Origin of the sequence: Phaeobacter sp. 11ANDIMAR09 (genome assembly GCF_001294455.1) — a bacterium.
GTDB lineage: Bacteria > Pseudomonadota > Alphaproteobacteria > Rhodobacterales > Rhodobacteraceae > Pseudophaeobacter.
In genome coordinates, this window is sequence record NZ_LIKT01000016.1 from 56,827 (window position 1) to 103,008 (window position 46,182).

The 46,182-nt window shown below is 57.5% G+C and carries 29 protein-coding genes (1 of these 29 only partly in view); 12 read left to right on the forward strand and 17 right to left on the reverse strand.

Annotation, left to right across the window (positions count from 1 at the left end; all coding sequences use genetic code 11):
* The 3 genes from asnB to AN476_RS14075 form a co-directional block, all read right to left on the reverse strand.
* Positions 1–304 carry the start of an asparagine synthase (glutamine-hydrolyzing) gene (gene asnB, locus AN476_RS14065; RefSeq protein ID WP_054462231.1) on the reverse strand. The gene continues 1,562 nt to the left of window position 1, outside the view, so only the first 304 of its 1,866 coding nucleotides appear in the window; its start codon is at positions 302–304; its stop codon lies off the left edge, out of view.
* A 2-nt stretch (positions 305–306) separates the two neighbouring features.
* Positions 307–1,545, reverse strand: a complete 1,239-nt coding sequence (locus tag AN476_RS14070; protein ID WP_157063764.1) for a pyridoxal-phosphate dependent enzyme — start codon at positions 1,543–1,545, stop codon at positions 307–309.
* A gap of 180 nt (positions 1,546–1,725) precedes the next feature.
* A complete protein-coding gene (locus AN476_RS14075; protein WP_054462233.1) occupies positions 1,726–1,944 on the reverse strand; it encodes a hypothetical protein in 219 nt (72 codons plus the stop codon).
* A gap of 523 nt (positions 1,945–2,467) precedes the next feature.
* On the opposite strand from AN476_RS14075, the gene AN476_RS14080 reads away from it, so the two are divergent.
* Genes AN476_RS14080 through AN476_RS14100 form a run of 5 tightly spaced genes read left to right on the forward strand, consistent with a single transcriptional unit; the run spans position 2,468 to position 22,908 of the window.
* The gene (locus AN476_RS14080) at positions 2,468–6,430 is read left to right on the forward strand and encodes an AMP-binding protein (RefSeq protein WP_054462234.1); all 3,963 of its coding nucleotides are present in this window, start codon (positions 2,468–2,470) and stop codon (positions 6,428–6,430) included.
* Positions 6,427–9,864, forward strand: coding sequence for a non-ribosomal peptide synthetase (locus AN476_RS14085; protein ID WP_054462235.1), 3,438 nt, complete (start codon positions 6,427–6,429; stop codon positions 9,862–9,864). The genes AN476_RS14080 and AN476_RS14085 overlap by 4 nt, the downstream gene beginning before the upstream one ends.
* A gap of 17 nt (positions 9,865–9,881) precedes the next feature.
* Positions 9,882–14,153 (forward strand): non-ribosomal peptide synthetase, encoded by a 4,272-nt coding sequence (locus AN476_RS14090; protein ID WP_054462236.1) that lies wholly within the window; start codon positions 9,882–9,884, stop codon positions 14,151–14,153.
* Complete coding sequence (locus AN476_RS14095; protein WP_054462237.1) at positions 14,150–18,769, forward strand: type I polyketide synthase; 4,620 nt, start codon at positions 14,150–14,152, stop codon at positions 18,767–18,769. Before AN476_RS14090 ends, AN476_RS14095 begins: the two co-directional genes overlap by 4 nt.
* On the forward strand, positions 18,766–22,908 hold the full coding sequence (locus AN476_RS14100; protein WP_054462238.1) for an amino acid adenylation domain-containing protein: 4,143 nt from the start codon (positions 18,766–18,768) through the stop codon (positions 22,906–22,908). The genes AN476_RS14095 and AN476_RS14100 overlap by 4 nt, the downstream gene beginning before the upstream one ends.
* 5 nt (positions 22,909–22,913) lie before the next feature.
* Here AN476_RS14100 and AN476_RS14105 read toward each other — a convergent pair whose 3' ends face one another.
* Entirely contained in the window at positions 22,914–24,629 is a 1,716-nt protein-coding gene (locus AN476_RS14105; RefSeq protein WP_054462239.1) for an alkaline phosphatase family protein, read from the reverse strand.
* A gap of 404 nt (positions 24,630–25,033) precedes the next feature.
* On the opposite strand from AN476_RS14105, the gene gmd reads away from it, so the two are divergent.
* A complete protein-coding gene (gene gmd, locus AN476_RS14110) occupies positions 25,034–26,152 on the forward strand; it encodes a GDP-mannose 4,6-dehydratase (protein WP_054462240.1) in 1,119 nt (372 codons plus the stop codon).
* Between the two features lie 4 nt (positions 26,153–26,156).
* On the forward strand, positions 26,157–27,137 hold the full coding sequence (locus AN476_RS14115; RefSeq protein ID WP_054462241.1) for a GDP-L-fucose synthase: 981 nt from the start codon (positions 26,157–26,159) through the stop codon (positions 27,135–27,137).
* Positions 27,138–27,203: 66 nt separating this feature from the next.
* Here the strand turns inward: AN476_RS14115 and arsJ are convergent, their stop codons facing one another.
* Genes arsJ through AN476_RS14130 form a run of 3 tightly spaced genes read right to left on the reverse strand, consistent with a single transcriptional unit; the run spans position 27,204 to position 30,320 of the window.
* Entirely contained in the window at positions 27,204–28,478 is a 1,275-nt protein-coding gene (arsJ, locus tag AN476_RS14120; protein ID WP_054462242.1) for an organoarsenical effux MFS transporter ArsJ, read from the reverse strand.
* A complete protein-coding gene (locus AN476_RS14125) occupies positions 28,475–29,476 on the reverse strand; it encodes an ArsJ-associated glyceraldehyde-3-phosphate dehydrogenase (RefSeq protein WP_054462243.1) in 1,002 nt (333 codons plus the stop codon). Before AN476_RS14125 ends, arsJ begins: the two co-directional genes overlap by 4 nt.
* Before the next feature lie 10 nt (positions 29,477–29,486).
* Positions 29,487–30,320: an ArsR family transcriptional regulator gene (locus AN476_RS14130; protein ID WP_054462244.1), complete on the reverse strand. Its 834-nt coding sequence runs from the start codon at positions 30,318–30,320 to the stop codon at positions 29,487–29,489.
* Between the two features lie 45 nt (positions 30,321–30,365).
* Between AN476_RS14130 and AN476_RS14135 the strand changes: the two genes are divergently transcribed.
* On the forward strand, positions 30,366–31,010 hold the full coding sequence (locus AN476_RS14135; protein ID WP_253279904.1) for a hypothetical protein: 645 nt from the start codon (positions 30,366–30,368) through the stop codon (positions 31,008–31,010).
* Between the two features lie 69 nt (positions 31,011–31,079).
* Here AN476_RS14135 and AN476_RS14140 read toward each other — a convergent pair whose 3' ends face one another.
* Entirely contained in the window at positions 31,080–31,901 is an 822-nt protein-coding gene (locus AN476_RS14140; protein WP_054462245.1) for an ABC transporter permease, read from the reverse strand.
* Positions 31,902–32,337: 436 nt separating this feature from the next.
* On the opposite strand from AN476_RS14140, the gene AN476_RS14145 reads away from it, so the two are divergent.
* Together AN476_RS14145 and AN476_RS14150 are read left to right on the forward strand one after the other, a co-directional pair.
* On the forward strand, positions 32,338–33,249 hold the full coding sequence (locus tag AN476_RS14145) for a sugar transporter (RefSeq protein WP_172684833.1): 912 nt from the start codon (positions 32,338–32,340) through the stop codon (positions 33,247–33,249).
* Between the two features lie 16 nt (positions 33,250–33,265).
* Positions 33,266–33,919: an ABC transporter ATP-binding protein gene (locus AN476_RS14150; protein WP_054462247.1), complete on the forward strand. Its 654-nt coding sequence runs from the start codon at positions 33,266–33,268 to the stop codon at positions 33,917–33,919.
* Between the two features lie 28 nt (positions 33,920–33,947).
* Here the strand turns inward: AN476_RS14150 and AN476_RS14155 are convergent, their stop codons facing one another.
* The 9 genes from AN476_RS14155 to AN476_RS14195 all read right to left on the reverse strand — a co-directional run bounded on the left by AN476_RS14155 (position 33,948) and on the right by AN476_RS14195 (position 43,513).
* Positions 33,948–35,723, reverse strand: a complete 1,776-nt coding sequence (locus AN476_RS14155) for a hypothetical protein (RefSeq protein WP_054462248.1) — start codon at positions 35,721–35,723, stop codon at positions 33,948–33,950.
* A 65-nt stretch (positions 35,724–35,788) separates the two neighbouring features.
* Positions 35,789–36,664, reverse strand: coding sequence for an SMP-30/gluconolactonase/LRE family protein (locus AN476_RS14160; RefSeq protein ID WP_054462249.1), 876 nt, complete (start codon positions 36,662–36,664; stop codon positions 35,789–35,791).
* Positions 36,645–38,393 carry a 6-hydroxymethylpterin diphosphokinase MptE-like protein gene (locus AN476_RS22455; protein WP_083464343.1) on the reverse strand — a complete coding sequence of 583 codons (1,749 nt, stop codon included), beginning with the start codon at positions 38,391–38,393 and terminating at the stop codon, positions 36,645–36,647. Before AN476_RS22455 ends, AN476_RS14160 begins: the two co-directional genes overlap by 20 nt.
* Positions 38,394–38,398: 5 nt before the next feature.
* A complete protein-coding gene (locus AN476_RS14170; RefSeq protein WP_054462251.1) occupies positions 38,399–39,319 on the reverse strand; it encodes a phosphoglycerate dehydrogenase in 921 nt (306 codons plus the stop codon).
* A gap of 31 nt (positions 39,320–39,350) precedes the next feature.
* The gene (locus AN476_RS14175; protein WP_054462252.1) at positions 39,351–40,019 is read right to left on the reverse strand and encodes a cytidylyltransferase domain-containing protein; all 669 of its coding nucleotides are present in this window, start codon (positions 40,017–40,019) and stop codon (positions 39,351–39,353) included.
* 52 nt (positions 40,020–40,071) lie between these two features.
* Positions 40,072–40,854 (reverse strand): inositol monophosphatase, encoded by a 783-nt coding sequence (locus tag AN476_RS14180; RefSeq protein WP_054462253.1) that lies wholly within the window; start codon positions 40,852–40,854, stop codon positions 40,072–40,074.
* 1 nt (position 40,855) lies between these two features.
* Positions 40,856–41,482 carry an SIS domain-containing protein gene (locus AN476_RS14185; RefSeq protein ID WP_054462254.1) on the reverse strand — a complete coding sequence of 209 codons (627 nt, stop codon included), beginning with the start codon at positions 41,480–41,482 and terminating at the stop codon, positions 40,856–40,858.
* Between the two features lie 11 nt (positions 41,483–41,493).
* Positions 41,494–42,462 (reverse strand): hypothetical protein, encoded by a 969-nt coding sequence (locus AN476_RS14190; RefSeq protein ID WP_157063766.1) that lies wholly within the window; start codon positions 42,460–42,462, stop codon positions 41,494–41,496.
* Positions 42,463–42,472: 10 nt separating this feature from the next.
* Positions 42,473–43,513, reverse strand: a complete 1,041-nt coding sequence (locus tag AN476_RS14195) for a Gfo/Idh/MocA family protein (protein WP_054462256.1) — start codon at positions 43,511–43,513, stop codon at positions 42,473–42,475.
* Between the two features lie 260 nt (positions 43,514–43,773).
* On the opposite strand from AN476_RS14195, the gene AN476_RS14200 reads away from it, so the two are divergent.
* Both AN476_RS14200 and AN476_RS14205 read left to right on the forward strand, forming a co-directional pair.
* Positions 43,774–44,499 (forward strand): hypothetical protein, encoded by a 726-nt coding sequence (locus tag AN476_RS14200; RefSeq protein WP_054462257.1) that lies wholly within the window; start codon positions 43,774–43,776, stop codon positions 44,497–44,499.
* Between the two features lie 192 nt (positions 44,500–44,691).
* Positions 44,692–46,182: M10 family metallopeptidase (locus AN476_RS14205; protein ID WP_054462258.1), on the forward strand; the 1,491-nt coding region annotated here is incomplete at its 3' end.

Below are 46,182 nucleotides of genomic sequence, written 5' to 3' on the forward strand. Positions count from 1 at the left end.
CCACGTCCGAGCCGGTGGCAAAGCGATGGCCCCGTGCCATCAGCCGTTTGCGCAGCTGCGGCGCATTAAAAATCTCGCCATTGCAGATCAGGTGCAGGCTGCCATCCTCGTTGGCGATGGGCTGGTTGCCGCCTTCCAGATCCACAATGGCAAGGCGGCGAAACCCGAGCGCTGCCCTGTCATCCAGAAACATGCCCTCATCATCCGGGCCGCGATGGGCCAGTTGTGCCTGCATTCGGGCCACCACCTGTGGCGAAGCCGGAGGCGGGCCAGATGCGGAAAAAGCGCCACATATTCCGCACATGGCTAGTGCTCCTGCCAGGTGGGCGGGGCCACCAGGGTGTGCCAATCCTCGGGATGCAGGCAGGGGGCGGTCTGGGCCTCAGCGGCGGCAATGGCAACGCGCAGATCCTTGAGCCCGGTTCCGGTGCCCAACAGGACCACCCGCTCATCCGTGGCAAAACCGCCCTGTTGTTGTAGTTTTTCAAACCCGGCATATCCGGCGGCTGAAGAGGGTTCCAGAAAGATGCCAAATCTAGAGGCCATAGCCATGACCGCCTTGGAGATTTCTGCATCATCCACCACCACCGCGCGGCCATTGCTGTGGCGTAGCGCCCGGACGGCGGCGCGTTCATCCATCGGCGCCGGGACATGGATGCTATCGGCGCAGGTGGTCTGCGCCCCGCCTTGTAGACGAGGGTCAAAGGCCTGGGCAATAGGGCAGGCGGCGGCGGTTTGCACTGCCAGCAACCGGGGCAGATGCGGGATCAATCCGCAGGCTTTGAGATCGGAAAACCCTTTGGCCATGGCGCTGAGGATATTGCCATCTCCGGTTGGAACCACCACCCAATCGGGGGGCTGCCAGTCCAATTGTGCCGCTATCTCCAGCGCGCAGGTCTTTTTCCCTTCGCGGGTAAAGGGATTGAGGCCGGTTGTTCGGTTCAGGGCACCGCGCGCCCGTGCCAGGTTGCCAGCAACGGTGCAGGCAGCGGCATAGGGGCCTTCAATTCTGTGCACCTCAGCGCCAAAGGCTTGAATCTGGGCCAGTTTGGCTACCGGAATGTCCCGCGGCACAATCACAGTCACCCGGGTTTTCTGTGCGGCACCTACGGCCGCCAGCGAGGCCGCCGCATTGCCCGTAGAGGCCATGATGACTTCGTCGATCTCAAAGGCCGCCGCCACTGCGAGGACCAGCTCGCTGGCGCGATCCTTGAGCGAGCCGGAGGGGTTTCTGGTCTCATCCTTGAGCCAGAGCCTGGGGCCCTGATGGGGGCCGAGATCCAGCAAGGGGGTGCCGCCAACCTGCAAATGCGAGCCCCAGCCAGCCCTGAGGGGTAAAAAATCTTCAAATTGCCACATGCCAGACTGCGGCGACGTCTGAACCCCATGTCGCAGCCTGTCTGGAGAAGCCGCGAGGGGCTGTGTCAGTTCAAGATTGCCGCCGCAGGCGCAGGCCAGGCTGCGCGCAGTGATGGCGTGCTGGCGCCCACAGTCCAGGCAAGCGCCCGAAATACGATGGAATTGGGATAGATCGGATAGCTCCACGTTCCCTCCCTGTGTTGGTCAAAACAACCGTCCACACCGTCACAGAGGCCTTGGATGGCCCTGACTGAACGGTCCGAAGCGTTGCGGGTCGCCAAATTCATCGTCGGGCGATCGGTGTAGTGATAGGCGATGGGCACCCAGCGCAGGGCGCAAGGGTGCCCAATGGTGCTGGCGCAGGGATCAGCCGGCCATGGCTTCGGCTTTTTTCTCGCCTTTAATTGATTTGGCAGAGGCTTTAGCGGAATCTTTTCCTGCTTTCTCCTTTGCCTTCATATCCTTGGCCTTTGCTTTTCTCTCGTCTTTCTGGGCTTTGCCCTCGGCTTTTCCTTTTGCCTTATGTTTGGCTTTCATCTCGGCTTTCATGGAGTCTTTTTTGGCTTTGGCTTCCGCTTTTTCCACGGGGATTCTCCTCATGTTAGATAGATCGGGATGTCAGTACCGGTGCTGTCAGTCGAAAAACAAAAACAACCTAAGCAGGAATAAAGCAGTAACATGAAATTTTTCAAACATCCATATACTGTTTTGAGTTGTGTAATACATATTTAAGTTGTGTTGATAATTATTTTGTGGTTTCAAATATATGGCGATCTCTTGCCTGTGGATTTGAAGTTTTAAAATCTAGCTTGCCAGGTTTGAGAAAGTCGTAGCGGTTTCTGTCTGGAGTTTTATTTGACCAAAAATCTCCAAAGGTTTGAATCATAATTAAAAAACCAAGGCAGATGCAACGGCCTTCGCGCGCTCCGGGCCTCGTAGGAATCAGTCCAGTGTGGCCTGACACGAGGGGTGGTCTTGGTTGAAGCGCAGGGGTTTGAAATCCGCAGACTGCTGGGCCCTGACTCGGGGCCGCGTAGAGCGTGGATAGGATGAGTGGTGTTGCGACATGCGCGGCCTGCGCCAAAGGGAGAAGAGAGGGAGAGAAAGAATGGGGTTCGACACAGGATTGATCAGAAGTTTGCAAGACCGCGCAACCGAAGGAAAACAGGTCGCATTTTCGTTCCTAGTGTCACCCGATCAGCCCCCGGAAACCTTGACCTATCAGGGCTTGGATGGCACTGCCAAAACCCTGGCTCTTGCCCTGCAGGCCGAGGCTAAGACCCTGCAGTTTACGTTACGACAGGCTCCTGTGCTTATCGCGCTACCTGCCGGGTTGGCCTTTTTGCAGTGTTATTTTGGCTGTCTCTATGCCGGGGCAATTGCTGTGCCAATCAAGTATCCGCAGCGAAATAAGCCGATGGATCACACAGAAAATGTCGCGGCTGATTGCGGCGCCCGTCTGGTGATCGCGACTCGGGAGATGAAGGTGCGGTTGAGCGAGGCTTTGCCGGATCTACGGGTGCTTGCTATTGAGGATCTGTTGTCCCGCCCCGCCCCGGCGGGTGCGATCTGGACCGACCCGGATCCCAAGGGCACTGATATCGCGCATCTGCAATATACCTCGGGTTCGACGTCAGCGCCCAAAGGGGTAGCGATCAGCCATAACAATATTGCGCAGAATGCAGCGGATGTTTGCAGCAGTTTTACAATTGATGAGACCAGCCGCCTGTTGTGCTGGTTGCCGCATTACCACGACCTGGGGCTGATCTTTGGCTGTATCGTACCGGTGTTTTCAGGCAGTCACAGCCTTTTGATGCCGCCGGCCCATTTTGCACAACGTCCCGTGCGGTGGTTGCAGGTGATGCAGGCGCATCAGGTCACCCATTCGGCTGCGCCAAATTTTGCCTTTGATGCCTGTCTGGCGGTGCCTCGCAGTGTGACCGCAAATCTGGATTTGTCCTGTGTGCAGGCTCTGTTGAATGGGGCAGAACCCGTCCGGGCGCAGACCGTGCAGCGTTTTGTCAGCCGTTTTGCTGAAAACGGGCTGGGAGCGGATGTGCAATGCCCCTCTTACGGGATGGCTGAGAACACCTTGGTCATTAGTGTCAACGGTCCGGCCAATCCGCTGACATGGGCGCGGTTTGATAGCGAGGCTCTGCGGCAGCGCCGGTTGGTACCTGTGGAAGAGTCGCATCTGCGGCACCGCGCATTGGTGGTTTGCAGCGGAGCAGAGTTGGGTTGTGAAATTCGCATTGTAGAGCCGCAAAGCCTGCAGGCCTGCGCGCCGGGTGAGATTGGCGAGATTTGGGTGCAGGGGCCTTCTGTTGCGGCGGGCTACTGGCAGCGCGATGCGCTGACGCAAGAGAAGTTTCAGGCCCGGCTTAAGGGGGAAACTGGCCTGTGGCTGCGCACCGGAGATCTGGGTGGGTTCTGCGACGCTGGCCTGATCGTTATTGGCCGGTTGGATGATGTAATGGTTCTGCGCGGCATCAATTACAGCCCCGAAGATATCGAACTCTCCGTTGAGGCCTGCGACCCGGCGTTGGAGCCGGGTGGGGCTGTAGTTTTTGCCAGTGAAATCACAGCGCAAGCCATGGGGCAGGTTGATGGTGAAAATGGCGCTGAAAATAGCGGTACCCAGCGGTTGGTTGTGGTGCATGAGGTTACGCGGAGCGCGCTTCGGACGCTGCGGCGTGGTGGCGCGGCCTCGGAGGATCTAATGCAGCATCTTGTGGCCATCATTCGGGCACAGGTGGCAGAGCAGCATGACCTTGATCTGGGCGCTTTGGTCCTGTTGCCGCCCAAAGGGGTGCCCAAGACCCATACCGGCAAAAAGAAGCGGCATGCCTGCCGGAGCGGATTTGCTGATGGCACCTTGACGGGCGAGGCGCGCTGGTTTTCGTCGCGCTATACCCGCGCAGTTTCGACTACTCTATCAGGTGATACCCCCTCTCAGACCTGCGGCCAGCAAGAGCCCTCACCGGATGCAGAGGCGCTGTCCAGCACCACGAGGGATCTGATCGACTGGCTGCGGCACTACGGCGAAACACGTCTGAACTCTCGCCAAATGGATGAGCGGCGCACGATGCCGCCCTATGTGGTGATGGATTTTGCCAGGCAGGGGCTTTGGGGCATGGTTGCGCCACAGCACTATGGTGGGCTGGGTCTGCGCAACAGTGATTTTGTGGATGTCGTACAGCAGATGGCGGCAATCGACACCACTTTGGCCTCATTCACGGTTGTCAATAATGCCTTGGGCCTGCGCCCCATTCTGCGCCACGCTCAGCCGGATCTAGTGGAGCGGCTGATGCCCGAGCTGGCCAGCGGGCGCAGGCTTGCCTCCTTTGCCATGACCGAGGCTGGAGCGGGCTCGAATATTCGCAATCTCTCAGCCAGAGGGGTGCCGAATGGCCGCGGGGGCTGGCAGCTGCAGGGGCGTAAACTCTGGTCAGGCTCAGCGGCCTGGGCAGGGGTGATCAATACCTTTGTCAGGATCGAAGATCCCCGGGGCGGCCAGGCGGTCAGTGGCTTTGTGGTGGAGGCTGAGACCGCAGGGCTGCGCCAGGGCCCCGAGGCCTTGACTCTGGGGCTGCGAGCCATGGTGCAAAATGAGGTGCTGCTGGAGGGGGCAGAGGTCACTGCGGATCAGCGTCTGGGGGAAATCGGACAGGGCATGGTCGCGGCCTCGGATGCGATGGAATACGGGCGTTTTGCCATCGCTGCGATGTCACTGGGCGTGGTGAAGCGCTGTCTGCAACTGATGCTGCGTCACGGCAGCCGTCGTATGATTGCCACGGGCGCTTTGCTGGACAACCCGGCAACCAGCCTGCGGGTTTCTGAACTGGCAAGCGCCGCTACTGGCATCGACGCCCTGGTGCGGACGGTAGCCGCGCAGCTGGATGCCGGTCAACCGCCCCCGGCCGAGATGTTTTGCGCCTGTAAATCTCTGGCGCCTGAATATGCCTGGAAGGCCGCGGATGGGCTGATCCAGCAAATGGCGGGTCGGGGCTATATCGAGACAAACATCGCCCCTCAGATCCTGCGGGATGCACGGGTGTTGCGAATCTTTGAGGGGCCAACAGAGCCGATGAATGCGCATATCGGCGCGCGTCTGGCGCAATTCCCGCAGGCGCTGGAGGACTATGTCGGCACCCGGTTGCAGCAACCGGAGCTGGGCACAGAGTTGGCTCTGAGCGCCCAGCAGATCTGGCGACATCACCTGGACCATCAGATCCTTTGGGGCGGATATGCTGCGGCCAAGGCCCAGGCGCATCTGGCGATTGGCGAAGCCGCAAGCCATGGCTTGATGCTGGCATGCCTGGTTCATCAGGGCGAGACAGGGGCTGCAAACCCAGATGGGGCCAACAGGCGGGCGCAGGATTGGGCGCGACGTCAGTTTGACAGGGCCTGGGCCAAGGCCCTGACCATGTCTCCTGCACAGGCGGTGCGGTTGGATCAAATGGAGATGGAGGCTCTGCGCGACAGTTGCGCCGCCGCGATTGGTGATGTCGAACAGCAGATGGCGGGATCAGATCATGAGCTCGACGGGTTGCTGAGGCGACAAAAACCGCAGCCAAAGCAAGAAGTGGCGCCTGCACAGCAAGGCGGGGCACAGGTCTCCTCTGGCCAGGGTGATGCGTTGCAGTCGGGTGATGGGGAGACATCGAAAACGGCTGAGGTCCGCGCGCTTAGCGCCTGGATCAAACGCTGGATGGCTTCAGAATTTCAGATCGAAATTGCTGCGATCGACGAGGCGGCCCGGTTTTCAAGCTTTGGCATGGATTCGGTGGCGGCCATGTTGCTGACAGGGGCGCTGGAGGACTGGACTGGCGTGGACCTCCCTGCCTCGCTGGTCTGGGAACATCGCAGCATCCGGGCTCTTGCCAGCCATGTTGCGGGTCTTGCTGGGGTGACAATTCCAGGACTGAAAACTGTTGCTGCAACAGATCCTCAGGCGGAGGTCGAGGCGGTGGATTTGATGTCCTTGTTGGCCGGTGCGGATGATCTGTCCGAGACAGAATTGGCGGCGCTGATTGCGCGTCTTGAACAGACAACACCGGAGGTCACATGACACAGAAACTCCCCCCAAAGGACCTCAGCAAAGACGCGTTAAAAGCCCAGTTGAAAAATCTTGTGCGCCGTAAAATGGGTGCCTCGAGCAAGGGGCACCCGCTGAGCCACGGGCAGCAATCCCTGTGGTTCTTATGGCAGATGGCACCGGATAGCGCCGCCTTTACTATGGCATTTCCGATGCAAATCACCGGAGCCTTGGATCGGGGCGCTCTGGACCGCGCCTTTGCAGCTTTGGTGGATCGGCACGCCTGTCTGCACAGTGCCTTTTCCGAAGAAGGTGGCAGTCTACGTCAGGTCAGACACGATGGGCCAGAGCCGCACATTCAGCATCAAGACGCCAGAGGATGGAGTGAGGAGGCGCTGCGCACGAAGCTGGAAGAAACAGCGCGCCAGCCCTTTGACCTGCGCCGGGATGCCTGCCTGCGGGCCCATTTGTGGCAATGCGGGGCAGAGCGGCATGTCTTTTGTCTGGCGATGCATCATATTACTGGGGATCTGTGGTCCCTGGTGGTGCTGATGGATGAGCTGCGCCAACTTTATAGGGCGGAGCAGCAGGCCCGTGGTGCGGCGCCTGCCGCGGGTGTATTGCCGGAGATTGCGGTCACTTATGGGGATTGTGTGCGGGCGATGCAGCTGGAGCACGCGCGTGGCAAGCATCAAACCGCATTGGCCTATTGGGCGCAGGAACTGGCCGGAGATTTGCCGGTGTTGGATCTGCCCACGGATTTTCCGCGCCCGGCCCGACAACAGTTTCACGGCGCAACGATTTTTCAGAGCCTGGATGCAGATTTGACCTCTGGCCTCGAAGCGCTGGCACGGGATCAGGATACCACCCTGTTTGTGGTGCTCATGGCCGCCTATCAGGTGCTGTTGCATCGGTTTTCCGGCCAATCTCAGCTGCTGGTCGGAACGCCCTTTTCGGGGCGCAGCCTGCCCGGAACTGATGCGACCATTGGCGATTTTATCAATATATTGCCGCTCAGGGCCGCCTTTGATGAGGGGACTACATTTGCCGCGCATGTGGCGGCCCAGCGGGACCACTTGCTGCAAGCGATGAAACATCAGCAGGTGCCTTTTTCGCAGATCGTGGATCGCCTGGCACCGGTGCGTGACCTCAGCCGGCCCCCGGTGTTTCAGACGACCTTTGTTTTGCAGAAATTTCATCGCTACCCGGCACTGCAGAATGCCTTTTTGCCGGGGAAGGGCGAAAGCCCGGTGGCCTTTGCTGATCTTGAGCTCACCGGGTTACAACTGGCCCAGCAGGATGGGCAGTTTGACCTCAACCTGGAAATGAAGCGCGATAGTCTGGGGCGGCTGCAGGCGGCCTGGAAATACGACAGGGCTCTGTTCTCCGCAGACACTATTAAAGATATGGCGGGCTGTTTTCGGGTTCTGTTGCGCGCTCTGGTTCAAAACCCTGCCGAACCGGTGGCCAGACTGCCGCTTTTGGAAAGGGGCGAAGCCTCAGCGGTGATTGCAGCGGCCAAGGGGCCAGTTGTGCCCCGACCTGAGCAGAGCTCCGTAGTTGAGCTGTTTGAAGGCTGGGCGCAGAAAACCCCGGATGCGTTGGCCGTTTCCTGCCCCGCCGGAGGGCTTACCTACGGCGCATTGCGGGACAGGATGCAGCATCTGGCGCGGGCCTTGGCAGCACGTGGGATCGGGCGTGAAACCATGGTTGCTCTGGTTTTACCGCGCGGCTGTGATCTGGCTCTGGCCATGCTTGCCACACAGCGTGCGGGTGGCGCCTTTCTGCCACTGGCGCCAGATACGCCGCCCAAACGGTTGCAACAAGTTCTGGGTCTGAGCGAAAGCCTGCTGGTTCTGACCTCTGCTGCCAGCGAAGCTGCGCTGCGGGTCACGCTCGGCGTTTCTGGCCCAAAGGTGCTGAGTATCGAGAGCCTGTTGTCAGGACCTCAGGATGGTGCTGTGCCTGAGCTGCCAGGGGACAGGGATCTGGCCTATATGATGTTCACCTCCGGGTCGACTGGCGCCCCCAAGGGAGTGATGGTGGAACATCTCGGCATGGTGAACCACACGCTGGGTAAGCTGGAGGATCTGGCGTTCACTGCGCGCGATTGTCTGGCGCAGAATGCCCCGGCCAGTTTTGATGTGGTGGTTTGGCAAAACCTGGCCCCCTTGGCCTGCGGGGGTTCGGTTCAGGTCATTGCAGAAGGCGACATCGAAGATCCGGCGCGGTTGTTTGCGGCCTGTCGAGACCGGGGCGTGACGGTTCTGCAGGTGGTGCCCTCGATGATGCGGGCTCTGATCGAAGAGGCCGAGACGGCGGGACAGCCACCGGATCTCGGAGCGCTGCGCTGGCTGGTGCCAACAGGGGAGGCCCTGCCCACTGAGCTTTGCCACCGCTGGCTGGCTCTTTACCCCGAGATCCCGATCCTGAATACCTATGGGTCGACTGAATGTTCGGATGATCAATGCCATTATCGGCTGGTCAAAATGACGCCCGAAGATGACGTGGCACCCATCATTATGGTTGGCACGCCCATCCGTAATATGGCGGCCTATGTGCTGGATCCGGCGCTCAATCCGGTTCCCGCAGGCGTGACGGGTGAACTGTATATCGGGGGCATTGGCGTTGGCCGGGGCTATCGTGGGGATGTGGCAAAAAACCAGGCTGCATTTCTGCCTGATCCGTTTTCCAGCCGCTCCGGGGCTCGGCTGTATCGCTCGCGGGATATGGCCCGGCGGCGCCCGGATGGGCGGATAGATTTCCTGGGGCGGCTTGACGGTATGGTCAAGCTGCAGGGGGTGCGGATTGAACCGGCCGAGATCGAAGCGGCGCTGGTTCAGGACCCTCAGATCTCCAGCGCCGTTGTCCAGGCGCGTTCCGACCCCGAGGGCCGGCTGCGACTGGTTGGCTATATTGTGACCGCCCAGGGCCAGCCGCCGGATCAGGTGCAGATCCGGGCCAATCTGAGCCAACGTCTGCCCTATTCGATGATCCCTGATCTTTTGCTGCCGCTGCCTGACCTGCCGCTGACGGCGAATGGCAAACGCGATCTGAACGCGCTGCCCGAGCCGGACTGGCCGGATCAGGGGCAGGTGGATCTGGTGCCGCCGGAAACCCAAACCGAACAGCAGATTGCCGAGATCTGGGCGCGGCTGTTGGGGCGCGAGGCGGTCTCGGTGCAGGAAGATTTCTTTGCGGTTGGGGGCGACAGTATCAAATCCATCAGGCTGGCAGCCCGCGCCCAGGAGCTTGGCCTGCCGTTGGAGGCGGCGGATGTGTTCATCAATCGTACTATTGCTGCCATCGCGCAACAGGTCGACCTGGCCCGGGTGACACGCGCGGATAAGGACCGGCTCAAATCCATTGCCAAGGCCGCCATCAAGGAAAACACCAAAGAGCTGTTTGATCCTGCGCTTTTGTCCAGGGCGGCAAAGCTCGTGACATTCGATCAGGACGACAATTGATCAGGAGGGACTTACGGATGCAAACCCCAGAGGATCTTGATGCCTATCCGCTCACGGCAATGCAGGCGGGCATGTTGTTTCAATCGCTCTGCGTCCCGGATAGAGATCTGTATGTCGAACAATATGCCTGTGCCCTGCATGGCGTGCTAGACCCCGAGGCGTTTGAACAGGCCTGGCGCCAGGTGATCACACGCCATGCGCCGCTGCGCACCGGATTTGCCTGGGAGGGAATGCCTGTGCCGGCGCAGCTGGTCCTGCCAGGAGTCAAGGTGCCGTTGCGCCATGTGGATCTGAGGCAAAAACAGCTCGGCGAATTTGAGACGCATCTCGCCGAGATAAAACTGGCGGAACGGCAGGCTGGGTTTGATCTGAACCATGCGCCGATGATGCGGCTGGTTCTGGTGGCGGGGCCTGCGGGTAGGCACCATATGATCTGGAGCTGGCATCACGCAATTCTGGACGCCTGGTCGGGCCCCATTGTGTTAGACGAGGTGTTGCATTGCTATGAGGCGCTGATCCTCGGCACTGAAATCACCCTGCCACCTGTGCGCCCCTTCAAGGATTTTATTACCTGGTCTTTGCAGCAGGACAAAGCCGCAGCGCAGACCTACTGGCAGCAGTTGCTGACCGGGTTGGAGCCCCCGGCTCCCATTGATCTAGGGGCGGCTGTGCCACTGGAACCGGAGGCTGCGACCTACGGGTTGCAATTCCTTGACCTGAAGCCTGGGGAGATGGATCATCTGCGGCAGGCGGCGGCCAGTCATGGGGTTACGCTCAACAGTTTTGTCCAGCTGGCCTGGGCGGTACTGCTAGGGCGCTACACGGGGCAAAGCGAGGTGGTCTTTGGCACCGCCACCTCTGGGCGTCCGGCGACCCTGCACGGGGTGGAAACCATGGTGGGGCTCTTTATCAACACCCTGCCGGTTCGGGTGTCTTTGCCGGAAACCCGTGAAGTAACAGTGTCGCTGCGCGCGCTGCAGGAGCAATTGCTGCGCAGCCGGGCGCATGAGCATATGCCGCTCGCTGATATCCAGAAACTGACCGGGCTACCAGCTGATCAGACGCTGCTGCACAGCCTGTTGGTCTTTGAGGATTTTGGCGAGCAAACCTATCGCACCGAGGCCGGGGGAATCCGGCTTGGTGCGCCGGAATTTACCGAACGGGCGAATTATCCGGTGACCATGCTGTTCAGTGTGCGTGCGCAACAGCAAATTGGCATTGGCTTTGATCGAAGCCAGTTCGATGAGGGCATGGCGGCGCGCCTACTGACGCAGTTCCAGCAGGTCCTGCGCTCCATGTCGCAGGCGGAAACAAGGCAGCTTGGGCAAATAGACCCGCTTTCAAAGGTTGAGCGGGACTTGCATGCCGGGGTTTGGGCCCGGGACCAGAGCTGGGAGCCGCCAGCAGATCTGGAACTGTCTGTTGCGCGGGCCTTTGCCCAACAGGTGGCGCGCAGCCCGGACCAGCTGGCTGCGGTGTTCTGGACCCGCGATGGCGACCAATGTCTTAGCTATCAGGAGCTGGATCAGCGCTGCAATCAGATGGCCCGGCGCCTGCTGGCGCTGGGGGTTCAGTCCGGAGATCGGGTGGTGATCTGTCAGGAACCGGGTCTGCATCGGCTGGTGGCGCTTTTGGCCACGCTCCGGGTCGGGGGCATATATGTGCCGCTCGAGGCCGATCTTCCTGCAGCGTTGCTGGCTGAGCTGATCGCCGATGCGCAGGCGCGGTTGGTTCTCGTGGATGCCATCATGGAACCGGATCTGCCTGACCTGGGACAGGTGGAGACCTATGTTTGCCACCCAGAGGGGGCAGATTGTCGCCAGTTGTCGGACAGCACGTTAGAGCCACAGGCTGAAGGGGCAGATGCGGCCTATATGATCTATACATCGGGCTCGACGGGTCGTCGCAAAGGCGTGATCATCGAACATGGTGCCTTGGCGCAGATGGTGGCAGCGCAGAGTCTGGCTTTTCAGGTGTCCCCCGGCGCACGGGTTCTGCAATTTGCCGCCTTTGGTTTTGATGCCTCTGTTTCTGAGATCTTTACTGCGCTTCTGACCGGGGCGACGCTTTTTATGGCGCCGCGTCAACAGCTTCTGCCCAGTCGAGAGTTCCTCACCCTGCTGGCGCGCTGGAAAATCACAACCTTGACCCTGCCGCCCACGGTCCTGGCACGCCTGCCCTATTGGGACCTGCCGGATCTGCGGGTTTTGGTCACCGCTGGCGAGCCCTGTCCGGCGGACCTGGTGGCCGTTTGGGGACCGGGTCGGGTTTTTATCAATGCCTATGGGCCGACCGAATGCACCGTCTGTGCAACGCTGGGAGAGGTGATACCCGATGGGCGCAAGCCCAGCATCGGGCGCGCTCTGGGCGGGGCCGAGACCTATATTCTGGACAGCGCCCAGCGGATTTGCCCGATTGGAGTGCTGGGCGAGCTGTATCTTGGGGGGCCGCAGCTGGCGCGGGGCTATTGGCAGCGGGAGACGCAAACACAGGCTGCTTTTGTGCCGCATCCTTTCGACGATGCGCCCGGCGCCCGGCTCTACCGGACGGGGGATTTGGTGCGCCGTTTGGAAACAGGCCAGATCGAATACCTGGGTCGGCGCGATCAGCAACTCAAGCTGCGCGGCTTTCGCATCGAGCCCGGCGAGATTGAGGCGGCGCTGTGCCAGTCGTCACAGGTGGCAGAGGCTGCGGTGCTGGCAACGGGCGGGGCGGCGACGAAACGGCTCACGGGTTTTGTTGCCCCACGGCCACCGGCTGAATGGTGGCCGTCGATTTCAGAATTTCTGGTCTATGACGACTTGGCCTATTACGCCATGACCAGCGATGAGCGGCGCAACGACAGCTACCGCGAAGCCATCACCCGGCATGTGCCGGGCAAGGTTGTTGTTGATATTGGCACCGGCCCCGAAGCCCTATTGTCCCGGTTCTGTATCGAGGCAGGCGCGCGCCATGTCTATGCAATTGAACTTCTGGAAGAAACCTACCTCAAGGCGCAGGCCCGGCTGGCCCAGCTTGGGCTGCAGGATCGGATCACTCTGATCCACGGCGATGCAACCACTGTTACCCTGCCAGAATTGGCAGATGTCTCGGTCTCCGAGATCGTGGGCGCCATTGGCAACGCCGAGGGGGCGGCACATATCATCAATGGTACACGCCATCTGTTGAAATCAAAGGCGCAGGTGATCCCGGAACGCTCGCGAACGCTTTTTGCGCCGGTACAGCTGCCGGATAGGCTGCTGTCCAACTTAGGTTTTGCTCCGCTTGCCAGACGCTATGCCGAGCGTATTTTTGACGCAAATGGTGGCCCTTTTGACCTGCGTCTTTCATTGCGCGGTCTTGGGTACGATGATCTTTTGGCCCCCCCGCAGATCTTTGAAGATTTTGATTATCGCACTGACCTTCGCGCTGAATTCGACGCTGAGGCGCAGTTTGAAGTGACCCGTTCGGGGCGGTGTGATGGGTTTTTGGTCTGGCTCACGTTGGATTGTGGGGCTGGGCCGGTGTTGGATATCCTGCAGCACGAACATTGCTGGCTCCCGGTTTTCTTGCCCCTGGCAGCGCAGGGCCACCCGATGAAAACAGGCGACCAGATTGAGGCCCAAATCGCCGCGGTGTTGAGCGACGATGGCCTGCATACGGATTACCGGGTCATTGGCCAGTGCATGAGCTCTGGTCAGCTGCAGGGCTTTGACATTCAAGCGCAGCATCACGATCGCGGGTTCCGGCGCTCGGCCTTTCATGCGGAGTTCTTTGCCGATGGACCACTGCCGCGCGCGCAGACCCCTGCCCTAAACCTGGAGAGGTTGCACAGGCAGCTGCAGGCGAAACTGCCGAGCTACATGGTGCCGCACCAATTGGTCGAGATTGATCAACTGCCGCTGAACAGCTCGGGCAAGGTCGACCATCAGGCCTTGCAAAAACGGCTTGAAGACAGCCGTCCAGAGGCGAGCCAGAACAGGGGTGCAGGCGAAAGCTTTGACCAGAAGGAAGCTAAGGTCGCCGAGATTTGGCGAGAGGTGCTGAGCCAGGAGGTCACTCTGCACGGCAGCTTCTTTGAACAGGGGGGGCATTCGTTGCTGTTGCTGGACCTGCAAAGTCGGTTGAGCGCGGCATCTGGTCGCCAGATTGCTCTGACTGACTTGTTCAAATTTCCTACAATCTCCGCACAGGCCCGCCAGTTCTTGTCGGCGTCTTCTGCGGCGGAAGAGCCCGCAGATGAGTCCCGTGTGGCCGAGCGCAAAGCGGGGCGGGGACGGATGGCCGCGCGCCGCCGGAGCCTGGTATGACTTCGGTCTGTTTTGATGAAAACGCCATTGCGGTGGTTGGCATGGCCTGCCGATTGCCGGGCGCGCCGGATATCGACAGTTTTTGGCAGGTTCTGGCCCAGGGCCGGGACGTGATTTCCCGCTTCACCAAAGAGGAGCTGATTGCGGCAGGAATAGACCCAGCGGAGCTGCAGGCAGAGGGCTATGTCGCCGCCAAGGGCCTGTTGCAAGATGCCGATTGTTTTGATGCGGATTTCTTTGGGGTTCCGCCTTCGGATGCAGCGCTTATGGATCCGCAGCAGCGGGTCTTTATCGAATGCGCCTATAGCGCCTTGGAACATGCCGGCTATGGTGCTGGCGCTGGGGCCCAGGTTGGGGTTTTTGGTGGCTCGATCCTGTCGATGTATATGTTGTCGCATTTGTGGCCGAACAAACCTCTGCTGGAGACATCTGGCCTATTCAGTGTCGCGGTTGGCAATGATCCCACTTTTCTGGCCACCCGCGCGTCGTACTTGTTAAATCTGTCGGGCCCCAGCATGAGTTTGGGCACGGCCTGCTCTACCGGTCTGGTGGCGGTGCATCAGGCCTGCCAGAGCCTGCTGGCGCGGGAATGCGACATGGCGCTGGCGGGCGGGGTGTCAATCCATTTGCCGCTGGTCGCTGGGTATCGCTATGGGCAAGGGTCGATCCTGTCGCCCGACGGGGCCTGCCGTCCCTTTGACGCGGCGGCTGCGGGCACAGTGTCCAGCGATGGCTGCGGAGTTGTGACGCTAAAACGGTTGCAGGATGCGCAGGCGGATGGCGATACCATCCAGGCCGTCATCCGTGCCTCGGCCGTCAACAACGATGGCCATGACAAGATCGGCTTTACCGCGCCTTCGCTTACGCCGCAGGCGCGGGTCATTGCCGAGGCCCAGGCTCTGGCGGAGACGCCTCCTGACAGTATCACCATGATAGAGGCCCATGCGGCTGGCACCAGCGTTGGGGATCCGGTTGAGCTGGCGGCTCTGAGAGAGGTCTTTGCCCAGAGTGGGCAGCCCTGTGCCATTGGCTCTGTCAAAAGCAACATTGGCCATGTGGATGCGGCCTCGGGAATTGCAGGGTTTATCAAGGCAGTCCTGGCTCTGCACCACCGGGCGATCCCGCCAAGCGTTCATTTTTCCAGCCCAAATCCGGCTCTGGGGTTGGAGGAGAGCTGCTTTTACGTGCCAAAACGCCTGTTGCCACATGATGCTGCTCTTGGGCCAATGCGGGCTGGGGTCAGCTCCTTTGGGATTGGTGGCACCAATTGCCATGTAGTCCTGCAAGAGCCCACAGCCGTGGAGAAGCCTGCGGCAACAGAACCGGTGCGCTCGGCGCATTTGTTGCAGCTCTCCGCGCGCAGCAACGAGGCCCTGGACCAGATGGCGCAACAGCTGGCTCAGACTATGGAACAGCCAGATGCGCCGGGTCTGGCGGATGTTGCCCATACGCTGCGCTGCGGCCGAACGGCCAAAGAGCAGCGGTTGAGCCTGGTTGCATCCAACACCTCAGAGGCGGCCCAACAATTGCGCCTGCCGGTTTCAGCCCGGTGCGCCAGCCCACAGCGGTTGGGTTTTATGTTTCCGGGGCTTGGGGATCATTACCCGGCCATGGGGTGGGAGCTTTATTGCCAGGAACCTCTGTATCGCGAACAGGTGGACGCCTGCGCAGCAGAGCTGGCAAAACATCGCCAAGGCGATATCCGCGATCAGCTCTTTGCCGGGAAAGACTGGACCAATGCCAGTCCGGAGCTGATCGCCACAGCGCTCGCGCCGAAACTGGACATGCGTGCCATGTTGGGCCGGGGCGGCGGCGAGAGCCCGCCGGATTTGTTTGAGGATCCGGTCAATGGGCAAGCGGCGATCTTTGTCACTGAATATGCGCTGGCCCAGCTGTTGCAAAGCTGGGGACTGCGACCTGCGGCGGTGACGGGCTATAGCATTGGAGAGTTTGTGGCGGCCTGTCTGGCTGGGGTGTTTTCCCTATCGGATGCGCTGCGAATAGTGGCGGCCCGCGCCGGGTTGATCCGCGATCGGGCCGTTGCGGGGGGGATGCTGGCGGTGCCAATCGGGGAAGAGGAGCTGCTGGGAATTTTGCCTGTCCCCCTGTCTTTGGCTGCGGTCAATGGTCCCCGGCTCAGCGTTGTCGCCGGACCGGAAGCGGCGCTGAGCGCCTTTGCCACGCATCTGCATGACCTAGGCCATAGCTGCCAGCGGTTGGGGGCCACCTTTCCCTATCATTCCGCCACGATGACGGACATCGTCCCGGCACTTCGCCAGGTGATCAGCAGTGTCTCTTTGGCGCCCCCCGCGATACCCTGTGTTTCCTGCGTGACCGGGGATTGGCTCTCTGTTCAGGAAGCCACGGATCCGCAATACTGGGCCGGCCATCTGTGCCAGACGGTCCGGTTTCGCGATGCGGTGACAACGCTTTTGTCACAAGAGGATATGGCGCTGGCGGAATTGGGGCCGGGGCAATCACTGTGTTCGCATGCCATTGCGGCCTCTACTGCACGGGGTCAACGGGCCCCGGTGGCGGCTATGATGCGTTGGTCTTATAGCTCCCAACCCGAGTATCAGACCCTATTACAGGGGGTTGGTACCCTGTGGAGCGCCGGGGTGGAGGTGGATTCTGCTCTGCTTCTGGCGGATAGATCTGCGCGGCGCGTGCCTCTTCCGACCTACCCCTTTGCGCGGCAACGTCACTGGATTGCTCCGCCCAAAGCTGCCGCTTCAACAGATCCGGAGGCGCGAAAACCGGTGGCAGACTGGCCGCTGGTGCCGCTATGGAAGCCAGCTCCACTGGCGGCGCAGGCGGCTCCGGCTCCGGCTCCGGCGCATTATGTGGTGCTGATGGATGGCTCCGAGGCCGGCAGAAAGCTGCTCGACGCCCTGCGGGAGGCAGGGGTAAAAGCCTCCGCTTTCTGGCCAGATGCCACCCGTGCAGTGACCTCAAAGAGCACGGCACCCTCGGCCTGGGAGCGCGAAGCGCTGGTGAGGCTTATTCAATCTCTGCCAGCTGACCCGGAACTGCCGCTGCATTTTCTGCATCTGGATCTGCTCCGCGACTTTGCGGATTTCGAAACCACTCAGCGCCATGGCTACCACGCCATCGTGGCGCTGGTGCAGGCTATAGTTGAGACGCGGCAAGCGCAGGCGGCCATTACCCTGATCGGGTCTGGATTGGCGGACCCCGGCCAGGACCAGCGTTTGCAGCCAAACAAACTGCCAGTTCTAGGGGCTTTGACGGTGGCCACACAGGAGCGCCCCGGGCTGACAACTCAGGCTCTGGATATGGAGATACAGGATCCGGCCCGGATCGCCAGTCTGGCTCTTGCCAATCTGAGCCAACCGCTAGATGGGACGCCTGTCGCCTATCAAAAAGGCCGACGTCTGGTGCAAACTCAGGCGGCTTTGACTTTGCCGGAACGGGATGTCGGGGCAATCCGCCCAGAAGGCACCTATGTCATTACCGGCGGCCTGGGTGGGGTTGGACTGGCGCTGGCGCGAGCGCTGGCGGCTCGGGGTCCCATAGGCCTAGCTCTGATTGGCCGCTCTGTCCCGGATCCGGAGCTGACGCTGCAACAGGTCGAAAAGATGCCCCCGGTCTCCCCGATCCGCCGCCGTTTTGAAGCGGTGCGCGCGCTGCGCAAATGCGGCGCGCGGGTGATGGTCCTGGCGGCGGATGTGACGGATACCGCAGCAATGGAGACGGCTTTTCGGCGGATCGAGGACCATCTGGGCCCAGTGTCCGGCGTCTTTCATTGTGCCGGGGCAATCGACGCCGAGACCTTTTGTGAGATCAGCGCCCAAACCCCGGAACAGGCGACCCGGCAGTTTAACGCCAAGGTTCACGGGACTGAGGTGTTGGCGCAGATCCTCATACCCCGCGGGGCTGATTTCTGCGTGCTGATGTCCTCGCTCGCGGCGCAGCTGGGGGGGTTGGGCTTTGCCAGCTATGCGGCGGCAAACCTCTATTTGGATGGCTTTGCCGAAGCGCGCAACGGCAAGGCGGGCACCCGCTGGATCTCGGTGAACTGGGACGCCTGGCAGCTCGGGGAGGTGAAATCTGCGGTCCAGGGGTTTGGCTCAACCGTCAGTAATTTCTTCATGGAACCAGAAGCGGCCTGTGATCTGTTGTTCCGCATCTTGGCGCAGCAGGACCTGCCGCGTGTCATCGTCTCCAGCGGGGATCTCGAGCAGCGTCGCGCACAATGGGTGGAGCGCCGGGCCGAGCCTGTGCTGCCCCGCCAAACTCGGGAGCATAGGCCCACGGACCTGGCCCCGGCACAGACGCCAACCCAGGAAGTCTTGGTGGATATCTGGCAGGCGCTTTTTGCGCTGGAACCCATTGGAATTCATGACAACTTCTTTGCACTTGGCGGGCACTCCCTGTTGGCGACACAGCTGAATGCGCGGATTGCTAGCCGTTTGGGCGCGGACCTCTCTTTGGCGGCCGTATTAAATGCCCCCAGCATTGCACAGCTGGCTGAAGAGATTGACAGCAAGACCTTGCAACGGGCCGACCCGCAGATCCTGGGAGGGTTGCTGAGTGAGTTGCAAGAGTTGAGCGAAGAAGAGCTGGAGGCACTGCTGGCTCAGGAGGGCTCTGCATGAGTGATATGAAACTGAGGCTGCAGGATTTGACCCCGGCGCAACGGGCTGTCTTGTTGCAGCGGCTGGCCAAACGAGAGGCCGCCAAGGCGCCGCCAGCGCATGATGCCACGGATCTGTCTTTTGCTCAGGAACGTTGGGTGTTTCAGGATCAACTGTCACCAGCGGATCCTGCGCATATCATCAATGGGGCGTTGCGATTGCAGGGACCGCTGAACAAACAGGCCCTGCACCAGGCCCTGCAGCGGGTCTATCATCGTCACCTGCCGCTGCGGCAGAACTTTTCCAATGCGACGGGCAGGGCCCGCGCCCAGACCCGCCAGAACTCGGAGCTGCAGATTGTCGATTTTGGTCCGGTGGAGTTTGACAGTGACACCCAAGATGTGACCCAGCACCCCGCCTATGTTGCCAGCGTGCAGAGAGGGTTTGATCTGTCGCGGGACCAGCTGATCCGGGTCACGCTTGGCCAGCTGGCCGAAGAGGACCATCTGCTGATCTTTGCCATGCATCACATCATCAGCGATGGTTGGTCCCTGGATATTTTTCTGCGAGAACTCAGCATCGGCTATCAGGCCTTCAGTCAGAACAGATCGGTGGATCTGCCAGAACTGACAGCCAGCTACAGTGATTTTGTCGCCTGGCAAAAGCAGCAGCAGTCCGGCCCGGCTCAGGATGTAGCCCTCGCTTATTGGCGTGACCAACTGGCCGATGCACCAGGGCCAACCCGTTTGATCCCAGATCTACCTGTTGGATCGCAAAAGGCGCGTGATCTGTCTGGCGCAACGGTAGAGGCCCGATTGTCTGCTGGTCTGGCCAGTCGGCTGACCGAGCTGGGCCAATCAGCGGGCTGTTCATTGTTCACCACGCTTTTAACCGGGTATTTCGTGCTGTTGTCGCGCTTGACCCACCAAGATGATCTGATCATAGGGACACCGGTGAGCGGGCGCCTGCGTGAAGAGTCAGAGCCCCTCATTGGCCTGTTCCTCAACTCGCTGGCGCTGCGGGCGCAGGTGAACCCTGAGATGGACAGTGAAGCAGCGCTGCGGACCGTGAACCAAGTGGTGCTAGAGGCTCTGGAACATCATGATCTGCCCTTTGATCGTGTGGTTCAGGAGGTCGCTCCTGTGCGGACGGCCCAGGATCATCCTTTGTTTGAGATGCTGTTCAATTTCACGCCCAACCCGCCGCGCGATATACAAATGGGGGCTGTGCGGGCTGAATTTGTGCCACCGCCGAACCACAGCTGTGCCTTTGCCTCAGCCCTTTATGTGACCCAGTGGGCGGGGCAGTTGGAGTTGAGGCTGGCCTACCAGGCGGCACGATATTCGCAGCAGCGAATGCAGGATTTTTTGCACCAATATGAAGCGGTTCTGACCCAGATGGTTGAAGACAGTGGCTTGCCCCTGGCTGATTTTGACCTGCGCGGGGGGCAGGCGGGTGGAGGGGGGGCAAGCCTTCCTGCGCCCAGCTGCCCCGAACAAATGGCTTTGACCCGGCAAATCGCGATCTGGGCCGAACAAACGCCAAAGGCGCTGGCTTTGGATTGGGCGGACGGTTCCCTCAGCTATCAGGATTTTGCGACGCAGATGCGGGCTATTGCGGCGAACCTGCTCCAACAGGGGGCAGTGCGGGGGCAAACCATTGCGATTTTTGCCCCCCGTGGGGCGGCGCAGGTTTTGGCGATGGCCGGGGTTTTGGAGTTTGGCGGCGTAGTGATGACCCTTGATCCGGATCTGCCCGCCGAGCGGCGCGCGGTGATGCTCGAAACTGGCCGGGTTCAGCATATTTTATATGGTGGGGCGCTCTCTGTGGCGCAGATGGCGTGGCTGAGGGCGATTGACCTGCCGTATTTTCCCATTCCTGAAACCGGCACCGCCTTGGGGCCAAGCAGCCAGGTCCCCGACCCGTTCGACCCGCCGGCCGGCGCAGATGACCCGGCCTATCTGGTCTTTACCTCCGGATCCACCGGGACCCCCAAGGCGATTTTGGGCACAGCTGGTGGATTGGCACATTTCCTCAGCTGGCAGCGAGATAAGTTTGCGCTTGGCCCCGGTGACCGGGCGGCGCAGTTCACTGGCCTGTCCTTTGATGTTTTATTGCGCGATGTCTTTGCGCCCTTGGTGTCGGGGGCAACCCTGGTCCTTCCGCCCCCGGGCATTGGGCCAGCGCAACCCGGCGCCCTAGAATGGGTGGAGGCTGCCAATATCACCTTGCTGCACAGCGTTCCATCGATCTTGCAAAGCTGGTTGCTCAATGATCCGTCCGGATCGTCTTTGGGGCGATTGCGGCTGCTCTTTGTTGCCGGGGAAGCTTTTGAGGCTGGGCTGTTGCAACGATGGCATCAGCGTTTTGGCAAAGGCACGCGATTGATCAATCTCTATGGCCCAACCGAGACAACCCTGGCCAAATTTGCATGTGAGTTGGGCCCCGAGGCCTTTGAAACTGCCCAGCCAGTTGGCCATGCCTTGCCCCAAACAGAGGCCATCATTCTGACAGAAAAGGGAAAACCGGCGGCTCGGGGGGAGATCGGCGAGGTGGCGATTTCCACGCCCTTTCGGTCCTTAGGCTACGTCAACGATGTCACGATGACGGCGGCGCGATTTGTCCCCCACCCTGAAAGGGGCCGCGCTGAAAGGCGGACGGATGATCTGGTATATCTGACTGGGGATCTGGGGTGGTTCGACCCGACCGGGGTGCTGCATTTGGTTGGACGGATGGATGATCAGGTCAAAATCCGTGGCGTCCGGGTGGAACCCAGTGAGATTGCTGCGCTGTTGCGGCGACATCCGGCCGTGGCGGCCAGTGCGGTTGTGGCGCGCCAGAATGCGGCGGGTGAGATGGAGCTGGATGCCTATTTTGTTGCCAAGAAGCGGGAGGGGGCTGGTGGAGGCGCTCCGGCGGCGCAGACCTCGCCGGATTTGCGGAGTTACCTCAGGGCGCGCTTGCCTGCTGCATTGGTGCCAAACGGGCCGATGCAACTGCCAGAGCTGCCTTTGACGCGCAATCACAAACTGGATCGTCGCCGTTTGCCCGCGATTGAGACGGCCCTGGATAGCCCGACACCAGCGCAGCCAAAAACACCCGTTGAGGCGCAGATGTTGCAGGTCTGGGAGCAGGTTCTGGAGCGTTCGGGCTTTGGGGTGACGGATGATTTCTTTGATATCGGCGGACATTCGCTTTTGGCGGTGCGTTTGGTATTGATGATTGAACAGGCCATGGGGGTGAAAGTCCCCCTCGCTGAGCTGTTCAAATCTGCCACTGTCGCCCATCTGGCGCAGGTGGTTCAGACCCGCCAGGGAGGCGATGGTCTGGTGCCGCTGTGGCTTGGCGGTCAGGGTGCTCCCTTGTGGCTGGTGCATACCGGTGGAGGTATGCTGTGGAACTATCAACCCTTGGTGCAGGCAATGGCGCCGAATTTTCCAATCTTCGGGTTTGAGGCCAAAGGCCTGTTTGATGGGGCCGCGCCCCAGAACTCGATCGCGGATATGGCCGCAGATTTCCTGACCGCGATGCGCCGATATCAGCCCCAGGGCCCCTATCGGGTGGCGGGGCATTCCTTTGGCGGTCTTGTTGCCTGGGAGATGGCCTGCCAATTGCAGGCCGAGGGCGTCGAGGTGGAAGGGGTCTCGTTGTTTGACAGCAGTTTGAGCCGCCCGGAAGATGCCTGGTATGCCAGCCAGAGCACGGCAGGGGCTGCGGCACGGGATCTGTCCAGCGCGGTTGAGGTCTTTGCCCGGTTTACTGGCGGCACCCAGCAGTTGGATGAAGAGCATCTTGCAGGGCTGTCCTGGGAGGCACAATTGGACAGCTCAGCGGCGGTCATGGCAGGCAGGGTCGGCTCGCAACAGGACGCCCGGCAGATGGTTCAGAGCCTGCTGCGCCTCGCAACCTGCCATCGTGCCGCGCGGTTGGGCTACCAACCCGCCCAACTACGGGCCCCGGTGGCTCTGTTTCAGGCGGAGGAGCGCGACGAGAAAGACGAGAGCCTGCAGTTCTGGCGCAATCTGGCAGGGGGGGGATTTGAAACGCATGTTGTGCCGGGGGATCACGTCACCATGATGGCACAGCCTCATGTTCAGGTGCTGGCTCAAATCCTGGCTCAGACCTTGTGCCGTGGTCTTGAGCCAGCCCAACAGACCTGAACCCGTCAATCAAGGACCTCTGGCAACATACGACCGGTGGTTCCCGAGGGCAGTCGGGTCCGGGCATAGGCGGCAATTGTCGGCGCCACATCAACCGTTTGTATTTTGCGATGCACAGTCTGCGGCGGAATGTTCGGCCCCATAAAGAAGACCGGGACATGGCGGTCATAGGCATAGGGTGATCCATGCTGGGAGGCCCCTGCCAATGGGTCCGGGTCTTTCATGAACCAGCCGGGTGACAGTATCGGATAGAGATCCCCAGAGCGCGAGGGCAGAAAATTCGCGGTGACAGCTCCGCCCAGATGGGTATCTGGCAGATTTCCTAGGGCGATGCGCTCTTTCTCAAAAACCCAGGCCAATCCCGGAAGGCTGCGTAGGGTTGTCGCGATCAGGGCCTTTGCCTTGGCCGGATCGGCGCCGGCCGACTGCAGCAGGGCGTGATCTATGTAGATCCAGGGGGAGGTGTAGTGGCTGATGGGATCACTGATGCCATAGAGAGCCTTGAACTTCTGAACCGCTGGAGCCTGCTCGACCTGATCATAGTCAAACAGCTGCAGATTGGTGCCGATGCGGGCGTTCATATAGTCTGGGACTTCGGTGGCGCCATGATCGGCTGACAGAACCAATAGGATATTCCCCAGCCCGACAGCTTCATCCAGATGGGCAAAGAAATCCGCCAATTGCGCGTCCAGCCGTTTGAGATTGTCTTCGGCCTCCAGAGAAGAGGGGCCAAAGGTATGGCCGATATAATCGACGGAGTTCAGGCTGATCGCCAGATAATCCGTCACCTCATCTTCGCCGAGCTGCTCGCCCGCGATCATTGCTTTGGCAAAGCTAAGCGTCAGCTCATCTGCCGCCGGGGACGTTTCGAGAAAGGCCTGATAATAGGCATTTGAAGTATCCGGGTAGAGGTGGTCGGCAAATACGATGCCCCAGCCCGGATAGTCCTTCTCCCAGGGCTGATCATCATAGTCTGCAAAGGCATAGTTTGCTTCGGGATACAGCAGCTCCCATCCTGACCCGGCATAGCGGGCGGGCAGCTCTTGCATGGTCCAGTCGTGCACCCATTGCGGATAGTCTGCAAGATAGAACAGAGAACTGAGAAAGGTGGAGGCGTCGGTATTGTACCAATAGGCCGTGCCGGCATGACCCGTTGCACCAATGGCGGCGCGGTCCTTCATTGAGACCCCAAAGATTTTGGCCGCCTCACCGCGCGACAGGCGGATTTCATCGCCGATTGTGGTAACCAGCAGATCCCGTGGTGACCGCCCGTCTTTGGGGGAAGAGTGGCTGCCATCCGGGAAGACCAGCGGAGAGTGAGGGTCCTGGGTCGCAAAATGCAAAGCGTCAGAAACATCCAACACGATGCCTTTATCCTCCGTGTCACTTTTTGTAGGGGCAGGCGGGGGTAAATGGGTATCGAGGTAATTGTTGCCGATCAGCCCATGTACTGCCGGGTCAGCCCCTGTAGACAGGGTTGTATGGCCGACCACTGTTTCCGTATTGGCATGGCGATGCTCGGCGTTTCTGAACCAGGTGCCTTGGGTCATCAGGAGCCGAAACCCGCCCTCGCTAAAGCCTGTCGAAAATCGCTCGATCAGGTCAGCGCGCAGCTGGTCTACGGTGATCTGGACAATCAGTTTGGGCGGCAGCGCGCGCCCCTGCGCCAAAAGCGGTGTTGATGCCACCAATAGACCAATAAACAGGAGTAAGAAGCGCATAGCTTATCCAATCAAAAAGGCGGCGGAGATGCAAAACTGAGAATCTGGGGTCTTGAGGTCTGGTTTTGGCGTGCAGTCATGCCAGTGGCCCATGTGCCGCAGTATCAGGCAGAGGCAGGTTAACGCGTTATGAGTATTTTTCAATCGCCAAATACCCCCATAGGTAGAATATCAAACTCATATAATTCCAGCCCTCAAGATGTGCTTTTGCGGGGAGGCTCAGATCCGGTGGAACATCAGGCCTTTTGCGAGGTTATCTGAGGCGCCGAGAAAGCGGCAGACACTGCCGTAGGCGGCAGCTCAAGGCTTGCACTCTGGCTGCCAGAGCCGTACCCCGTTACAAAGTGCAGTGCGCCCGCGGCAAGGATTCACGTGCGCAGGTGGCAGGTTGAAAGGGATTGCGGATGAAAAAAGCGCTTATTACCGGTGTGACCGGCCAGGACGGATCCTATCTGGCGGAGTTTTTGCTGGAAAAAGGCTATGAGGTGCATGGTATTAAGCGCCGCGCATCGTCGTTTAACACCCAGCGGGTGGACCATATCTATCAGGATCCCCATGTGGATCACGCGCGCTTCAAACTGCATTACGGTGATCTGACCGACAGCTCCAACCTCACGCGCATCCTGCAAGAGGTGGAGCCTGATGAAGTCTATAACCTCGGCGCTCAGTCCCATGTCGCGGTGAGCTTTGAAAGCCCGGAATATACTGCAGATGTGGATGCGATGGGCACCCTGCGCCTGCTCGAAGCGATCCGCTTTCTGGGGCTGGAGAAAACGACCCGGTTTTATCAGGCCTCGACTTCCGAGCTCTATGGCCTGGTGCAGGAAACCCCGCAGCGCGAGACCACTCCTTTCCATCCGCGCAGCCCCTATGCGGTGGCCAAGATGTATGCCTATTGGATCACAGTGAACTACCGCGAAGCCTACGGCATGTATGCCTGCAACGGCATCCTGTTCAACCATGAGAGCCCGCGCCGCGGCGAGACCTTTGTCACCCGCAAGATCACCCGTGGCTTGGCCAATATCGCCCAGGGATTGGAAGACTGCCTGTACATGGGCAACATCGACGCGCTGCGCGACTGGGGCCATGCCAAGGACTATGTGCGGATGCAGTGGATGATGCTGCAACAGGATGCGCCCGATGATTTTGTCATCGCGACGGGGGTGCAGTATTCGGTGCGCCAGTTCATCTCTTGGTCTGCCGCCGAGCTGGGCATCACCCTGGAGTTCTCAGGGACCGGCATTGATGAAATCGCCACGATCGCTGCGATTGAGGGCGATATGGCTCCGGCGCTGAAGGTCGGGGATGTGATCCTGCGGATTGACCCGCGCTACTTCCGCCCGGCCGAGGTCGAAACCCTGCTGGGGGATCCGACCAAGGCGAAAGAGAAACTGGGTTGGGTACCGGAAATCACAACGCAAGAGATGTGTGCGGAAATGGTGCGGGAAGATCTGAAAACCGCCCGCCGCCATGCCCTGCTCAAGGACCATGGCATGGATCTGCCAGTCAGCACTGAAGGCTAGAAAGATGGCGAAGAAAATCTATGTGGCCGGCCATCGCGGCATGGTGGGGGGCGCAATCCTGCGCCAGTTGCAGGTGCGCCGCACTGGCGGTGAAGATCTGACGCTGATCACTCGCACCAGTGCCGAGTTGGACTTGACCAACCAGGCGCAGGTGCAAGATTTCTTGGGGATGGAACGCCCAGATCAGGTCATCCTGGCGGCAGCCAAGGTGGGCGGCATTGTTGCAAACAACAGCTACCCGGCGCAATTCATCTATGAAAACCTGATGATGGAGTGCAATGTCATCCACGCCGCCTATGAGGCTGGGGTGACGCAGCTTTTGCAGCTGGGATCCTCCTGCATCTATCCCAAACTGGCGCCTCAACCGATGGCAGAGGATGCGCTGCTCACTGGGGTTTTGGAACCCACCAACGAGCCCTATGCCATTGCCAAGATCGCAGGCATCAAGCTCTGTGAAAGCTACAACCGCCAATATGGCGTTGATTATCGCTCGGTGATGCCGACCAATCTTTATGGGCCCGGTGACAACTTTCATCCGGATAACTCTCATGTTTTGCCTGCACTTATCCGCCGTTTCCACCTGGCAAAACTGAATGGGGATGCCAGTGTCACCATCTGGGGTACGGGATCGCCGCGGCGCGAATTCCTGCACGTGGATGACATGGCCGCGGCGGCGCTGTTTGTGCTGGAGCTGCCCAAAGCAATTTATGAGAGCGAAACGCAAGAGACGCTGAGCCATATTAATGTGGGCTGCGGCAGCGATATCTCGATCCTGGAACTGGCGCAGCTGGTGGCCCAGGTCACAGGTTTTACCGGTGAAATTCTGACAGACCCAAGCAAACCGGATGGTACCCCGCGCAAATTGATGGATGTCTCACGTCTGGAGCGTCTGGGCTGGTGGGCCGGAATTGAACTGGGTCGGGGCATTTCCGAGACCTATGACTGGTTCCTGCAGCAAGATGCGACGGACCTGCGCAGCAAGTAGCGGCCTGCGCGGGGTCAGTGTCCTCTAAATCGGGGCGAGGCCAGTTATGGCCCCGCCCGTCTCGTTTCAGGCATGGTTGATCGTTGGCTCAGGCCTGTGGCGCAGCTGGCCCGCCGCAAGCGCGCTGAGCGCGACCATTGTCGCGGCGGTGGCTAGGCAGGCTGGCAAACCGCCCAACTGATAGGTCAGACCCGACAGCAGGGTTCCCATCAGGCGACCGCCGGCATTGGCCATATAGTAAAACCCGACATCCATCGTCACCCGTTCGGCCTGAGTGAAGGCCAGGATCAGGTAGGAATGCAGCGAAGAATTCACCGCAAAGATAGCGCCAAATCCTAATAAACCCGCCACCAGGGTCGCCGTGAGCCAGGGCGCAGGGCCATCGGTAAAAAGCACCGCCAGAGCCAGGAGAGCAGGCACCCCCATAAGCAACAGAGCCCATGTGCGTGCGGCGCCGATCAGTTCAGCCTCGGAGCGAGAGGCGGCCTTTAGGATGCGCGGTGCGCTGGCTTGAACGATCCCGTAAAGAATGGTCCAGATGGCCATGAAACTGCCGATCAAGAAAAAGGCCGCCCGATTGCCCTCATGACTGCCGTCCGAGAACACCGCATAGAAATAGATCGGGATGCCAACCACAAACCAGATGTCGCGGGCGCCAAACAAAAACACCCGCGCCGCCGACAGCCAGTTCACGTTGCGCGACTTGGAGAACACCTCGGAAAACTTGGCGCCTTTGCGACCGGTTGGCAGGCCGGGCGGCATAGCGACGACCACGGTGATCAGGATCAGGCTTAAAATCAGCGCCATGCCCAGAACGGCCGTCATGAAGCCAAAGCTCGCCAAAAGGCCGGCGCCGAGAAGAAAGCCCATGCCTTTGATCGCGTTCTTTGAGCCGGTCAGAACCGCCACCCAGCGAAACAGCCCGTCGCCCGTTGCAGGAGCCAGCAGTTTGACCGCCGATTTTGACGACATCTTGGCCAGGTCCTTGGCCACTCCGGACAGACCCTGTACCAGCATGACAAAGACAACCGTGGTGGCGATCTGCCAGCTTGGGTCGAGCTGGGTCAGCGCCAGAAGGGCAACAATCTGCAGCGACAACCCGGCATATAGGGTTGAGGCCAGACCAAACCTGGCGGCAATCCAGCCCGCAGAGAGATTGGTCACCATGCCGGCGATCTCGTAGAGCACAAAGAGATAGGCCAGCTGCACCGGCGAAAATCCCATGGCGTGGAAATCCAGCAGGATCAGCATCCTGAGAGCGCCATCCGTCAACATGAAGGCCCAGTAAGCCGCCGTCACGGCAAAATAGGCTGACAGCCCTCGTGCCGGTGCCTGTGTCACAGCTGATCTCCGACCATGCGGGCCACATCCACCAGACGATAAGCATAGCCCATTTCGTTGTCATACCAGGCGTAGATTTTCACCTGGGTGCCATTCACAACCATGGTAGAGGGCGCATCAATGATGCTGGAGCGCTGATCATTGGTGTAATCGGCCGAGACCAGCGGGCGGGTCTCATAGCCGAGGATGCCTTTGAGCGGACCTGTCTCGGAGGCGGCTTTGAACAGGGCGTTGACTTCTTCCGCAGTGGTTTCGCGCTCGACCTCAAAGACGCAATCCGTGATCGAAGCATTCAGCAGCGGGACCCGCACGGCGTGGCCGTTCAGTTTGCCGGTGAGCTCGGGATAGATCAGCGTGATTGCGGTGGCGCTGCCAGTGGTGGTGGGGATCAGATTGGTCAGGGCCGAACGCGCCCGGCGCAGATCCTTGGCAGGTCGGTCCACGATGGTCTGGGTATTGGTCACGTCATGGATGGTGGTGATTGATCCGTGTTTGATGCCAAGGTTTTCATGAATCACCTTGACCACAGGCGCCAGGCAATTGGTGGTACAGCTGGCGGCGGTGACGATGCGGTGGCGATCCGGCTGGTAGATGTCGTCATTGACGCCGACCACGATATTGGCAGCGTCGCCATCCTTGACCGGGGCCGAGACCACCACCTTTTTCACACCAGCCTCAAAATAGGGGGCCAGTTTGGCCTCCGTCTTGAACACGCCGGTGCAGTCGATGACCACATCCACACCTTCAAGCGGCAGGTCCTCAAGACGAGAGCTGCGATAGCTTGGCAGGCGGGTGCCATCAATTGTGATGGAGCTGTCGTCATGGCTGAAGGCGGCATCCCAGCGCCCATGGATCGAGTCAAACTCCAGCAGATGGGCGTGCATCTCGGGAGTGCCCACGGCATCGTTGATCCAGGCGATCTTGGCCCCGCTTTCCAGCAGGGGTTTCAGCGCGAGCTTGCCCATTCGGCCAAGGCCGTTCAGTGCATAAACAGTCATAATTTTTGTCCTATCCGGATGTGCGCGCGATTTCGTCGACGGCGCTTTGAAGAGAAATTCGATCCAATTGTTCGATGGGAAGGGCGGCAAACCCCTGCAGGCGGTGGTTCAGCACCCCGTAGGCTTGCTGAAAGGCAAGGCTTTTTTCGGCGTCGGTTCCGGTGGCCTTGACCGGATCTGGCATGCCCCAATGGGCGCTGATCGGCTGACCTTCCCAGGTTGGGCATTCCTCATTTGCGGCCTGGTCACAGACGGTAAAGACAAAGTCGAACTCCGGGGCGTCTTTTCCCTTAAATTCCTCGACGTTCTTGGCCCGCAGGGGGCTGATGTCATGGCCTTTGGCCTTGAGCATCTCGAGCGCAATGGGGTTGAGGCTGGATTGAGGCTGTGTCCCGGCAGAGAAGACACGGAAGCGGTCCTGACCCTTGGCGGTCAGGATGGCCTCGGCAAAGATGGAGCGGGCGGAATTGCCCGTGCAGATGAAGAGAACGTTGTATTTCCGGTCAGTCATATGTTGATCCTTTGGCGCAACAGGCTGCTGATAGGAGGAGCATAAATCCGGGCGGCCACGGCAGCAGTCCAGATACAATGAGTCGAGTGTTTCGCGTGTCGTGTTCATATTGACCTGGTAAAGCAGCCAGGTGCCTGTCCGCGTTTTGGTCACCAGATCCGCCTGCATCAAAGCAGAAAGATATGACGATAATGTGCTGGATTTGATGCCAAGCGCAGCGCTGATTTCCCCGGCAGGAACCTGGTCGGGGAAACGGCGCATCAACAAGCGGAACACCGCAAGGCGCTGGGGGTGCCCAAGGATGGACAGGCGGAGGGGAATCAATTTTTCCATAATTCATGAAATAACGAAATAATATTGACTTTGCAATGGTAAGACTTGCAACAAGCCTCGGCTATGGCACCGGCGGCGTCGAACGGTGCGCTGCAGCCTTTTGCGCATAACGGGGGGACGGGGAGAAGTGGTTCGGATAAGAGTTATATTCCCAACAAAGGGAAACTGTGGCATCCAAACAGGATGAAAATTGGCGATATCATCTCGGTCGACGACACAATGCAAAGGGGCTACCAATATAAGCTGGTCGCACCGGTTGGTGATGTTCAGTGTGCGAAATTTAAACCGTATTTCTCTCCAAAGGAGATGCTCAGGATGGGTGTCTTTGAAGGAAAATACTGCACGGATTGTTCCAACGAATTTCCGCTGGATTGGTTTGAAGAAGCCAAATTTAGCAATAGGCCTGACCCGTCAATAAACTATTTTGGGGTCAAGAGTCGCCAAAGCCTGACGGTATGGCAGCAAAAGGGGTGGATTTTTGGACGTGATCCCCGTGGTTGGTTCCAATGGTTCTGTCGATACTACCTCGGGCGACGCCTCGGAGAGATCGATGACATTCAGATCAAACGTTGGCGGGCCTTTGCGCGCCACGCAGGGCAGGTCCGAGCCAATTGCCAGCCCGCAGATGTGTTTTGCCGCCCGCGCCAGAGGCAAGCTCTTCTCCAATGGTCCTATGACCCATTGATCTAAGCTCTGGTAGAACAACAACCAAATCCAGAGGCACACGGAATGTTTGAGCTAGCTTAGGTGTGGGTCGCCCTACTTGTTCAGGATATCACGATGGTAACGGCTGAGAAGAAGAACGCCAAAGAACATCGGAATTAGGCTGCAAAACAAGACATAGGGAACACTGACAAAGTGAGCTTCATAGAGGGGGAAGAAGCCCTGTCGCATAATGCCCAGGATGTGCACAAGCGGATTATACCACAAAACGCTCTGCGCCATCTGGGGCATGTCCTCAAAAATAAACAGCACCCCAGACGCAAGAAACAAGGGTCGCGTTGCCACCGACCAAAGCAAATCCCAGACCTGTATCAAGCCCATGAGAGCGCAGTTGAGTACACCGACGGCGAAACCCAATAGGAGAGCGAGGGCCACAGATTGTATGATGGGTAGCAGATTCAAAGCCGTTCGCGTTTCTGTCGCCAGAATAATCCCAGAGAACAAAATAAAGGTGACAAGAATGCCTGTCAGGGCGTTTAGCGTGAAGCGAGCGATAACTGCGTCAACCCAAGTTACGGCCGGGTAAAACAACAGCGGGCGCGAAAAAACCAGGGCCCTGGCGACCATGACCGAAACATTCTGATAGAGGTTGAAAGGTAGGAAGCCAGTGGCAAAGAATAGAATAAAGCTGCTTCCAAGTGGCGGGGTGTTGAACAGCAGGGAAAAACCCACTGCAAAAATCATAATGGCGCCAATGGGTTCGAGCAGCGCCCAGACATATCCACCCGGGGAACGCCCATATCGCGTTGTCATCTCTCGCAACAACAAAGCCATGATCGTACGTGTCGTCGCGAAACGGCGCACGTAGCTCGTTTTTTCTGTCGAAGTGCGATCCTGACGTGGCGCATCGGCTGTCATCTGGCTAAGTGTTCCTATAGTGACGTGTTATGCAGTCGCTTGTAGAACGCTGCTACTGATTTCTAAAGGGCCGAGTTTCGTGACCGATAATAAAGTAAAACCGCTGCCAGCAAAGCCAAATGAAGGTGCGCCTCAGAGCCCTGCAAAAGCGCCGACTCCTGTTGAAGTGCCCACTGCCACCAAAAAACCAACTGCTGCAAACACTGTCCGCGCGGTGGCCAGCCCGGCCCGAATGAAACGGCGCCATTGGGCCGGAGTTGGCAGCTTTTTTGGCTTGGTTTTGGCGCCTTTGATCATATTTTCCCTGTATCTTTGGATTTTGGCGGCTGACCAATATGCGTCAACCACAGGGTTTACCGTACGTTCGGAAGAAGGGGGCGGTGCGTCGGAGGTCTTTGGCGGCCTGATGCAGCTGGCGGGTAGTAGCGGAGGTGCGATGGATGCGGATATCCTGTTTGAGTACATCCAGAGCCAGGAAATTGTGTCTGAAGTCGAGAGTAAGCTCGATATCCGAAACCACTATAGCTCAAATTGGCCCAGTGATTTTCTATTTTCCATCTGGCCCGATGCAACCTCGGAAGAATTGAATTGGTTCTGGCAGCGTTTTGTCAATTTGTCTTATGATAAGTCTAGCGGGTTGATTGAGGTTCAGGTATTAGCCTTTGATCCGCAGACCGCCCAAGATATCGCAACTGAAATCGTTAAGTTGAGCCAGTCTCTTATCAATGATTTGAGCATTCAGGCGCGAGAAGATGCGACGCGATATGCCCGCGATGAATTGGAAGTTAACCTCGTGCGCCTTAAGGCTGCTCGGGAAGCACTGACCGGATTTCGAACGCGTACACAGATTCTAGATCCGGCTGCAGATATTCAAGCCCGTATGGGCGTGCTGCAAAACCTGCAGCAACAATTGGCGCAGACACTTATCGAACATGACATGTTGAGCGAAACGGTCAATGCGAGTGACCCACGTATCGAAAAATTCCAACGGCGCATTGAAGTGATCCGGCAACGTATCGCGAGCGAAGGTCAGACCTATGCTTCGGCCCGGACCACCACCGGTGCGGTTGGCGAGGACTACCCGCTTTTGTTGGCGGAATACGAGAGCTTGATGATCGATCAGCAATTTGCTGAAGAGACATACCGCGTTGCATTGGCTGCCTTGGACGTGGCGAAAGCAAAAGCTGCGCGTCAAAGCCGCTATCTTGCCGTCTATATCCAGCCCACCAAAGCCGAGAAATCGGAATACCCCCGCCGTTTCGTTTTGTTGGGCCTCACAGCTCTGTTGCTGTTGCTTCTGTGGTCGACCTTGGTGCTGATCTATTACAGCGTCCGAGATCGCGGGTAAGACAGGAGAGAGGGCTGTGATTAAGTTTGAAGACCTGACCAAAGGGTTTTGGGTAAAAGACGAACGTAAGATTGTCATCGACAACCTAAATATTACTTTGCCAACTGGAAAATCCCTGGCGCTCCTGGGGCGGAACGGAGCAGGAAAGTCCACCCTGTTGCAGATTGTTGCGGGGAGTATGCGACCAGATCATGGGCGCGTCATAAGTGACGGCTCCATTTCCTGGCCTGTCGGGTTTGGGGGCTCGTTTCACGGTGATCTAACGGGCGCACAAAACGTGGCCTTCCTCGCGCGTGTCTATGGAGTTGATACCGACGAGCTTCTGGACTTTGTGCAAGACTTCTCTGAACTGGGAAAACATTTTGCAATGCCGGTTCGGACCTATTCCTCGGGGATGCGGTCACGGCTGACCTTTGGCACTTCGATGGGCATTCCTTTTGATACCTATCTCGTGGATGAGGTCACTGCCGTAGGAGATGCCGCTTTTCGGCGCAAAAGCCGTGCGGTTTTTGAAGAACGCATGCGTGTTTCGAGTGCAATTTTGGTCAGCCACGAAATGGGGCAGGTCCGACAGTATTGTGATGCAGGTATTGTTTTGGATCAGGGGCGGCTGGACTACTATGATGATCTTGAAGAAGCTATTGATCTGCACCAGCGCACCCTAAAGTGACGCAATGAGGTTTTACTGAGCTTCTTTTTCAAGACTTTTGAAGGACCTTCTGCCAATAGTGTTTGCTTGTCATCCTGCCATAGTCAGACCGGTAGGAGGCCTTCAGTCCTCTATATCTCTGGAAAAAGCGCATCAGCACTTTGCTTGTTTGCCAGGCAATTCTCACAAAGCGTAGCTTCGACTGCGCAACTGTATAGCCTTTGGTTTCTGCGGCGTTGAAATAGATAATCTTTTGGTATCCAAAGGCTTGGGGGATGGTCCCCCTGTCCTGAATACCAACCCTTCTCTGACCTGCCAGCGATGACCAAAACGGAATAATGTGGCCGTTGAGGGTTAGGAGACCAAGATAGAAAAGCACTCTTTCCGGCAGACGGCTGAAAACGCCCGGATGTTCAAATTGATCGACCTGGCTTGGCGCTTGCCAGTCTTCATCCCGAGATAGCTCTTTGATTTGAGCGCGTCTAAGGGTCATGTCGAGATGGTCGTCAAAGAAACCAGGCCCCTGTAGGATGTCGCGACAGGCCAGGAGCTGCGCCCGTGCGCTGCTGTAATGAAAGCGGAGAAGTGATCGCGCTAGAAAATGCAAGATTATCTTGGAAAACCCAAATCTATTGCGTGCCAGATCGTCAAAGACGAGATGATGCATCAGGTGATTGCGTAGATCTAAGTATAGCGTTAGAGGGCTTTCTTTTTCGCTGAAATCTTCCTGAAAAGACACAACACCGTTCAAAGTGAAAATTCGAAAGTCATTGGCAAGAGAAAAGCCGACGTCATCCCCTCTGACAAAGAACGGAAAGGGATAGTGTTTCACCTCGCGGATTGGGAAGGCAAAAAACCACCAACCCCCGTAGAGTGTCTTGTGATCCTGATCGGGGAAGAGCTCCATCTGGGCAACTTCAAGACGAGAGCGCAGATCAGTGCCAGAGTGCAAGGGGCTACAGGCGCCATCAAAATAGGCGCCATTTTCCCACATCGCCCATTTGTTCGTAGTATTGATCATCGCGCCTGCCAAAGCCGTTGATGAGTCTTTTGCGAGGGCCAAGAAGGCATATGTCCGGACAATGTTCTCCATGTGAAATGTCGCGTCATCATCCATAAACAGACAATGGGTAGATCCTGCGGCCTCAGCCTCCAACAACCCACGGGAAAACCCGCCAGCGCCGCCTAGGTTTCTGTTGAGGTAAACAGCTGTCTGGTCGCTGGGGGGGATCTGGACTGTGTGGCCGTTGTCGACCACCTGCACCTGGATGTTTTTGGCGAATTCAAAATGCTCCAGAAATCGCTCCAATCGCTGTACTGTCTTTTGTACCTCGATTTCTCGGAGGAAGGTTGTGATGCTGATCGCCAATTGGGGGAGCTGCGTCACGCGGGTCGAACTGACAAAGCGCCCGCGCAAAAAAACCGCTTTTGCGTCCAAAGCTTGGAGCTCCAGATGCAGAAGCCCAGTTTCTTCGTGCTGGGCAACATCTGAAAGGTTGAAAAGTTGCGTTTGGTTGAGAGCGAGTGTGAGTTTTTTCTCCAGAACCGTTGCGGCGGTGGCACCGGGTTTGTTCAAAATGATCTTCAGATGGAACCTGCCTCTTCCGACTATCTCGAAACTCAAATCGGACAGCTCGCAGCCGGACTTCCAGCGGCCGAGGTTGAAAAGGTTGAAATAGGTCTCAAAACTGAGAGTTGCCCCCATATCCATCTGAAAACTATTGGTTTTTTCACAAAATGCAACACCGTCACCTCCCTGATAATACAGTTCCTCCTCGGAACAGATATCTTGTTCCGGGCCGACAATGTTCTGCAGATTGATCATGAGGGCATTCTTTGTTTGAGATTTTGAGGGCCGCCAGACAGAGTGGCGATGTCGGCCGGTTGCTTTCAGGCTAAGACCTGTGGTTCCGCAACGCCCTGCACGTTGGTTTTCACAGCAAAGGTTTGGCCTGCTGTTTGTCGCCAAGAGGTCGCGTCATCGGGCAGTTTCTGGGTCGCAGTCGTGATAAAAAGTATGTCCAAAGTCGCGCTGCCAAATGCGGGGCAAGAGGTGTGCCCGGTTGGCAAATCGATTGCCCTTAGAAAATCCCCGTTCGGGGAATACCGTGCTACTCGGGCCGCCCCCCATTGCGCGCTCCACAGGCAACCCTCGGCGTCAATCACTGCACCGTCCGGTTTGTATTCCATTTGGTCTGCTTGGGCTGTCAGGTCCAGAAAAATACTGCGTTCTCCGATAGGCCAGCCTTTGTTTGGATCTAGGGGCTGCCTCCAGATGAGCCGGGTCTTGGTATCGCTGTAATAGGCGCAGTTCCTAGCCTTGTCGAAACAGATCGAGTTGGGTGTGGTTAGCCCCTCTTGCAAGATACGCAGTTCGCCATTGAACCAGCGATACAGGGTGCCTTGTTCGAATTCCCCGCCCTTGCCCATTGTGCCGACCCAGAACCCCCCCCAGGGGTCGGCTCGACCATCGTTTGATCGCGTTGTGGTACGATCTGCCTCAATTGGGCAGAGCATTTCGTCTTGCCTGTTGGACAGGTTGAAACGACTGAGCCCGGTTTCGCTGGCAATCAGTAGATGCTCCCTGTCCAGCCAACCCGCTGCACTGACATGGCGGCCAAACTGCCAGTCCAGTGCTTGATCCTGGTGTCGCGACATCAGTCGGGACCCCATGATGTCAAACCAGAACAGTTGCTGGCGCAGCGGATGCCACAATGGTCCTTCACCTAGGGTGCAGCTTCGGCTGTCAAAAATGCTGGGTGTCATCACGTTTTTCCTTTGGCGGAAACAGGGTGTCAAAATCAGACCGTTCAAAAACATCAAGGCAGGTTTTGCGCGAGGCATTCAAGATCCTGATGTCCCGCGCAGCGCAGAAGTCGCGTGCTTTGCGGTAGGACACTTCCAGTACTTCCAGGTTGGGTTGATGCCATTTCTCTCCAGCAGTTCGATACTCAGGATGAAAATGGTTCTGCTCTCCTTCGTAGTGGTAAATGTTTCCTTCCTTGATCTTCGGTAGGGTATAGGAGTGATCCACGCCGATAAGAATGATCTCGTTGCAGCCCATATGGATGGCCATCTGAATTTGGCTATAGGTAATTGTTGATCCCCAGCAAAGCCCCTGGCACAGATCATCGCTGAACCCAGGGAAATCTGGATCAGCCAAAGGCTCTTGAAATGATTTGGGGGGCAGCAGCCTGGGATAAATGGCCTTGCCATCGGTAAATCCAAAAGCCCGAACCGTATCCGGAAAAATCTTGATGCTGCCATCCAAATCCGCGATGGCTCTTTGGTTGTTTTGAATCACTAAACTGTCCTCGACAGAATAGTAGGTTGGACGCCACTTTGTTTGACCATAGGCTAGGTAGATCTTGTTGGAGGCAAAGGTTACCTCAGTCTTGAGCCGGTCCAAATCTGCAATCTCAAGGCTTGGACCATTCCCAATGACCACAGCGCGCTTTCCTTTATGGCGGTTTTTCAATAGAGACAGCATCATTCGGTTTGAGTGGGCCTGTTGCCGCCGACACTCAAACAGATCTCGCTGCAATCTTGAAAGCCTGCCATTGGGAGAGCGAGGGTGCGGAACGCTGAGATGTTGCCGGATTCGTTTTGACAGGGGGGGGCGGAGAGAAGCAGGTGTTTCCTGTAGTGTCTCCGGGGTGACAGAGCGTCGGGTCCCGTCTTGTACTAACCGGTAAAGATAGTCTCGCAAGTCCGCGCGCGGCAATCCCACCTCGTAAATACATCGCAAATCAAACAGCGCGGCTGGCCAGGAAGATGACATGCCCGGATGGTGAAAAAAGCGATCCCGCGGCATGAAGCGAGATAGCATCAGGGCGCGGAGGAAAAGGTCAGGAAGAGGATCGTGATCTGCCTCAAGAATGCAGAGATGGGTGCATTCTTGACTGGTGAGGCGCCCATAAGAAACTTCATAAGCAGCTCGGCGTGGAAAGCTCCCGCGGCTCCCTGCCAGCACATGCACGCCTTCTACAGAGACACGGTTGCGAAGCGGTCGGGGATTGAGCCGACCTGTGTCAAAGAAGAGCCGACTGTCCGCCCCTGCGTTTTGATCTGACTCGAGGTCAGTAAACCCTTGGTACAGGTTAGATACACGCGTGATGACTTCGGCCGAGGCGCCTTGGATCAAGAAAGCAACGCGTGTGTCCGGGATTCTTGCCTCTTGCAGCGTGCCAAATGTTAGCTGGTAGCGGGCATCCTTTGTGGTGTTCACAATGACGGGCAGAACAGCAGTATCTGAAGAGCTAAACTTCAGGTACTGCGGCGCGTGCTCTGTGTCACAGGCGCGTAATCTCGCCGATTCCTGGCCCGTTTCTAAAGCTTCAAAGCTGACTTCTACGCTGCCGCTGGTAACCCGGAGTTCAGCACTGAAACCAAACAGCCCAGTTGCGCGGCTCCATAGGCCAGGATCGAAAATGTTTTCGCTCCGCTGGCCAGCTTGGGGGTCAAACCTTTGAAACCGCGCGCCGAGGGGCGACATTTGACTCACTCCGCGAGATGTTTGAACAGGTTTTCAAGCGTGTTTTCATGGACAAACTCGATGGCCTCGATCGTGCTGTTGGCGTTGTGGCTTGAAACAGCCACATTCTCAAATGACAACAGAGGGTGGTCCATTGGCAACGGTTCATTTTCAAATACATCTAGTGCGGCAGCGGCGACCTTTCCAGATGTGAGCCCGGCCACCAAAGCCTGCTCTTCAATCAGGCCACCCCGTGCGACATTGACCACGATAACCCCATCTCGGGCTTGTTCAAATGCAGCCGCATTGAGGAGGTGGTAGTTTTCGTCTGTCTGGTTACAGCACAGGCAGATCACATCGGCCTGGGAAAGCAAATCTTCAAAGGAGACCAATGCTGCGCCATCTGGTGCGATCTGCATGAAGGGGTCATGCGCGATGATTTCCATATTGAAACCCCGCGCGCGTTGACCAACGCCCTGGCCGATAGCGCCATAGCCGATCACACCCATGGTCTTGCCGCTCAACCCTGGATAGCGCCCCTTTGGCCATTCTCCCTGGCGTATCATGCGGTCGGTTCGTGCCAGTCGGCGCGTGGCTGTCAAGAGTAACCCCATGGCGTATTCGCTGACGGCATCGCGAAAAGCGCCCGGAGAATTGCAAACAGGTAAGCGGAGCGTCTTGGCAGCCTCAAGGTCGATTGAATCGACGCCAGTGCCCCATTTGGAAATCACCTTGAGGCGCGGCAGACAGGCCTTCAGCACCTGTTCGGTGATTTGGTCGTCCCCAGCCAGCCAGCCGTCAAAGTTTCCAGCCAAAGACAGGCATTGTGCCTCATCCATGAACTGGTTCACCTCTGGCCAAATCGGGTCCAACCCGTGATCCCGTAGGATCCCATCAAAGCGCTCCCGCTCGTTTATCATCATAATATTGGAGACTAGGACCTTCATGATCACTTCCTCTTCCCTGCTGTGCAGTGGCTTACTTTTTGTCCAGAATTTTGAGCAGGGCCTCGGCAATATCGAGATCCTGCTGCGTCTTGATGACATGTCCGGAAATCGCGTCTACGGGGTAAAAGGCGATTTTGCCATTGTAGGTGCCGATACGGCCTGCTTCAACGGCCTCGAGATAGGGCTTGGCCTGCCATCCGGTGATGGACCAGGTGACCCGCTGCGTGGGCTTTAGATCTTGCGAGTTGGTTTTCTCTGCAAAGGTGAAGTTCACAGGCTGATCCTGATAGGCCACTTCGATCTGGTCCTCGATGCAGGATAGCATCACCTCTGCATCCGAAGCCACAAAAGCCTCGGTGAAGGATTTCACTTCTTCTGCTGTCAGCAGAGGCGCAATGGAATGCACCTGTACCAGCCTGTCACAGTCTACATTCTTCAGGAAATCATAAACAAATTGCTCAGAGGTGGCGACGGAATTGCCCAATTCTTCAGGACGCTGATAAAACTTCACGCCGTATTGCTCTGCAAATTGGCCAAATTCAGTGTTTTCGGAATTGATGTAGATCTCGTCAAAAAGCCCGGAGGCTTTACACTTCTCAATAGCATGCGTGATCAAAGGCTGGCCTGCCAGCGGCGCGAGGTTTTTCTTTTTGAGGCGCTGACTGCCCATGCGGGCAGGGATCATGGCAATGGTCTTCATGGGGGTGATCCTTTGTGTTGTGTGGCCGGATGTTTCTGTGTCAGTCAACAGCTTAAGGCTGTGACAGCGCCAGAAGCGGAGCGTAGTTCTCAAATAGGGGAGCGGGGGCGCAGAGGCTGAACTGATCCGCGTTGATTTTTGGCCGACCCTGGGCAGGAAGATGATAGGCTCCATAAGTGAGCCCGGCCTCACGGGCAATCAGTGCCCCGGCCATATCATCCCAACCTTTGGCTTCGCGGCTGGCGACAAGACTAAGATTTCCCGCAGCGGCATAGCACAGATGCAGCGCCTGGCTGCCAAAATTGCGAAGCTTGAAGTCCTGCAGCAGCTTGCCCAGCGTTTGCGGGCTTTGTTCGGTCAAATCACGCAACAGGCCTGAGCTGGCCACAGCCAGTTTGGCGACACGAGGCCGAGGCACAAGCGGGGTTCCATCCAGAAATGCCCCGCCGCCAAGTACGGCAGAGTAGGTGCGTTTGTGCGGCACGTCATATACCGCAGCAAGAACGGGCGTACCGGATTCGACCAGAACTACGGCGATCGCATAGGATGGCAGCCCGGCGACGAAGTTCACCGTGCCATCGAGGGGGTCCACCAACCAAAAGGGGGCGGATCCAGTTGCTTCCGCAAAGCCTTCTTCACCAACAACCTGCGAGCCTGGTAACAGCCTAGGCAGGGCCTCTTCCAAGGCAGCCTGTGCCGCAAAATCTACGGAAGTCACCAGGTCGAGGCCGTCCTGCCCCTTTTCAACTGTCGAAAAGCGGCCAGTGAAGATTTGCTCTGCAACCTTTGGCAAGAGCGCACAAAGCTCCGCGTGCAATCCAGTTAGATCAGCCACGCTAGAACTTCCGTTGACCTATCAAGCTCTGGTCCATGTGACTCATGCGGAGATACTGGGTGAGGATGTGAATGAAGGCCATGTGAATGTCTTCGACCACGCCGTAGTTCTGCGCATCTACATGGGCGTTCAAATCCGCCAGTCGGCGGGAACGGCCGCCGGAAAACCCTGTGAATGAAACGGAAGCCAGGCCCTTTTCACGCGCTACCTCTAGCGCGCGGACCACATTCCCGGAATCGCCGGAAGAGCTTACGGTCCAAACCAGATCCCCGGGGCGGGCCATTGATTCTAGCTGATAGGCAAAGACCTCGTCATAGGAAATATCATTGGCCAGGGCAGAATTCATTTCGGTATGGGCCGCCAGAGACATCACCCTTGGTAAAAGGCCTGTGTCGGTGCGCACACATTTGAGGAAATCGCATAGTGAATGATTGGCAATGCCTGCAGAGCCGCCATTGCCGCAGATATAGATGAAGTTGCCATTTTCGATGGTTTTTTTCACCAGCGCAGCAATTTTGTCGAGCGCGCTAAGATCGCAGGCTTGGGCCGCCTTTGCCAGGGTGGCAAAATAGTCCGAAGCAAAGTTGGCGCAGTTATCAAATGGGGCGGCGGGGAATAGATCGGGCATAATAAATCCAGTTATGTTTCGAGAAGAAAGCGCAGAACACCTGATTTTAGACTGCGTTGTAGCAGGATCTGCAAATCATGCAGGCGATTTTTATCAGCTTCACGGAAAAATCCCGACCAAAACGGAATGTCTGCGTTATCTGCACTTTTGAAGTAACGCTCCAAGATTACCGCATCGAACCGCCCGGGAGTGGAGGTTTCCAGGATTTCGTAGCCTGACTTTTCGGCTAAGGTTTTGAAACCGCAAATGGAAAAAATGGTGAGCCGATCTAGAGGGATAAAACTGGGCGAATCCGCTCCAAGGATCTCATATTCCAAGCCATCGGCGCAGGACGAAGTGACAAAAACGATCGTTCCCGCCGGGGAGTTTTCGCGGATGACCTGCAACAGCATGGCAGGGTCCGCGGTGCGGTCCATTTCTGCCGGAACCAAAACGGCCTTAGGATTGGTTTCGCGCAGCTTTGCTTTCAGGCTGGCGAATGTGCCATCATCGGGCGTAAGTGGCAGAAAATGCCAGCTGCGATTGCGGCTTTGCCGTTGGACCGTATCCTGCCAATCTGGCGCTTGTGTGCAGAAGCGCACATCCAGAACGCTGTCTAGAGAACGCTCCAGGCGGGCTTCTGTCAGACTGATCCAATTCAAGAGCGAGATGAACTCAAACTCACGGTCTTTGCCTGGCTCAGTGGCGTTGATCTGTTCCAGGCGGAGGTTATCTAAAACAACCTGGGGGGGCACATCGGCGGCATAGATGGAGTTGCAATTGGAGCACCGCTGAAAGTCCATAAATGTATGGCTAAAGCTGCGACTTTTGCCGCGCTCTTGACCGCAAGCAGGACAAGCGCTGCGAGTTTGCCAGTCGCTGTGATCCTTCAATAGAAGGTCCAGCAAGGCCTTATTGCGCTGGTGTCGGTATTGCCCGGATTTGTGACTTACCACAGCGGAAACATCTGGTAGTTGGTCGATAAAAACTGGAGTCTGCATCTTCGTAATCCTAAATGGCCTTGATCTGGGCATCGGCCTTTAGTTGGGCATTCCATTCCGGGTCGGCCGCATAGATTGCCTCAACCAACAGCATGACATCCAGCGCTTGCTGTGATGTTCCACAGCGCAATGGTTTGCCATGTGCAATTGCATCGTAAAACTCTGCCACTTCCTTGTCCCAGGATTTATCCTCGGTAAAGCGAATTTCCTGGCTCTCGGGGTTGGGCGAAGGGTTGCCGTCACGGTCGGGACGGTTCAAGGCCATGGTCAGAACCTCGGCACCATAACTTCCTGACGCGGACAGAATTCCGTCAATCGAAATGAGGCCATTGCGCAGGTAGAGTTCAAGCCGGAACGTATGCTGCCATTGCGTGGCGGAGGAATGCACCGACGCGACAACGCCATCTGCATTTTTCATAAGCGCAAAGGCATTGTCTTCCACGGGAACCTCGGTCCAGAACTTGCGTTGGACAAAGCTTTGCACACTGGTAAAGCGCCCCGCAAACATCTGAAAAAGATCTAGCATATGAATGCCCTGATCGATCAAAATGCCCCCACCGGACAGCGCCGGGTCGTTGCGCCAATTTTGCGCATAGTTTTCTCCACCGGCTTTGCCATAGACACCTCGCATGAAGTAAAGATCGCCCATCGTGCCGACGTCGATGACCTTTTTTGCCTCTTCAATGGCGTCATGTACCCGGTGATTGAAGCCAAACTTCAACACTTGACCAGCATGAGCGGATTCAGCGTTTTGCATTCTACGTACATCGCTGGAATTGCGTCCGGGGGGCTTCTCAGAAAACACATGTTTGCCACGAGCAAGAGCTTCGCAGACCACATCTGGAATCATCATATTTGGAACGCTACAAATGATAACATCCGGGTTGTAGTCATACACTGCGAGCGGATCGGTGGTCATTGGGATCGTCGCGTTTGGGTCAATGGCAGTATCGCAGGCGACGACCACTTCAAATCCACCGTGGCGCATCATCGCATCATGCCGAATGCGCCCCATTTTCCCATAGCCAATAATGGCTGCTTTTAGTGTCATTTTGAAGCTCTATTTGGTTGCTGTATGTAGAGTTGAAAGTGGAGGCCAAAAGATGAGGATCTATACCCAATTCTCGCGGCACTTTATGGCTGGAGTTGGGGTAGTGCAAGCCGTATCCATGCTGCCTTCCGTTCGTTGGCCCGTCTTTTTTTTCTCTTTTTTGCTTCAGGTTATGGATCTTGTCCGTTTCCACTGCCGGCAAGCTGGTCTAGAGTGCGCAAATTCTTTTCGATGAAGTTTGCTATAAGGGGAGATTGGCCATGGTAGAGCTACTTGGTGAACTTAAGGCTGCAAGGGAGCAGGGGCGTGAGGCGGAAATTTCCCTGACTGATCTTCCGAAATCTACGTCCGAGGCCTATGCGTGGCTTACTCCCCAGGTATCCCATGCCGCCGCTTGGAAAATTGGGGGCGCCAATCCTTGGTCGCGCGCTGTTTTTAACAATTCCGAGGTGTTTTTTGGTCCGCTGACGGCCTCCGAATTGTTGGTGGAGACGGCCGAGATCTCGCTAGCTGGGCTGTATGCTCCACTTGCCGAACCCGAGGTGATGTTGCGGCTTGGCGATCTTGAAGCTGTGACACCAGATCGTCTGTTTGATAGGGTTGGCCTCGGTTTTGAGGTTCCGGCCTCTGTACTTCCGGGGGTTGCAAAGGGGGAATTGACGGGCCAGATCGCTGATAGGGCCGGGGCGGGCGCTCTGTGGATTGGCGCGGTTCAGCCTTTTGCGGAAGAGTGGTTTTTAACGGATTTTGAATCTGAGTTTCGCCACAACTGTGGGGAGCCGATAGTTGGGGGAAGTCGAAACATCATCGGCGGTCCACTGGGTGCTGCACGTGAGTTTGTGCAGCTCGCAAAAACTCACGGCTACGTTCTGAGGCCAGGGCAGTGGATCGCCTCTGGGGGGCTAAGCCCGGCTGTTTCCGTATCTCCAGGTGACCGTTTGACGTTTGTTGCTTTGGGCAAGACTGTGCAGGTGGAACTGGTCTGACCTGAGTTGCATCTCCTTGGGCGTTCCAATTTTCTTATGGCGCAAACATCTCTTGGAGCGGGGGCGGAAGGCGTCTTAACCTTTTCTTAGGGTTTGCAACCGGACGGCGTTGAAAACAGTCTTTTCACACATTATAGTGGCCCGTGCTTTAGGGATTTCTTCAACCGTTCTCCAAATTTTTTGAGGTTATTTATGTGTCAACTTTGTACCCAGACTGGGGTTTTTGATCCGCTCCGCCATTCTACTTTGTTAAATGACCTCAAAAATCTCCCGGACGGTTTGATTGAAGTGCATTTCCCCATGGTGCAGGATGTCGATGCGATCGACAACTCGCAGCTCAGTGCGGCGGTTTTTGAAACCAGTGATGCGGCCAACGATCTGACAAGTTCGACCTACACAATGTTTAGCGGAGACACGTTCAGCGGGAGCCTTTCCAGTACTGATCAGGTAGATGTTGTCAGGGTTTATTTGTCCCAAGGGCAGCGCGTTGAAATCAATCTGGGAGGAGTTAGCTCCGGCGGAGGTACTGTCTCGGACCCGGCCTTGGAGGTTTATGATCGGAATGGGAACTACTTGGGACTCGATTTTGATGACGGTCCCGGCAATGATGCAAGCTACTCCCTGACGGCCTCTGCAAGTGGCTACTATAGGGTCGCCATTTTTGATTACGGACAATTTACCGGCTTTGGCGATGGCGGTAGCTACGCTTTGTCGATTCAAGATGCAGCCCCGCCTCAGGATGGTACATTGGATGAGATGGCTTACCAGCTGACCAACGGTGGGTGGGGTGGTCAGCAGTATAAATTCAACACTTCGGGTTCCAACCAGATCACAGTTGATTTGAGTGATTTGACCGCTGAGGGCAAGCAGCTGGCTCGTTGGGCGATGGAAGCCTGGGAAATGGTTGCCAACCTGGACTTTGTTGAGGTCAATTTTGGTGCGAGTATCGTGTTCGACGATGAGGATTCGAACAGAGCTTGGGCCTATGCGCCAAATACCACGCCATTTGGCAGCGATGACTTAAACGTTGGAAAGGGCTGGTTGTCCACCTACGGAACCAATATGGATTCCTATTCCTTCGCCACCTATATCCATGAAATCGGGCATGCCATCGGCTTGGCGCATCAGGGAAATTACAACGGCTCGGCCTCATATGGCAGCGATGAGCTGTTTGCCAATGACAGCTGGCAGCTCTCCGTCATGTCCTATTTCAATCAAACAGAAAACACATCCACGAACTCGAGCTTCGCCTATGTGGCTAGCCCGATGATGGTGGATATTATCGCCATTCAAAATCTATACGGCGCTCCAACTGCAAGCTCTGTGACCAGTGGCAACACAACCTACGGAGTGGGCTCAACGGTTGGGAATTATTTGGACGATGTGTTTGCCGCACTGACTTCTGGATCCGGCAGTACAAATGCAATGACAGCTACTATCTATGACCGTGACGGGGTGGATACGATCAGCTTCGCGGGTGTTTCCCATTCATTGCGCCTAGACATGCGCGCTGAGCACTTTTCTGACGTCGGGGCGCTGACAAACATCCTGGGGATTGCGCGGGGAACCGTGATCGAAAAGGCGATCGGTGGCAATTTAGGCGATCACATTACAGGAAACAGCGCAGCCAATACGGTTTTTGGAGCGGGTGGCAATGACACTCTGGTTGGCGGCAGTGGCAGT

What these genes read in the sequence shown, in the direction of transcription:
- AN476_RS14190 (WP_157063766.1), bottom strand. Translation starts at nt 42,462, where the DNA reads ATGCAGACTCCAGTTTTTATCGACCAACTACCAGATGTTTCCGCTGTG.
- AN476_RS14140 (WP_054462245.1), bottom strand. Translation starts at nt 31,901, where the DNA reads ATGACAGCCGATGCGCCACGTCAGGATCGCACTTCGACAGAAAAAACG.
- AN476_RS14155 (WP_054462248.1), bottom strand. Translation starts at nt 35,723, where the DNA reads ATGATCAATCTGCAGAACATTGTCGGCCCGGAACAAGATATCTGTTCC.
- AN476_RS14105 (WP_054462239.1), bottom strand. Translation starts at nt 24,629, where the DNA reads ATGCGCTTCTTACTCCTGTTTATTGGTCTATTGGTGGCATCAACACCG.
- AN476_RS14200 (WP_054462257.1), top strand. Translation starts at nt 43,774, where the DNA reads ATGGTAGAGCTACTTGGTGAACTTAAGGCTGCAAGGGAGCAGGGGCGT.
- AN476_RS14125 (WP_054462243.1), bottom strand. Translation starts at nt 29,476, where the DNA reads ATGACTGTTTATGCACTGAACGGCCTTGGCCGAATGGGCAAGCTCGCG.
- AN476_RS14100 (WP_054462238.1), top strand. Translation starts at nt 18,766, where the DNA reads ATGAGTGATATGAAACTGAGGCTGCAGGATTTGACCCCGGCGCAACGG.
- AN476_RS14145 (WP_172684833.1), top strand. Translation starts at nt 32,338, where the DNA reads ATGGATGCGGATATCCTGTTTGAGTACATCCAGAGCCAGGAAATTGTG.
- gmd (WP_054462240.1), top strand. Translation starts at nt 25,034, where the DNA reads ATGAAAAAAGCGCTTATTACCGGTGTGACCGGCCAGGACGGATCCTAT.
- AN476_RS14170 (WP_054462251.1), bottom strand. Translation starts at nt 39,319, where the DNA reads ATGAAGGTCCTAGTCTCCAATATTATGATGATAAACGAGCGGGAGCGC.
- AN476_RS14185 (WP_054462254.1), bottom strand. Translation starts at nt 41,482, where the DNA reads ATGCCCGATCTATTCCCCGCCGCCCCATTTGATAACTGCGCCAACTTT.
- AN476_RS14130 (WP_054462244.1), bottom strand. Translation starts at nt 30,320, where the DNA reads ATGGAAAAATTGATTCCCCTCCGCCTGTCCATCCTTGGGCACCCCCAG.
- AN476_RS14095 (WP_054462237.1), top strand. Translation starts at nt 14,150, where the DNA reads ATGACTTCGGTCTGTTTTGATGAAAACGCCATTGCGGTGGTTGGCATG.
- AN476_RS22455 (WP_083464343.1), bottom strand. Translation starts at nt 38,393, where the DNA reads ATGTCGCCCCTCGGCGCGCGGTTTCAAAGGTTTGACCCCCAAGCTGGC.
- AN476_RS14175 (WP_054462252.1), bottom strand. Translation starts at nt 40,019, where the DNA reads ATGAAGACCATTGCCATGATCCCTGCCCGCATGGGCAGTCAGCGCCTC.
- AN476_RS14080 (WP_054462234.1), top strand. Translation starts at nt 2,468, where the DNA reads ATGGGGTTCGACACAGGATTGATCAGAAGTTTGCAAGACCGCGCAACC.
- AN476_RS14160 (WP_054462249.1), bottom strand. Translation starts at nt 36,664, where the DNA reads ATGACACCCAGCATTTTTGACAGCCGAAGCTGCACCCTAGGTGAAGGA.
- AN476_RS14195 (WP_054462256.1), bottom strand. Translation starts at nt 43,513, where the DNA reads ATGACACTAAAAGCAGCCATTATTGGCTATGGGAAAATGGGGCGCATT.
- AN476_RS14115 (WP_054462241.1), top strand. Translation starts at nt 26,157, where the DNA reads ATGGCGAAGAAAATCTATGTGGCCGGCCATCGCGGCATGGTGGGGGGC.
- AN476_RS14085 (WP_054462235.1), top strand. Translation starts at nt 6,427, where the DNA reads ATGACACAGAAACTCCCCCCAAAGGACCTCAGCAAAGACGCGTTAAAA.
- AN476_RS14090 (WP_054462236.1), top strand. Translation starts at nt 9,882, where the DNA reads ATGCAAACCCCAGAGGATCTTGATGCCTATCCGCTCACGGCAATGCAG.